Source organism: Mesorhizobium sp. DxT (genome assembly GCF_058448885.1).
This window is the reverse complement of sequence record NZ_JBZFLJ010000008.1, coordinates 112,196-168,112: the sequence shown is the minus strand read 5'-3', so window position 1 is coordinate 168,112 and position 55,917 is coordinate 112,196. Positions and strand designations below refer to the sequence as shown.

The window sequence follows — 55,917 nt, the reverse complement described above, 5'->3', positions numbered from 1 at the left end:
TGGCGTAAAAGCGGGCACATTCCACACCTTGTCCGCGGCAAAGAAGCCTGCCCAGCGCACGACCAGCGCGATGGTCATAGTCGTCAGGAGCGGATGAATACGCGCCTCGCGGAAGGAGCGCGAGTCACCTGCCACGGCCAGCGCAATCAGCGCGAATACCATGGGATACAGCCATTCGGTGAAGCGCTTGTGCAGTTCTGCCCGGAAGCCCTGGGGCGACTTCTTGAACACCGGATCGTTGGGGTCGGGATTCATCAGATAAGCCAGCGTGCGGTCCTTCGGCAACAGAGTCGGGCCGGAATTGCTGGCGGTGAATTGCGAAAGATCGAGCGCGTAGGATTTATACTGCACGACGGAAACGCCGTCGGCTGTTTTCCGGTGCACAACGCCGTCCTGCATGACCAGAAGATTTGTACCGTTCAGGTCAACGGTTGCGCCGCTCTTGGCGTAGTAGATCAGCTCGATACCGTCTTCGCGGGTATCCGAAACGAAGATGCCGCCGAGTCGGCCATCGGGCAGTCGCTCGCCGATCTGCATGTTCAGACCCTGCTCCACCTGTTGGAAGGTCCCTTCCTGTACGATGCTGGTGATGAGGTCGGCGCGGGCATCGGAGATCAGCACTCGCAGGCGCTCGCGCGAATAAGGCTCGACGAAATTGTTGACCGCGAACGATACGATGCAGGCGCCGACAGCCAGCAGCAGGATCGGCCGCATCACGGTCATGCGAGGGCTTCCCGCGGCGCTGATGACGATGAGTTCGGAATCGGTGTTCATCGTGGTCAGGGTCTGCGCGACCGCGATGCCCACCGCAAAGGGAATCACCACGGGAATGACCGCCGGCAACACCAGCCACGCGATCTCGAAAAAGGTGGCAGCCGACTGGCCGTTGCCGGTCACCACATTGATGCGGGTCAGGATCTGGGTGGTCCACACGATCGCCAGCACCCAGAATAGGGTCGCTACGAAAATGCCCAGCGTGCGTCGCAATATATACTGTTCAACGACCTTCATGCGGCGCGACGTTCCGGTTTCAATTTGACGAGCGTGCGGCGCAAACAAGACCTTTTCCGGCTACGCGCTACCTGCAAGGCGGCGCGCATCGAAAGCGTGTCCCGTTCGTCGCCCCGTCGGTCCGAGGACTGTCCCCGATGGCAAGTCTGCGGAATTTAGGCGAACAAACTACCAATAAACAAGGTTAACGGTTCCCGATCACGCATAGTGTGATGTGAAGCTTGAGCCGGACTTGTCAAACCGTCCGAAAACGCCACTATCAAAGCAGGCCGCTCGGCTTACGGAATTTGCAGAATCAGAAGGCAGTCAGAAAGCTTATGTCCCAACGTCCCTCCATCGCATTCGCCAAGATAGCCACGCCGAAAAAGGGAAGCGTCGTCGTACTGGCGACAGACGGGGGCGGGCTTTCCGAGGCTGCGTCCGCATGCGACCCGCAGGGCGCTCTCAAAAAGGCGTTTGGCGTAGCGGACTTTTCCGGCAAGCTCGCCGCGAGCCTTGAAGTGCTCGCCCCTCAGGGAACCGATTATGACAGGCTCGTCGCCATCGGCGCCGGCAAGGCGGATGCGCTCGACGAGCGCGCTTGGAACCGCATCGGCGGTGCCGCCTTTGCCGCGGCGAAGAAGACCGGCGAAATCTCGATCCTGGCCGACATCGATGGCGCCGATGCCTCTGCTGAAGATGTCGCCTCGCTCGCATTCGGCGCCATGCTCGGCGCCTACGCCTTCGACAAATACAAGACGAAGAAGGACAACGGCAAAGCAGATGCCGCCAAGTCGGCGAAGGTCACGATCCTCTGCGCCAACCCTTCCGCGGCCAAGAAAGCATTCGCCACGGCTGAGGCGGTGGCCGACGGTGTGCTGCTCGCCCGCGACCTCGTCAACGAACCCGCCAACGTGCTCGGCACGCTGGAGTTCGCCGACAAGGCGAAGGAGCTCGAGAAGCTCGACGTCAAGGTCGAGATCCTGACCGAGAAGGAAATGAAGAAGCTCGGCATGGCCGCGCTTCTCGGTGTTGCCCAGGGTTCCGCGCGGCCGGCACGCCTCGCGGTGATGCGCTGGGACGGCGGCAAGGCAAAGGACCAGCCGGTCGCCTTCATCGGCAAGGGCGTTGTCTTCGATTCGGGCGGCATCTCGATCAAACCTGCCGGCGGCATGGAGGACATGAAGGGCGACATGGGCGGTGCCGCCGCCGTGACCGGCCTGATGCATGCGCTCGCCGCCCGTAAGGCAAAAGTCAACGCCGTCGGCATCATCGGGCTGGTCGAGAACATGCCGGACGCCAATGCCCAGCGCCCCGGCGACATCGTCACTTCGATGTCGGGCCAGACGATCGAGGTCATCAACACCGATGCGGAAGGCCGGCTCGTTCTTGCCGACGCGCTCTGGTACTGCAATGAGCGTTTCAAGCCCCGCTTCATGATCAACCTCGCGACGCTGACCGGCGCTGTGATCGTCGCGCTCGGCAACGAGCATGCCGGCCTTTTCTCCAACAATGACGAGCTTGCAGACCGGCTCCTGGGCTCGGGCAAGGATACTGGCGAGAAGGTCTGGCGCCTGCCGCTCGCACCCGAATACGACAAGCTCATCGATTCCAAGAATGCCGACATGAAGAACACCGGCGGGCGCAATGCCGGTTCCATCACCGCGGCGCAGTTCCTCCAGCGCTTCGTCGGTGACACGCCCTGGGCGCATCTGGACATTGCCGGCACCGCGATGGGTTCGCCCTCCAGCGAGATCAATCACTCGTGGGCGTCCGGCTTCGGCGTGCGGCTGCTCGACCGTCTGGTTCGCGACCACTACGAGGGCTGACCGCACCGATGACCGAGGTGCTGTTCTACCACCTGACCGAGTCGGCACTGGAAGACGCCTTGCCGCCGCTCCTGGAAAAAAGCCTGGAGCGCGGCTGGCGTGCGGTGGTGCAAACCGGCAGTGACGAACGGCGCGACGCGCTCGACACGCACCTGTGGACCTACCGCGACGATTCCTTCCTCGCGCACGGCACGGAACACGACCAGCATGCACAGCATCAACCGGTGCTTCTGACAACCGGGACGGGCAACGCGAACGCAGCGCGTATCCGGTTCATGGTCGATGGGGCGGAACCGCCTGAACTGTCCGGCTACGACCGGGCCGTCTTCATGTTCGACGGGCACGATATGAGCCAGGTGGAGCAGGCGCGTGGCCATTGGAAGACGATGAAGGCCGCCGGCCACGCGGCGACCTACTGGCAGCAGACGCCGGAACGCCGCTGGGAGCGCAAGGCTTGACCTGCATGCCTTCCCTGCCGGCGGTTAGTGATCACGAAACCTGGAAGTTACCGCGATGAGATGGGTACTCCGTCTCTTGTTCATGCTGATGCTTGTGGCCGGAGTGGTGCTCGGCATCGTCTATCCGCGCCTCGTCGTCGGCTCCGGCGGCGACGAAATCGGCAGGTGGCGCATTTACGAGCGGGAAACTGGAGAACGCACGGTCGAGACCGTCCTTGACATTAACAGGCAAGTCGCGGTCGGCGCCGAGTTGCGAACGGAAGACGCTCTGCCCGATGACCTTCGGCTTGCGGCGCTGATGGTAGTTGTTCGCGATGCAGATGAAAATGTCGTGTTACGCGAAGGGCTCGCACTGTCCGCTGCTGCGGTTCTGGAAAGCCCACAGACGCGCGTTCAGCTCTATCGCGCGGCAGCCGGCATCCTGAACGGCGCCGAGGGCGCCTACCGCTTCGACATCGAGGTCGCCGACGATGTCGGGCCATCCTTGCTGAGCGTCGATCTCGTGCTTGGAACGGTGGCGTCCTCACCCGATCCGCGCATGCAGCCCGTGGGCTTCGTCCTGATGGCGGTGGGCGTGGTCGGCTTTTTGCTGACCTTTCGCCGCCGCCGCGAAAATCCCAATTCCAAGCCGCCAAAGTGGGGCAGGGTCTAAGCCCGAGGACCTCGGGAGCTCAGATTTCGTCGAAATCGCCCGCGCGCCCTTTGCCGGATGCGAAGCGGCCTGCGCCGGCCATGCCTTCCTGGCGGAAGGTCTCGACGCTGCGCCATTCGGCCGCCAGCGCTTGCTCCGGCGCCAGGGACCACTGGCGTATGGCCGACATACGGTCGGCCCGCATGCAGGCCTGCGGGAAGCGGGTAAGATCCCGCGCGATACCGAGCGCGGTCTGCAAGGCCTCGCCGTCGTCGCAAAGATAGTTGGCGAGCCCGATCGCCCGGCATTCCTCGGCATCGACCTGCCGTCCGGTCAGGATCAGGTCCATCGCGCGGCCATGGCCGACGATGCGCGGCAGGCGTACCGTGCCGCCGTCGATCAACGGCACGCCCCAGCGGCGGCAGTAGACGCCCATATAGGCAGACGTCTCCATCACCCGCAGGTCGCACCAGAGCGCCAGCTCCATCCCGCCCGCCACAGCAGGCCCCGAGATGGCGGCGATCACCGGCTTCGTGAGCGTCAGGCGGGTCGGCCCCATTGGCCCCTTGCGCGGCCTGTCGTCGCTGCCGTCGAAGGAGCCGTCCAGATCGTGATCGGCGAACCAGGTGTCCTGCACGTTGGTCGCGGCCCATTTCAGGTCGAACCCGGACGAGAACGCACCCGGCACTCCGGTCAGGATCGCGACTTTCTGCGTATCGTCGCGCTCGAAATCGACGAAGGCGCGGAACATCGCATCCGCCATCTCCGGGTTGACCGCGTTGCGGGCTTCAGCCCGGTCTATCGTGACGATGGTGATGTCGCCGTCGCGCTCGGTACGAATCGTCATTCCGCGATCCCTTCCTCATACTCCGCCGACAGGGTCAGCCATCTGTCCTCGTGGCGGGCGAGCGTATTGGAAAGGTCGGAACGTTCCTTGGCAAGCTGCGTGGCGGTCGACGGATCCTTTTCGTAGAGCGCGGGATCGGCAAGCTGGTCCTCGATCGCGTCGATCCGCTTGCGCGTACGTTCGATCAGGCCCTCGGTGGCGCGGATTTCCTTGGCGACGGGCTCCATCGCCTGACGGCGGGCGGCGGCCTCGCGCCGTTTGTCGGCCTTCGACGCCTTGTCGGCCTCGCGCCTCTCGCGTCGGTCGGATGCCCCGCCGGTCACGAGCTGGCGATAGTCGGTGAGGTCGCCGTCATAGTTGTGAACGGTGCCGTCCTTGACGAGCCAGAGCCGGTCGACTGTCGCCTCGATCAGATGCCGATCGTGGCTGATGAGGATCACGGCACCCGGAAATTCGTTGAGCGCCACCATCAGCGCCTCGCGGCTGTCGATGTCGAGATGGTTGGTCGGCTCGTCGAGGATCAGCAGGTTCGGTCCCTCGAACGCGGCGAGGCCCATCAACAGGCGCGCCTTCTCGCCGCCCGAAAGATCCTTCGCCTTCGTCGACATCTTCTCGGTCGTCAGGCCCATCTGCGCGACGCGGGCGCGAACCTTGGCTTCCGGGGCATCGGGCATGAGGCGACGCACGTGCTCGACGGCGCTCTCCTCAGGCCGCAGGTCGTCGAGCTGGTGCTGGGCGAACATGGCCACTTTCAGCCCCGGCGCGATGGTCATGCCGCCGCTGTCCAGCGAAAGCCGCCCGGCGAGCAGCTTGGCGAAGGTCGACTTGCCGTTGCCGTTGGAACCCAGCAGCGCAATGCGGTCGTCCTCGTCGATCCGCAGCGTCAGCCCCTTGAGCACGGGTTTGCCTGGCTGGTAGCCGACCGCGCCTGCCTGCGTCGTCACGATCGGCGAGGCGACCGTCTTGACGGGTTCGGGAAACGAGAACGGCCGAACGCTGTCCTCGATGACCGCCGAGATCGGCTTCATCTTCTCCAGTGCTTTCAGGCGCGACTGCGCCTGTCGTGCCTTGGACGCCTTGTAGCGGAAGCGCTCGACGAAGCTTTCCATATGCTGGCGCTGCGCTTCCTGCTTGATGCGGCTCTTTTCCTGCAGTTCGAGCTGCTCGCTGCGCAGGCGCTCGAACTGGTCGTAGCCGCCGCGCCAGAAGGTCAGCTTCTTCTGGTCGAGATGCACGATCGAATTGACCGCGCGGTTGAGCAGGTCGCGATCGTGGCTGATGAGCAGCACGGTGTGCGGATATTTTGCGACGTAGCTTTCCAGCCACATCGTGCCTTCGAGGTCGAGATAGTTGGTCGGCTCGTCCAGCAGCAGCAGGTCAGGCTCGGCGAAGAGAACGGACGCCAGCGCGACGCGCATGCGCCATCCGCCGGAAAACGAGGATGCCGGCCGCTTCTGCGCCTCGGTGTCGAAACCGAGCCCCGCAAGGATCGTTGCCGCGCGCGCTTCGGCCGAATGGGCATCGATGTCGGCGAGCCGCATCTGGATTTCGGCGATGCGGTTGGCGTCGGTGGCCGTGTCCGCTTCAGCCAGAAGCGCGAGCCGCTCCGTGTCCGCCTTGAGCACGATCTCGATCAGCGGCTCCTCGGTGCCGGGCGCTTCCTGCGCTACCTGTCCGATCCGCGTGTTCTTCGGAAAGCTGATCGAGCCGGTTTCGGTTGGCATCTCGCCGGTGATCGCCTTGAACAGCGTGGTCTTGCCGGTGCCGTTGCGGCCGACGAATCCCGCCTTCGATCCCGCTGGAAGCGTGAGCGAGGCGTGGTCGAGCAGCAGGCGGCCGGCAATGCGGAGCGATATGTCGTTGATGATAAGCATGGCGCCGCTCTATTGGCCGAGCGGCGCCGGGAAGGCAAGGGCGGGCGCGGCGGCTTTTGGTTGCCGCCGCGCTCACATGCCGGTTAGTGGGACGCCTGGAGCGTCATGCGGCACAGCGACACGAGGTCCCGATCGTAGAAGGACGGATTGGAGACGATCTCGGGGCAGCGCCTCTGTGCCACCTCGGGCTTGCCGTTGCCGAGACCGGCAATGCCGGGTGCAGGCACGCCGCCTCCACCACCGCCGCCGCCATTGTTGCCACCACCGCCGGCGCTGCCACCGCCGTTGTTACCGCCGCCGCCTCCACCACCGCCATTGTCATCGCCGCCGTCGCCACCGATACCGATGCCGATACCGACGTCGACGCCGCCGCCGCCAATGGAGGCAGATGCTCCCGCATTCACGCCATTGCTGCCGCCGACAGATGCACCTACGCCCGCGTTGATGCCCTCGCTGCCGCCAACGCTGGCGCCGAGCCCGGCATTGACCCCGTTGCTGCCGCCCACCGAGGCGCCTGCACCTGCTTCAATGCCGCTGGTGCCGCCGATGCTTGCACCTGCGCCGGCGTTGACGCCGCCGCTGCCGCCAATCGAAGCGCCCAACCCGGCGTCGATGCCTTCGTCGCCGGAAATTCCCACGCCAACGCCGGCATCGATACCGCCGACATCGACCCCGATGCCGATACTCTGCGCCTGCGCCGGGCCGCTCAGAACAAAGGCAACCGCCCCGCCGGCCAGCGTCTTGCTTATGATGGACATGATATTAGCCATGATAACGCTCTCCTTCAGGTTTGATGCCGGCAGGGGTTGCCGGCTACATGAAGGGGTACGAATGCCCGCCCGCGAAAGTTGCGGATGACCGCCCGCCAGGGTTGTGCATCGGTTTAGAGTGGCGGCGGCCTTTGATTCAAACTCGAGCTGGTTTTCCGCTATCGGGCCAGCATGACCAGATCCTGACGCAGCCTTTCAGGGTCGGAACCGGTCAGGAGAGCTTCTATCTGCTCTTCCGTGCGGGCCCACACCGGTACGGCTCGTGCCAGCAGGGCGTGTCCCTCTGGCAAAAGCACGAGCCGTTTGCCGCGGCGATCCGCTTCATCCGTCCTGGCTTCGAGCAGGCCGCGCCGTTGGAGCGGTTTGAGCATCGCGGTGAGCGTCGTGCGGTCCATGGCGAGAAAGGCTGCGATCTCGCCCATCAGCGGCGGGGCAGGGCGGTTGAGCGACATCAACAGTGAGAACTGGCCGCTGGTAATGCCGATCGGCCGGAGCGCTTCGTCAAACATGCGCGCCGTGGTGCGCGCAGCCCGCTGCAGGTGCAGGCAAAGGCATTTGTCCCGCACATGCAGGGTTGTTGCGAACGGAAGCGTATCGTGGTCCGGCGAATCGGCAGGCTTTGACATGCCATAATTATGTTGATATCAACTTTATTGTCCAGAGAGGTGCGGCGGACGGCGGAATAGGCGAGGGAGGAACAACCATGCCGGAACAGGTGCTGGTCCTGATCGGTACCAAGAAGGGCGTCTTCATCGCGCAGAGCGATGCGGCCCGCCGTTCCTGGGAACTGCGCGGACCGTTCTGCGAAACCTGGCCCATGCAGCATGTGATCGGCGACCCCGCTACGGGCACGATCTATGGCGCGGCCGGCAATGAATGGTTCGGCCCGGCGGTATGGAAATCCACCGATCTCGGCGAAAGCTGGTCGCATTCGAGTGAGGGGCTCGCCTACGAGGCGGGGCAGGAGCCCATCAAGGCGGTCTGGAGCCTCGCGGCCCGCAACGGCCGCCTCTATGCCGGGGCGCAGCCGGCCGGCCTGTTCTTCAGCGACGATGCAGGCCAGAGCTGGACCCACATGGAAGGCCTGCAGAAGCATCCGACGCGGCCCGATTGGGAACCCGGCGGAGCGGGGCTCATCCTGCATTCGCTGGTGCCCGACCATGCCGACCCGGATCGCATCTGGATCGGTATTTCGTCAGCCGGCGTGTTCTTCACGGGCGATGGTGGCAAGACATGGGAGCCGCGCAACAAGGGCACACGCGCGGACTTCATGCCCGAGGGGCAGAACTACCCCGAATTCGGCCAGTGCGTGCATTGCCTCGTTCAGGCGCCCGGCGAGCCGGACCTGCTCTACCAGCAGAACCATTGTGGCATGTATCGCAGCGCCGACGCCGGCAAGACGTGGGAGAGCATAGAGGCGGGCCTGCCTTCAAGCTTCGGTTTCCCCGCGGCGGTTCACCCGCGCGATCCGTCGACGCTCTATCTGCTGCCGCTCAACGGCGACATCCACGGCCGGTTCGTGCCCGACGCCAAGGCGGCCGTCTGGCGCACGCGCGACGGCGGCAAGAGCTGGCAGGACATGCGCGAAGGCCTCCCGCAGAAGAACGCGTTCTTCGGCGTCCTGCGCCAGGCCATGGCGGCCGACCGCATGGACCCCGCAGGTGTCTATTTCGGCACGTCCGGCGGCGCGCTCTTTGCCTCCAACGACGAGGGCGATAGCTGGTCCTGCATCGCGGAGCACCTGCCGTCGATCTCGTCGGTGGAGACCATGGTCGTCGCGCGCTGACCGCCATGCCTTCCGACGCTCCGCAGAATACGGCCCCGGTTGTAGTCAAGCTCTCGCCGCTGCTGGTCGACCTGTTTCCGGGCTCGACGCGCCGCGTCGAGATGCACGCCGACAGCGTTTCGGCAATGGTACGCGAACTCGACCGCCGCTGGCCCGGCATGGGCGACCGCATCTGCGATTCGCGCCCCGCCATCCGCAAGCACATGAACATATTCGTGGGCGGTGAGCGTGCCTCGCTCGGCACCGCCCTCGCGCCAGGCTCGGAAGTCTTCGTGCTGACCGCGATCAGCGGCGGCTAACCCGTCCGGTACCGTGGCCCCGCGCCTCAGGCGAAGGCGCGGCCTTCCTCCATGCGCTGGAAATAGACGAGGTCGAGCCGCAGGCTCGGCTGACCCAACGCCGTCAGCATCGCGTGCGCCTGCCCCCGGTGGTGGGTCTGATGGTTGAAGAAATGCGCCAGTGCCGGGGCGAGCCGCTGTGAAATGGTGCGCATGTCGGTGGCCGTCACATAGGTGAAGCGGCCGGCCAGGTCTTCCTTGCTCAGCGAACCTATCCAGTCGACGATACGCGCATCTTCCGCCTCGCGAGCGCCGCGCAGGCCGACGAAATCCGGATACAGGATCGTGTCGAGAGACGCCGGTGCCGCACCTTCTCCGGTGAAGCGCTTGAGCCATATCCGGTCGGTCACCAGCAGATGGTTGAGCGTGCCCATCAGCGAGCCGAAAAACGCGCCCATGTCGCGGTTCTGGTCCTCCTCCGAAAGGGCGGCGGTCGCCTCGTAGACGAGCGCATTGGCCCAACGGTTATAGGCTGCAAACATCTGAAAATGCTGACGCATGGGCTTTCCTTTCAACCTCGGACGGTCGATGTTGCGGCACACCTACACAAGCAAGAGGCCCGCGCCAATGACCATTCTGCTTTATGACCTCGTCGGCACCGACCGCAGCCGGCCGTTCAGCCCGCATTGCTGGAAGGTGGCTTTTGCTCTTGCGCATAAGGGGCTCGCCTACGAAAGCGTGCCCACGCCCTTCACCGCCGTTAAGGGCGTGGAACAGGGCGTCTGCGGCACCGTGCCGGTTATCCGCGATGGCGAGCGGGTTGTCGGCGACAGCTTCGCGATCGCGCTTTATCTCGAGGAAACCTATCCCGACCGGCCGTCGCTGTTCGGCGGCGAAGGCGGCAAGGCTGCCGCCCGTTTCATCGAGCGCTGGTCGCAACTCACCGTTCACCCGTTCCTGGGCGCGGCCGTGCTCATGGACATCCACGACAGGCTCGATCCGGCGGATCAGGCGCATTTCAGGACGACCCGCGAGGCGCGGTTCGGCAAGCCCATTGAGGAAGTGCCGGCCGGCCGCGATGCCGGGCTCGACGCGTTCCGCGCAAAGCTGGAACCGCTGCGGTCCATGCTTTCCGTCCAGCCATTCATCGGCGGAGAGACCGCGCTCTTTTCCGATTACATCGTCGCCAGCGCGTTCCAGTGGGCGCGGGTGATTTCACCCTATCCGGTGCTTGCGGCCGACGATCCGGTGGCAACGTGGTTCGAGCGTTGCCTCGACATGCACGATGGCCTTGGCCGAAGCGTTTCTGCCGCGGCCTGAGGCCCCCGCTCGCCCCTTCACATCGGCACGGCGGGCCTGTATAGACCCGCCACCTCTCCGATTTTTCTCATGACTGAAGGACCGACCATGGCGATCGAACGCACCTTTTCGATGATCAAACCCGACGCAACGCGCCGCAACCTCACCGGCGCGATCACCAAGATGCTTGAGGATGCGGGCCTGCGCGTCGTGGCATCCCGGCGCGTGTGGATGAGCCGCCGCGAGGCGGAAGGCTTCTACGCCGTCCACAAGGAACGCCCCTTCTTCGACGAACTGTGCGAATTCATGTCCTCCGGCCCGACCATCGTTCAGGTGCTGGAAGGCGAGAATGCGATCGCAAAGAACCGCGAAGTGATGGGCGCCACCAACCCGGCCAACGCCGATGAGGGCACCATCCGCAAGGTGCATGCCCTGTCGATCGGCGAGAATTCCGTCCACGGCTCCGACGCGCCGGAAACGGCCGCGCAGGAAATCCGCTACTGGTTCTCCGACACCGAGATCGTCGGCTGAATCGGATTATCGGCCTTTGCTGATAATGCTATGAACTGATTGAGCAAAAGGCCGCGGCGACGCTGCGGCCTTTTCGCTTTTCGCGGGGTCTCAGGCCGACTGGCGCAGCCTCGGAGCGGCCGTCAGCGCCGCTGGTTGGCGACGATTATGAACGAAAGCAGCGAAAGCGTCCTCGGGCAGGGCTGGGCTGTAGTGGTAGCCTTGGAAGAAATCGCATCCGAAAGCTCGCAGAAACGCTTCCTGCCGCGCATTTTCGACATGCTCGGCCACGGCTGTCAGCCTCAGTGTCCGCGCAGTTCCGAGAATGGACTTGACCAGCGCTCGGTCGCTCTCGCCGCTCTCGATATCTGCGACGAAGCTGCCGTCGATCTTCAGTTCGTCGAACGGCAGCCGCTTGAGGTGGGCGAGCGAGGAGTAGCCGGACCCGAAATCGTCGAGCGAAAGCCGTACGCCGAGCGCCTTCAGCGCGTGCATGCGATTGCCGATATATTTGCGATCTCTCGTCATGATGCTTTCCGTCAACTCCAGCGTCAGAAGGCCGGGCTCGACGCCGTAGGCTTCAAGCAGTGCGGAAAGGTTGGAGACGAAGTCGTCGCTCGAAAGCGCCTGTGCGTTGACGTTGATGGCAAGGCGTAGCCCAGCGGTCGTCGCGTCTCGCTGCCAGCGTGCGAGTTGTGCGACACCCGTAGCCAGAACGAAATTGCCGAACTCGCGGATCAGGCCGAACTGCTCGGTCAACGGCACGAACCGCTCCGGCAGCAGCGTGCCGAATTCGGGGTGTTGCCAGCGGCAGAGCGCCTCGGCGCCGATTACGTGGCCGCTATCGTCCATCTGCGGCTGATAATGAAGTTCCAGCGCATTCGTGCCCAGCGCTGCCTTGAATTCATTGAGCAGCCGGTAACGATCCGATTCCGGGCTCATCGACAGATGATCGTAGACTGCCATGCCGTTTCGTCCGGCAGCCTTGGCCTGGTACATCGCGATGTCGGCCTGTTTCAGCACGTCTTCCGGCTGGCAATCCCGGCCGTTGAAGACGACGACGCCGAGGCTTGCAGACGATGCGTGGTTGAATTGACCAATCTCGAAGGCGCCACGCATTGCCGCCAGAACCTTATTGGCGGTCATGATGGCCGCGCGATACGTATGCGCATAGTCATGGCCTGCACTGTCGAGGATAACGACGAATTCGTCACCGCCGATGCGCGCCACCGTGTCTCCCTCGCGTACGCAAGCTTGCAGCCGCCGGGCGACCTGCACCAGATATTCGTCGCCGACGTCGTGGCCGCGCGTATCGTTCAGTGTTTTGAAGTTGTCGAGGTCGATGAAGATCAGGGCGCCGCAGCCGGCCCTGTCGTGGCAGCGACCAACTGCCTTGGCCATGCGATCCATGAACATGCGACGATTGGGCAGGCCGGTAAGCGGGTCGAAGAAGGCAAGCTTCTGGATCTCCATCTCGTTGCGCTTGCGCACGGAGATGTCGTTGACGTAGCCGTGCCACATAACGCCGCCGCGGACGCGTTCGGGTTTGGCGCTCGCGCGCAGCCATTTGTTCGTTCCGTCTGCCGCGATTGCCCGGAATTCCATGTCAAACGGTTCGAGCGCATCGCGGGAGGCCCGCAGGGCGCGTACGAAGTCTCTCCGGTCGGCTTTCTCGATCATCCGCAGGAAGCGGCTTGGACTGCTGAAAGACTCGTGAGGCTCGAGACCAAAAATGGTGCGGAAACCGGCGCTTGCGTATGAGAGCTCGTAGGTGCCCTTTGCATTTCTCTCCAGCTGTACGAGTCCGCCCGGCACCTGAGACGACAGCTTGCGAAGCAACTCTTCGGCTTTCAGCCGGTTGACCGTCTCGGTTATCTCGCGAACAGAGCCTTCGTAGAAGAGCGTCCTGCCGTTGCTGTCGCGCACGAGGCGGGCCGACTCCGTGATCCAGATGCGCTCGCGGGTCTTGTGTCGATAGATCTCGGAGACGAAGTCCTTGACGAAGCCGTCGCGCGCCAGGATGGCGCGGAACTGGTCGCGGCGACGTGGTTCTACATACCACTCCTTGCCGATATTCTTGGCAGCCGCCAGAAGCTCGGCCTCTGTTTCGTAGCCATTGAGCTTTACCAGCGCCTTGTTGGCGCTGAGCTGCCGCCCTGCCGGTGAAGAACGATATATGCCTTCCGAAAGGTTCTCGATCAGATCGCGCTGGTTTGCCTGCTCGGCGCGGCTTCGCCGGTAGAGGCGGCGGTTGCGAAAGATCCAGATGACCAGCAGGCTGGCGAGCACGACATTTGTCGTGGCAAGCCATTCCCGGCTGGTCACCAGATCAATCATCGTGGCAAAGAAGAATTCCATGCACCGCCGCCCGATTACCCAGCGGCAACGCTAAGTCGACGAAGTTGCAAATATTATAATTGCGACAACGAGGTCATGGCATGTTTAATGCCGGGTAAATCTTCACCAACGCCTGGTGGATGTTTCATCCGCTTCGGTGGCGTCCACCCATGGACCTGGTGTGCCGTCGATGAGATGTTCCCGTTTCCAGAATGGGGCGCGCGTCTTCAGAAAGTCCATCATGAACGCGGCGGCCTCGAATGCGGCCTGGCGATGCGATGACGCTGCAATCACCACCACGATGTTTTCCCCCGGCACGATAAGGCCATGGCGGTGGATGGCCGTAAGGCCGGTCAACGGCCAGCGGCGGATCGCTTCCTCGGCGATACGGCCGATCTCGGCTTCCGCCATTCCCGGATAATGTTCCAGCTCCAGCGCTGAGAGGCGCCCGTCCTCGTCCCGGCAAAGTCCGGAAAAGGTGACGACGGCGCCGATATTGGAGCCGCCGGCCGAAAGCCGCGCGACTTCCTCGGCGAGATCGAAATCCTCCTGCTGGATGCGCACTGTCGGAACAGCGGTGCCGCCGCCCATCGGATTATCCGCCGGTCATGGGCGGGAACAGCGCGATCTCGCGCGCGCCTTCCAGCCGTTCCTTGTGGTCGACATGTTCCTGGTTGATCGCCACGCGGATCGCCTCGGGATGGCGCAGCGCCTCGGCGTAGCCATCATCACGCGCCTGCAGCCACAAAAGCAGGTCTCGTACTGTGTTGAGATTGGCGGGAAGCTCGATATCTTCCTCGGCCATGCCTATCCGTTCACGTACCCAGGCGAAATATCTCAGCTTCACGGCCGTCACCGCTATTCCTCGATCACGTGCTTCAGCCCGGCGCGGAAATAATCGTATCCCGTGTAGAGCGTGACGATCGCCGAGACCCACAACAGGACGATGCCGATTTCGGTGGTGTAGGGCAGGATCTTGTCGCCTGCCGGTCCGGCCAGCAGGAAACCGATCGCGACAAGCTGGATGGTCGTCTTCCATTTCGCGAGCTGCGTCACCGGCACCGAGACTTTCAGCGCCGCCAGATATTCGCGCAATCCGGAAACGAGGATTTCGCGGCACAGGATGATGATCGCCGCCCACAGCGACCATTTGTCGATGGTGCGGTCGAAAGCCAGCAGCAGCAAGACGGCCGAGACGAGCAGCTTGTCGGCGATCGGGTCGAGCATCTTGCCGATATTCGACGTCTGCTCCCAGATGCGCGCGATATAGCCGTCGAAATAGTCGGTCACGCTGGCGGCGACGAATATCCAGAATGCCGCCCAGCGCCACCAGTCGGTAGGCCGTATCCGTCCCTCGAGATAGAAGCAAAGAACGATGACCGGTACGGCAAGTATGCGCCCATAGGTCAGCATGTTTGGCAGGTTGAAGGCGCGTCTGGACATGGCTTCCCGAAACGATTCTCGCTCCTACTAATCAGTACGTGCCGTGGGCGGTCAACCTCGCACCCTGCGGCATCTGGCCCGAACCGGCATCTGGCTCATCCATTCTCGTGAAAATGGCCATATATTTGACGGGCGACCCGCTCCGAAATCCCGTCCACCGCCATCAGGTCGTCCACCCCGGCACGACTGACGGCCTTGGCGGTGCCGAAATGATGCAGCAGCGCGCGCTTTCTGCCGGGGCCGATGCCTGCGATCTCGTCTAGCGGGTTTCTCACCATTTCCTTCTTGCGGCGGGCACGATGCGACCCGATGGCGAAACGGTGTGCCTCATCGCGCAGCCGCTGGACAAAGTACAGCACCGGGTCGCGCACCGGCAGCATGAAAGGCTCGCGGCCCGTCACGAAAAAGCGCTCACGCCCCGCATCGCGGTCCACGCCCTTAGCGACGCCGATAGCCGTCACCCGCTCGGCGATCCCCAGGTCGGCCAGGATCTTGCGCACGGCGGACATCTGTCCCTGGCCACCGTCGATCAGGATCAGGTCCGGCCATGCCGGCAGCGTGTCGGCCACGAGGTCGTCATCGGCTTCGGTCCCGGCATCGGCCTCCTTCTTCGCGCCGTGTTCCTTCAGCAGCCGCGAGAATCGCCGCTCCATCACCTCGCGCATCATGCCGAAATCATCGCCGGGCGTGATGTCAGTCGAGCGGATGTTGAACTTGCGATACTGGTTCTTCACGAAACCTTCCGGTCCCGCCACGATCATCGCGCCGACCGCGTTGGTGCCCATGATGTGCGAGTTGTCGTAAACCTCGATGCGGCGCGGCGTTCTTCCCAGCCCGAACGTCTCGGCAAGGCCCGCTAGCAGCCGCGCCTGCGACGAGGTCTCCGCCAGCCTGCGCCCCAGCGCTTCGCGCGCATTCTGCAAGGCGTGGTCGGTCAGGTCCTTCTTCTCGCCGCGTCGCGGAACCGAAACGGTGACCTTGTGTCCGGCGCGGGTCGCCAGCGCCTCGGCAAGCAGGGCGTGCTCCTCAACCTCGTGCGAAAGGAGTACGGTGCGCGGGCAGGGCTTGTCGTCGTAGAACTGCGCTAGGAAGGCCCCCAGCACCTCGCCTGCCTCCAGCGACGGATCGGCCTTGGGGAAATAGGCTCGGTTGCCCCAGTTCTGGCCGGTGCGGAAGAAAAACACCTCGATGCAGTTCTGCCCGCCTTCCTGATGGATTGCGAACACGTCCGCTTCCTCGACGGACTGAGGGTTAATGCCCTGGTGGCTCTGAATGTGCGAAAGTGCTGCAAGCCGGTCGCGGTAGATCGCTGCCCGCTCGAAGTCGAGCGCTTCCGAGGCCTCCTGCATGGCGCCCGAAATCTCGGCCTTCACCTTGCTGGAGCGTCCGGTGAGGAACGCCTTCGCCTCGCGCACCAGCTCCGCATAGCCCTCGCTGTCGATCTCGCCCGTGCAGGGCGCGGAGCAGCGCTTGATCTGGAAAAGCAGGCACGGTCGCGTCCGGTTCTCGAACATCGAGTCGGCGCAGGAGCGCAGCAGGAACGCGCGCTGAAGCGCGTTGATGGTACGGTCGACCGCACCGGCCGACGCGAACGGCCCGAAATAGTCGCCCTTTCGCGAGCGCGCGCCGCGATGCTTGAAGATGCCCGGCGAGGGATGATCGGTCATCAGGATATATGGAAACGACTTGTCGTCGCGCAGAAGCACATTAAAGCGCGGTCGCAAGCGCTTGATCAGATTCGCTTCCAGCAGCAGCGCTTCGGTTTCCGTACGGGTGACGACGAATTCCATCGCCGCGGTCTCGCGCACCATGCGCCCGATGCGATTGGTGTGTCCGCGCCCCTGCGCGTAATTGGTGACGCGCTTCTTGAGGCTGCGCGCCTTGCCGACATAGAGCACGTCACCGGTCGTGTTCATCATCCGGTAGACGCCGGGCGCATTCGGCAGACGCTTCACCAGCTCTTGTATGACCTCGATGCCGGCCTTGGTCTCACCCGTGTCGGCCGTCAGCGTGCCCCATTCGATATCGAGAGCCACTTCGGCTGCGGGTTCGGCTGTTTCTGCGAGTTCGGCATCGTCGTCAGCCTCGTCGCCGGGCATGATGCCTGCGACGTCCTCATCGGCTTTCGGGCGAAGCGGGTCATGTTTGGGGATGGGCGGCTTCATTCGGCCACTCCATAGACGTCCGGCGTCTTCCAGGAGAGATGCTGGCCTCCGTCGAGCGCGATCATCTGGCCGGTGACCGAGCGCGCCTGCCACAGGTAGCGGATCGTCGCGCCGAATTCGGACAGGTCCGGCCCCCGCTTGAGGAGCAGGGCGTCGCTCTGCTTGCGAAAGTCGTCCGTGTCCTGCCGTTCGTTCTTGAGCGTCGGGCCCGGCCCGATCGCATTGACGCGAAGGCGGGGGGCGAAGGCCTGCGCCATGGTCTGCGTGGCTGTCCACAACGCCGATTTCGACAAGGTGTATGAAAAGAAGCGCGGGGTGAGCCGCCAAACCCTCTGGTCGATAACGTTCACGACCAGGCCCTCGACGCCTTGCGGCAGGGATTTGGCGACATCCCGCGCCAGCGCCACGGGTGCCTTGAGGTGAACGTCGAAATGCCGGTCCCAGACTTGCCAGTTGAAATCATCGGCCGCGTCGTCGTCGAAAAGGGATGCGTTGTTGACCAGCAATCTCACGGGGCCGAGAGCGGCCTGTACCTCGGGTACGATGCGATCGACCGCATTCATGTCGTTCAGGTCTGCCTGAATGACGTGTGCCTGCCCGCCTGCCGAGGCGATTTCCGCGGCCAGAGCGTCAGCCTCACGGCGCGAAGTGTTGCAGTGAATCGCCACGGCAAAGCCGTTGGCCGCGAGGTCGCGTACGATCGCTGCGCCAACACGCCGCGCCCCGCCTGTAACCAGGGCGACTGTCAACTCTTCCTTTACCATGAAGCGGTCGTCCTCAAGGATTTGGCCGGTCTTCCATCGGCTCCTTCTCAGGATTCGGGAAGCCGGAAAACCTTGATATAGGCCAGCTTTCGCCTGCAACCAAGCCGGACCCCGGCGCTGCGCGACGGGCACCTGACACCGGTGTTGCCAAATCGCAACGTCAAGTTTCAGCCTCATTCTCGCCGATGAAACACCCAGTTTCAGGTGTTGTTCAGCCGCAATCGGAGACCAATTAGGGAACCGTGGACGCCAACGACCGTTTGCCTCCCGTTACGGCGAGGGCGTCAAACCAAGGGGGAAGCGCGTAATGCTTCCTGCGGCAAAGGAGTTAGAATAACATGCAGACCAAGACCAGATTTGCCATCAAGGCAGCCGCAGGCCTGGGCCTGGCGGCATTCACTGTCCCGGCAATGGCGGCTGACGTTGTGTACCAGGAGCCCCCGGCACCTGCACCGATCGTTCAGGCCGCTCCGGTAAGCACCTGGGCCGGCCCTTACGCCGGTGTTCAGGCTGGTTACGGCTTCTCGGGCGACGTGTCCGATGGCACCGGTGGCTCGATCGGCACCAATGGCTGGCTCGGCGGTGCGTTCGGCGGTTTCAACATGCAGAACGGCCAGTTCGTGTACGGTGTTGAAGGCGACGTGAACTACAGCAACATCGACGGTTCCGACGGCACGTTCACTGCGCGTTCGCGCATGGACGGCTCGATCCGCGGCCGCGCCGGTGTGGCTGTGACCGACGACATCCTGCTCTATGGTACGGCAGGTCTCGCCGCTGAGCGTCTGCGCATCACCGAAGACGCGACCGGCACTGCCGACACCAACACCATGCTCGGCTACACGGTCGGCGCTGGTACGGACGTCAAGTTGACCGATCAGGTGTTTGCGCGTGGCGAGTATCGCTACACCGACTACGGCTCCAAGGAGTTCACGCTCCCGGGCGTCGGCACTGCGGACATCGATTCCAGCAACCACCGCGTGACGATGGGTGTTGGTATCAAGTTCTGATCGTCCAACGACGAACAGTAAAAGAAGGCCCGGAGCGATCCGGGCCTTTCTTTTTGCGCGCCCTCTAGCGCGGGGTCAGCGCGGCGAGTTCCGGAAAACGCTCGTCGAAGCGCTTTGCCCAGCGTGTCAGCTTTGAGCGACCGCGCTCCCATTTGCCGTCGAAGCGCAATGCCAGGTAACCGAGCATCGCCCGCATGGCGATCTGCCCGCCGGTCGCCTTCTTGGTCATCTTCGGCGGGTTGGCGTTCAATGCGTCAAGCCCACGCTCGGCCTTCGCCCACTGTTTGTCGAGCCAGGGCTGGTGGACCATGTCTTCCGGACGGCTGCGGCGCTCGTAAACATGTGCGAGCAGGCAATCGCAGATGCCGTCGGCCAATGCCTCCAGCCTTTCCGCTTCCAGCCGCTTCTGGGCGTTGCGCGGAAAAAGCGCATTGCCGGAGAGGCGATTGAGATACTGCGTTATGGCGCGGCTGTCGTAGACAGTCTCACCGTCATCGGTGATCAGCACCGGGATCTTGCCCAGCGGATTGGCGTCGATCAGTTGTGCCGGTTCGGCATTGGTGTCGACCACCTTTGCGTCGACTTCTATGCCGCACCATGCGGCTGCCATGCGAACCTTGGCACTGTAGGGGGAGGCGGGTGAGTACAAGACGACGGGCATGCGCGAACTCTCCAGGAGCGATTCATCCGGGGGAGACGCTATTGCTTTGCTCGGTCGGCATCAATCCGTCGGAGTTGGTCCAGCGTCAGCCCCCCGGCGCCGGCATCAACGCGCGCGGCATCCGGCAGGCGCGCGCGTCAACTTCTTCGCACGGGCGGAATTCAAGATCCTTCGTCATGCAGATGCGCACCTCGCGCAGGAAGCGCCCGTCGCAGGTCACCGCGACGCCATCCTCCGGCATCGTTGGATTGGCGGCAATGAAGTCCGCCTCGACATCGTCCGGCTCGATCTCCACGCGCTTGGCCGACCGGGCGAAGCGGGCAGGGACATTGATGCGCTCGCGCGCGGCGCGCACCACGGAGAAATAGTCCCGCTGGCTCATGCCGGCGCAGGACCCATGTTTGCGCCACTGGTGGCCCACAAGACCGGCAGACGGCATCACGTCGAGCATCTGCCGCACAGTCGCGTCGGGAACGCGCGCCGGTTCGGCGCTGTCGCAGAATTCGGGCCAACCGCTTTCGAATTGCGGCCACAGGCCATGCACCACGAAGGCGTGATCCCGACCGGTCCCGCATTGCTGGCGATTGGCATCGGACCCTTCCGCCGCGCAGTAGCTAGGCGACCACGAGAGCGACAGCACGAAGAAGTCATACCCATCACCCTTCGGCAGCTCTTGCTGCTGAGATGCCGAAGGCGCGCAGGCGCTCGCGACCAGCAACACCGCCAGCAGCGGTGCCTGAATAATTCTGGCCGCGAAGATTACCACTTTGCTGGGCGGAGGACCCGGCAGCGGCTGTTATAGACGTTCCAGCGGTCGAAGCCCGACACGCAGAATTCCACATTGCTGCCGATGCCGGCGAAGCCCATCGGGCGTTCGATCAGGTACCAGACGTCGCGGCTGTTTCCATCGGAGAGTGCAGCGGTTGCATGACAATAGCGCCTGTCGATCGGCCGCTCGGCATGGCTTGGCTGGTAGCGAGTCTCGCTGATCCGGTAGAAGTCGACGATGTCGACCTGCGGCAGCCGCGGCACGTGGCGCACCTGATGGCGGAAGCGATGGGTGATCTTGCTCAGCACCTTGTCGTTGCCGCAGATGCCGGGCTCGTCGATGCGCACGGCAACCGGGTCGGCCGCCGACGCGGCAACGACTGCTCCCGACAGAGCGAGCATCGAAGCCAGAAGCAGTCTGGCGAAACGGATCATTGGAGCCTCCGGCCTGTTGTTGAGCGCGCGATTCCCGCCGCCGCGGCAGTCTGGTCAAAGCCTTGCCGCTGGTCAAGCAGGCGTCAGCCATACGGTTTCCGCAAGTGCCGACCGGTCTTCTGCAAGCACCTCGCGCAGCGCCGGCAGCAGCACCTTCAGTTCGTCCTCTAGGACATAGGGCGGATTGACGACGATCATCCCCGTGCCATCGAAACGTGGTTCCGGCGAAGGCTGCCGCAGTTCGAAGACCACGTCCATGATCTTCGGTATGCCGGTCTGTTTCAGCATCTCGCGCATGGCCGTCACCGCATTGTGGTCCTTGATGGGATACCACAGCGCGTAGGTGCCGCCCGGCCAGCGGCGATGTGCTTTCTGAAGGCCATCCACGATGCGCCTGAATTCGCCTTCCTTCTCGAATGGCGGATCGACGACTATAAGCCCGCGCTTTTCCTTCGGCGGCACCTGCGAGCCCATGGCGAGCCAGCCGTCGAGTTCGATTACCCGCACCTGCCAGTCGCCGGCAAAGCGTGTCCGCAGCGCGAAGCAATCTTCCGGATGCAGTTCGATTGCGGTCAGCCTGTCGGCACCGCGCAGCAACTGCTTGGTCAGCACGGGCGAACCTGGGTAGTAGCGGAATGGATGCCCGGCATTGAACGCGCGAACGGCATCGAGATAGGGCGCGGCCAGCGCGGCCGCGTCGTCAGGCAGCTTGGCGTCGAGAAGCCGGCCGATGCCGTTTCGCCATTCACCGGTTTTCTGCGCTTCTTCGGACGATAGGTCGTAGAGCCCGCTACCGGCATGGGTGTCGATCACGCGGAACGCACCCGGCTTGCGCTTGAGATATTCAATGATGCGTGTCAGCAGCAGGTGCTTGACCACGTCGGCGAAATTTCCGGCGTGATAGGCGTGGCGGTAGTTCATGCCTGCTCCGTCTGGCTTGCCTTTTGCGAAGCTGGCTCTACTCCGCGCGCTCGATTTCGGCTAGGTCTTACACCATGAACCAGCACACCAAAATCCGCACCGGCCATTCGGCCTGCCCGCACGATTGCCCGTCCACCTGCGCGCTCGATGTCGAACTCCTCGACGAGCGCACGATCGGGCGTGTGCATGGTGCCAAGGACAACAGCTACACCGCCGGCGTCATCTGCGCCAAGGTCGCGCGTTATGCCGAGCGCATCCACCATCCTGACCGCCTCACCAGGCCGCTGATCCGCGCCGGGGCGAAAGGCGAGGGCGCATGGAAGGAGGCGAGCTGGAAAGCCGCGCTCGACCTCGTGGCGGAGAAATTCATCGCGGCGGAGGAGAAATACGGCTCCGAGACCGTCTGGCCTTACTTCTATGCCGGCACCATGGGCCTCGTGCAGCGCGACGGCATCGAGCGGCTGCGCCACGCCAAGAAATATTCCGGCTTCTTCGGCTCGATCTGCACTAACCTTGCCTGGACCGGCTGGATGATGGGCACCGGCAAGCTCGCCGGCTCCGACCCGCGCGAGATGGCGAAGTCGGATTGCGTGGTGATCTGGGGCACCAACGCCGTCGTCACCCAGGTCAATGTGATGACCCATGCGATCAAGGCCCGCAAGGAGCGCGGTGCCAAGATCGTCGTCATCGACATCTATGACAACGCCACCATGAAGCAGGCCGACATGGGCCTGATCCTCAAGCCCGGCACGGACGGCGCGCTCGCCTGCGCGGTGATGCACGTGCTGTTCCGCGAGGGCATGGCGGACCGGGCCTATCTCGAGAAATACACCGACGATCCGAAGGGGCTCGAGGCGCATCTGGCGACCCGCACGCCGCAATGGGCCTCTGCGATCACCGGCCTTTCGGTGGAGGAGATCGAGGCCTTTGCACGGCTGATCGGAACGACTAAGAAGACGTTTTTCCGGCTGGGCTACGGCTTCGCGCGCCAGCGCAACGGCTCGGTCAACATGCACGCGGCACTCTCGGTCGCCGCCGTCACCGGCTGCTGGCAATATGAGGGCGGCGGCGCGTTCCACTCCAATTCCGGCGTGCTGAAGCTCGACACCCAGTTGCTGGAAGGCACCAGCCTGCGCGACCCGAACATCCGCCATCTTGACCATTCGCGAATCGGGCCGGTGCTGATGGGGCATGAGGACGCGCTCTATGGTGGGCCGCCAGTCACGGCGATGCTGATCCAGAACACCAATCCCGCAAACGTTGCGCCCGAGCAGCGGCTCGTGAAGCAGGGCTTCCTTCGCGACGATCTCTTCACCTGCGTCCACGAACAGTTCATGACGGACACCGCGAAGCTGGCCGACGTCGTGTTGCCGGCAACGATGTTCATGGAGCATGACGACATCTACAAGGGCGGCGGCAACCAGCACGTCACACTCGGCCCCAAGCTGATCGAGCCGCCGGACGGTCCGCTTACCAACCATTTCGTGATTGAGGAACTGGCGAAGCGGCTCGGCGTCTCCCATCTGCCGGGCTTTGGCATGACGGAGCGCGAGCACATCGAGGTCATGCTTGCTGCCAGGGGACTCGGCACCTTCGATACCTTCCAAGAGCAGCGCTGGGCGGACCTGCAGCCGCCCTTCGAGGACGCGCATTACATCAAGGGCTTCGGCCATGCCGACGGAAGGTACCGCTTCCGGCCCGACTGGACCGGCCAGGCCGCGCCGAACCGCCCGCCGAAATCCATGGGCATCTTCGGCCCTCACCATCAATTGCCCGAGTTTCCGGACCATGTGGAACTGATCGAGGTTGCCGACGAGGAGCACCCTTTCCGTCTCGCGACATCGCCGGCCCGCACATTTCTCAATTCGAGCTTCACCGAAACCCCGGGATCGCGGAAGCGGGAAGGGCGGCCCGAACTGATGCTTCACCCGGACGACGCGGAAGCGCTGGGTGTTTCGGACGGGGGACGGGTCGAGATCGGCAACACGCGCGGCGAGGTAGTGCTCCACGCGAAGCTGTTCGACGGCGTGCGGCGCGGCGTGGTGGTGGCGGAGGGCATCTGGCCGAATTCCGATCACGAGCGCGGCGAGGGCATCAATGTGCTCACCGGCGCGGACGCCCCTGCGCCTTATGGTGGCGCTGCTTTCCATGACAACAAGGTGTGGGTGAGGGCCCTCTGAAGCGGTGTGAGGCGATCGCTGAGGCGGCCCCCGTCTCAGCCAAGCTCTTTGGGTGTGACGAACCCTTCAAGCATAGCCGCGCCAGGTCCGAGCGCCCGCCATGGTCCCTCGAAGCCGAAGCGCGCCACCGCGGCAGTCGGAAACTTGGCTGACAGCCTCGCCATCGCCTCGTCGTTGCTTTCCGGCGAGGCTATAAGGGCGGCAAGTTCCTCCAGACCCGGATTGTGCCCGACGACGATCAGGCAGCCCGCTTCGTCAGGGGTCGACCTGACGGCCTCCAGAATACGCGCGGCCGGCGCCTCGTAGATCGCCGGCACGAAATCGCATGAAATGCCGTGCGGAAACGCGGCGGCGACGAATTCCCAAGTCTGCGTCGTCCTCAGCGCTGGCGAGATGATCGCGTGGTCCGGCTGCCAGCCGCGCCGCATCATCTCATGCGCGATTCTCGGCACAGCCTCGCGCCCGCGCTTTGCCAGCGGCCGGTCGAAATCGTCGAGGGAAGGATCGTCCCAGCTCGATTTCGCGTGACGCAGCAGGAGCAGGCTTCTCTCCGTCATGCCTTCTTGCGGCTGTGATAGGTCAGCGCCAGCGCGATGCAGTGCTTCAATTCGTCTTCCGGCAACGCGTCCGAGGCGCAAAAATGCATGGCGCGATTGCCCTCGAACGCGAAGCTGTCGGGATAGAGGCGCCGGAACGTGGCCACCAGATCGGTCTGGCAATGAAAATACATAGCGAAACGCTGCGGATCATCCTTGATCGCATCGATGCGGATCGTGCTGCCACTGCGCGTCTGCGGGGTCAGATAGCTTGGCTGCCCCCATTTCAGCGTTTCTTCGATGTGGCCGACACCTGCCGTCTCCGCCGCCGTGTCGAAGATCAGGCGGCGGAGGTCCAGGAGCTTGTCCTGCGACGGATGGGGGTAGCCGTCGAAAGTTGCGGCCACATCGGCATTGTCGAACGTTGGCGTCGTCTCTGTGTCAGGCATGGCCGGTCGCTTGTGGCAAATCCATTTTTGGCCATCCTAGCGCATTGCTGCTGCCACTGCATGGCAGCAGTCTTCACGGCGTCATGCGGGCAAGGCTCTCGATGTCGACGGCTTCGCTGGCCGAGCCCGGCGAGAGCAGGCTACCCTCGGCGCCCACGCCGCTGAGCACGGCGCGGCCGTTTTCCATCCGCGCCTTGCCCTCGGCGACGAGACGCAGCGCCAGCGGATAGAGCTGATGTTCCACGCCCAGTACGCGCGCGGCAAGAGTCTCCGCGTCATCGTTGGGCAGGATCGGCACGGCGGCCTGCGCGATGATCGGGCCGCCATCCATTTCCGCCGTTACGAAGTGCACGGAACAGCCGTGGATTCGCATTCCTTCCTGCAGCGCGCGCTCATGGGTATCGAGACCCTTGAAAAGCGGCAGCAGCGAGGGGTGGATATTGATGAGGCGGCCGGCCCATTTCTCGGTGAAGGCCGGCGAAAGCAGCCGCATATAGCCTGCCAGGCAGACGATGTCGGCGCGGAGCTCTTTCAGCTTCGCATCCAGCGCGTCATCCATTGCTGCCTTGTCGGCGTGGTCCGCCTTGGTGATGGCCACCGTCTCGATGTCCTGCGCCGCGGCGACGGACAGGCCTTTCGCATCGGCATTGTCGGCGATGACGCCGACGATCTTGGCCGGATAGGCAGGGTCGCCGGTTGCCTCGATCAGCGCGTTCATGTTCGAGCCGCGCCCCGAAATCAGGATGACGACGCGTTTGCGTGCGGTACTCACAGGCCAATTTCTCCACGATATACGACGCCGGCCTCGCGGCGCGGCATGATCCGTCCGATGGTCGTCACCTCCTCGCCCTGCTGAGCCAGAACGGCGGCGACCTGCGCGGCCTGGCCGGCAGCCACCACCATCACCATGCCGATCCCGCAGTTGAAGGTGCGCATCATTTCCGCCGGGGCCACGCCGCCGGTCTTGGCAAGCCACGAAAATACCGGCGGTACGTCGATCGCGTCGAGATCCAGCTCTGCTGCGAAATCTTTCGGCAGTACGCGGGGGATGTTTTCCGGAAACCCGCCGCCGGTGATGTGCGCCAGCGCCTTGATGCCGTGGGTCGAGCGGATCGCCGCGAGGACGGATTTGACGTAGATCCGCGTCGGCGTCAGCAGCGCCTCGCCAAGCGGGCGGTAACCGTCGAACGGCGCCTTGTCGTCCCACCCGATACCCGACGAGGAGACGATGCGGCGAACCAGCGAATACCCATTTGAGTGAACGCCCGAGGAGGCGAGTCCCAGAACGATATCGCCTTCGACGATGTCGTCGGTTGGCAGCAACTGCCCGCGCTCGGCCGCACCAACCGCAAAACCAGCGAGGTCGTAGTCGCCTTCGCTGTACATGCCGGGCATCTCGGCCGTTTCCCCGCCGATGAGTGCGCATCCCGCTTGCCGGCAGCCTTCGGCGATCCCGCTGACGATCGCAGCGCCCTGGTCGGGGTCGAGCTTGCCGGTTGCGAAATAGTCAAGGAAGAACAGCGGCTCCGCGCCCTGCACGACGAGATCGTTGACGCACATGGCGACGAGGTCGATGCCGACCGTATCGTGGCGGCCTGCCTCTATCGCGACCTTCAGCTTGGTGCCGACGCCGTCGTTTGCGGCGATGAGGATGGGATCGCTGAAGCCGGCGGCCTTGAGGTCGAACAGGCCGCCGAAGCCGCCGATCTCCCCGTCCGCGCCAGGCCTGCGCGTGGAGCGTACCATCGGCTTGATTTTTTCGACAAGCGCGTTGCCTGCGTCGATGTCGACGCCCGCATCGGCATAGGTGAGGCCGTTCTTACGTTCGCTCATGGCTGCGCGCCCCGATCCTGATTCAAGGCGGGCTCTTCGCACGAAGCGACCGCGCGGGCAAGCACAAGCACGCCTGCGGACAGGCACGGGACGACTTAAACCGTGGATACGTGGACGGAGAAACGTGGCATCTTGATCGCAACGGCGGCCGCGATCATCTAACAGGCGCCGATGCAGCGCCATGGGAGAGAATTGCAGGCGTGACCATACCCAATTTCATCACGATCTTCCGTTTCCTGCTCGTCCCGGCGGTCATTTGGGCGTTGGTGACGGACAACAAGGAATGGGCGCTGGTCTGCTTCGTCGTCGCCGGCCTGTCCGATGGCATCGACGGCTTCATAGCGAGGCACTTCAACCAGAGGTCCGAACTCGGCGCCTATCTCGACCCGATGGCCGACAAGCTGCTGCTAGTAAGCGTCTTCGTGGTCCTGGGCTATATGGGCGAGCTGCCGCTCTGGCTGGTCATTGCCGCGGTCTCGCGCGACGCGCTGATCGTCGCCGCCGTGCTGCTATCGAACCTGATGGGGAACCCGGTTGCGATGAAGCCGTTGTTCGTTTCCAAGGCGAACACCGCGGCGCAGATCGTTCTGGCGATCGTCGTTCTCGCCGAATTGGCTTTCGACACCATGTTTGGTCCGGCTCGGTTGCTTCTGGTCATTGCTTCCGCCCTCTTGACCGTGGCTTCGGCGGCGGCCTATCTCGTGCAATGGCTGAGGCATATGGGCCGCTATGAACAAGCAGGAAGCTGAACTCCAGAAAAAGGCGGTCGAAGTCGTCGTCGCGTCGGCCTTCCGCCGGCAGGTCATCTTCTGGCTGGTGGCCGCTGCCGTCCTCATCGGCTTTCTCTACATATTCTCCGCGATCCTGCTGCCGTTCTTCGCCGGCATGATCCTGGCCTATTTCCTGGATCCGGTAGCCGACTGGCTGGAGCGCCGGGGTCTGTCGCGCATGGCCGCCACGGTCCTCATCCTCATCATGTTCCTGATCGCGCTGGTCATCGGGCTTATGCTCATCATCCCGGTTCTGGCCTCGCAGTTGGCAGATTTCGTCGGGCGTTTGCCCGACTACATGTCCCGGCTGCAGGCGCTGGTGACCGGCGTCGACGCGGAATGGCTGAGCCAGCGTCTCGGCGTTGACCCTGCGTCGCTTCGCGATGGCCTCAACTCGCTGCTCACGCAGGCCGGGGGCTTTATCTCGGGCCTGTTCTCATCGATCCTGAGTTCCGGCAAGACGCTAATCGACATTGCCGGCCTGTTCGTCATCACCCCCGTGGTGGCTTTCTACATGCTGCTGGACTGGGACAAGATGGTCGCGCGCGTCGATAGCTGGGTTCCGCGAGACCATCTGGGGACCGTGCGGCAGATCGCGCTCGACATTGATCGCGCCGTGGCGGGCTTCGTGCGCGGCCAGGGCACCGTCTGCATCATCCTTGGCGTCTTCTACGCCATCGGCCTCACCGCTGTCGGCCTGAACTTCGGCCTGCTGATCGGCCTCTTTGCGGGCCTCGTCAGCTTCATTCCCTATGTCGGCTCGTTGCTCGGCCTCGTTCTGTCGATCGGTGTCGCGCTGGTCCAGTTCTGGCCGGAATGGCACTGGGTGGCGGCGGTGGCGGCCATCTTCTTTGCCGGCCAGTTCGTCGAAGGCAACATCCTGCAGCCCAACCTCGTGGGCAAGAGCGTCGGGCTCCACCCCGTGTGGCTGATGTTCGCACTCTTCGCCTTCGGCGCCCTGTTCGGCTTCGTCGGCCTGCTCGTCGCCGTGCCGGCGGCAGCCGCGGTGGGTGTCTTGGTGCGTTTCGGCCTTTCGCGCTACCTGGCCTCGCCGCTCTATCGCGGCCACGCGGTGGACGAAGAGTCCGCGTCGAAGTAGGGCAGTGCAACGCATGTCGACACGACCGAGGCAGTTGCCGCTGGACCTTGCGCACAATCCCGCGCAAAGCCGCGACGACCTTGTCGTCGGACCATCCAACATCGCGGCCACCGCGCTGGTGGATCGCTGGCCGGACTGGCCATCGCCCGTGGTCGTGCTCGCCGGACCGGCCGGCTCGGGCAAATCCCATCTGGCGGCCATCTGGCGGGAGCTGAGCGGTGCTACCGAATTCGCGCCCGGAAGGCTCGCGGCGGAGGCTGTCGAAGCGTCGGGCAGGGGGCCTGTGCTGATCGACGACGTGGATTCCGCACCGATCGACGAGGCAGGCCTTTTCCATCTCATCAATGCGGTGCGACAGGCTGGAACCACGCTGCTGCTGACGGCACGGCGTTTCCCGCTGGCATGGGGCGTAAAGCTTCCCGATCTGGAATCCCGGCTCAAGGCGGCGTCCACCGTCGAGATCCACGAACCCGACGACGCGCTTCTGGCCGGCGTGGTCACCAAGCTCTTCGCCGACCGGCAGGTCGAGGTCGAGCCCCATGTCGTGCAGTTTCTCGTCCGGCGGATCGAACGATCCCTGTCGACGGCTATCGATGTCGTGGCACGGCTCGATCATGCCGCGCTGGAGCACAAATCGCGGATAACCCGGGCGCTTGCCGCGCAGGTGGTGGATGCGATGGATACGGGGCAGGGCCGGTTCGACCTTTAGCGCCGGCGCCCCGCTAACGAACGGTTAACCATAATCGGGTCTACACTCGGCACGCGCCGGCATGTTGGCCTGCGCTTCGCCCGCCCATCAAGTTCCCGCGTTGGCAGGTGGCTTTAGTTCGACATCGATTTGCGGAGTTCCGTCGATGCGCCAGCCACGCCGCATGGTTGCGATCCTGTCCGTCAGTGCGGCAGCAATCGTATCCGCCTGCGCGGGTAACCCGAAGCCCGATACCGTCGATCCGGTGACTGTATCGTCGACGACCCGCGATACCGCTCCCGGCGCGGCTCCAAGCACCGCCGCCGCGACGGATGCGGGCGCAGCAGCGCCGCAAACGCCGCCCAAGGGACCGCTGACGCTTGAAAGCGCGGTACAGCACGCTGTCTCTTACCACCCCTCCGTCGTCGAGGCCGTGAGCAGGCTCAACCAGCAGGGTGAGGCGGTCAACGAGGCGCGCGCCGGCTACAGGCCACGCGTGAGCTGGGGCGTGAACACCAATTTCGATTCGCGCGAAGGCGATTACCGGCCGAGCCTCGACGTCAGCGCTTCGCAGATGATCTACGATTTCGGCAAGGTCGACGGACGCGTGAAGATCGCGACGGCCGGCATAGAAGGCCGTAAGTCGCAGGTACTCATGGCCGTGGATGATCTGATACGCGAGACGGCCCAGGCCGCGATCGAGGTCCAGCGCAACAAGGCGCTCGCCGGGGTGGCGAGCGACCAGGTGAAGGATACCAGCGCCATCCTCAATCTGGTCAAATCGCGCACGCAAAAAGGCGCCAGCACCCGGTCGGACGAGCTTCAGGCGGCCGCCCGTGTTCAGGCCGCGGAGGCGACGACCCTTGAGGTGCAGGCGCAGACCCGCCGTTGGACGAGCGCGCTCGCGGCGTTGACGGGCACAAATGGCGCGATGGCGCGCGGCGCACGCGCTCCGGGCTGGCTGTCCAAGGCATGCGATTCGGTCGACCCCGACTGGTCGCGCGTTCCGGCGGTGATGCAGGCGGAGGCCGAACGGTCCGCCGCCGTCGCGCAGATCGGCCTCAGCCGGGCTGAAAGCCTGCCCACAGTGTCGCTGGATGCGGGAGTAGGCACCGACCTGACGCGTATCGGTTCAAGCGACCCGGACTACACGATTGGCCTGAACGTCACCGGCAGCATCTATAATGGTGGAGAAGCCGGCGCACGTCGCGCCGCTGCCGGACACGCGCTGCGCTCTTCCGAGGCTGCCAAGCAGCGTGCGCAGGTGGATATCCGCCGCAGCCTGACCGAGGCGACTGGTCAGATTGCAAGCATGCGCGCGCTTCTTGCATCGTTGACGAAGCGCCAGGCGATGATGGACGAAACACGCAGCCTCTATCAGACCCAGTATCTCGAGCTTGGCACCCGCACGCTGCTGGATCTGCTCAACGCGGACCAGGAATTTCACGCAGGGCGGTTTGACGAGATCAACATACGATACGATCTTCAGAGGCTTGCCATCGACTGCGCTTACAGCGCTGGCGATTTGCGCGGAAAGTTCGCACTGGAGGGCAAACCGCTTTTCGGTGTGTCCCTGTAGCGGGGCAGGGCCCCTGCCGCTGCCTGCAAATGGCGCAACTGTTCCAGTATGGCACGGCCGTCGCACGTGTTTTCATCGCGGATAACGGGTGGATATGGATGGCGTAATGCCAAATCGGCTGCACACGATTCGTCGCTAAAGTAGAATCGCCTAGAAAGCCCCTTGCATATAAGTAAATTATAATCACCAGAAATATATGTAAAAACAACCATTGCGTAAAATTCTAATAAAACTGCGCTGTGGAACGTAGTAAGTTATAAATGCAAGCTTCACGTTTCATGTTCCGAACTGGCACAGTTGAGCGTTTCCATTTGCCAACATTTTCACGATATGGCCGATTGTGGGACACGAAGGCCGTATCCGCAGCAGGCGGAACGAGCCTGCGGCGGCTTGTATCGCAGTAGTTTGCCTGGGTAAGGCACCGCCGTCTCTGATTGAAAACTTGATGAAACGCTGTTTGGCGGGGGCTCGGCGATTGCCGAATCCTTGCGGCGGGCTCAGGCAATGAGGAGGCAGTCCAGTGGTGGCAGTTATTACCGATAAATCCAGTGGAACATCGCAAACTTTTCCCGACGGCGATGTGGTCGTGACCAATCCGAGCGTGGTCAAGCTGTCGCTGTCGCCGCGAGATGTGGCTTCCGCGGCGCGTGAAGGCGACGATCTGGTCTTGCGGCTGACGTCGGGCGAAACAGTCAGGATCGGCAACTTCTACGCGGCGGGAGAGGAGCAGAGCCAGCTCGTCCTGGAGGATGAGGATGGCAACCTGTGGCTGGGGGAGCATTCCGAAGGCCTGGCCGATTTCCAGTTCTCGCAGATCGAATCGGTCGACGAGCTTGTCGCTGCCTCCAGCGGAGACGATTCGATCCTCGGTCTTGCTGGCCTGGGCCTTCTGGCAGCCGGTGGTCTCGCCCTGAGCGGCGGCGGTGATGACGGCGATGCAGATGCCGATTCTGACGCTGATGCCGACGCTGACGCTGACGCGGATGCAGATGCCGACGCGGATGCGGATGCTGATGCTGATGCAGACGCCGATGCTGACGCGGATGCGGACGCCGATGCAGACGCCGATGCCGATGCTGACGCGGATGCGGATGCGGACGCTGATGCAGACGCGGATGCAGACGCAGATGCGGACGCCGATGCAGACGCCGACGCTGATGCCGACGCCGACGCGGATGCCGACGCTGACGCTGATGCCGACGCTGATGCCGATGCGGACGCCGATGCAGACGCCGACGCTGATGCCGACGCCGACGCGGATGCCGATGCAGACGCCGACGCGGATGCCGACGCAGACGCCGACGCTGATGCCGACGCCGACGCGGATGCCGACGCCGATGCCGATGCAGACGCCGACGCCGACGCTGATGCTGACGCGGATGCAGACGCAGATGCGGACGCCGATGCAGACGCCGACGCTGATGCCGACGCCGACGCCGACGCGGATGCCGACGCTGACGCGGATGCTGACGCTGATGCCGATGCAGACGCCGACGCTGATGCTGACGCGGATGCAGACGCTGATGCCGATGCTGACGCCGACGCGGATGCCGACGCTGATGCGGACGCGGATGCGGACGCCGATGCAGACGCCGACGCTGATGCCGACGCCGACGCCGACGCGGATGCCGATGCCGACGCCGATATCGAAGCCTTCGACGACATCGGTAATGCCGGCTTGAACATCCTGCCGACCTCGACCGATGTCGATCTCGGCGACGCGAACTACCTCGCGCTCGTTTCCGTGGGCGTGCTGGATCTGCAGGCGACCGTGCTCGGCACCCCGAGCGTGGAGTTCAATGTCGAGGAGGGGCACACGCTTGACGCCGACTTCGACTACAGCGCGCTCGCGTCACTCGGCGTGCTCAGCGACTACGCCGTGGTGGTGCAGAAGTTTGATCCGGAGCTGGGCCAGTGGGTCGGTATCGACGGCTCGGGCGAGGCGACCGTCCTCGACATCGGTCTGCTGAGCGGCAACACCTACCAGGCCACGGCAACGCTTGATGCGGGTCAATATCGTGCCTTCGTGACATTCGAAGGTGTGGGCCTGGGTGTCCTTGGCGAACTCGGTGTAGGGGGAACCGATCTCGATTACACGGAGATCGGCGGCTACGAGGTGGAGCCTGCCAGCGGCAATGTCATCACCGATGTCAATGGCGATGGCGACTCCGACGTCGTCACCCCGACGACGATCGTCTCGGAGGTCAACGGCGAAGCGATCCTTGCCGGCGGAACGACGATCATCGGCACCTACGGGACGCTGGTGATCGACCAGGACGGCTCATACACCTACACGCCGAACGAGGATGCGGCCGCCATAGGCCAGGTCGATCAGTTCCAGTACACGCTGTTCGATCCGGATACGGGCAACACGGCCACGGCAACGCTCTACGCGCAGATCGGCAGCGACAGCGTGGCGTTGACGTTTGATCCGGCCAATCCGGACCAGCCGGCGACGTTCGACTTCAGCACAACGGATGATGCCGGTGCCGCGTCGGTTGTCTGGGCCAATGTGAGCGATGAGGAGTACTTCAACGACGATACGTCGATGCTCGGAATTCTAGGAACTACGGTTACAGACATCAGCGACGAGTTCACAATTGATGCCAACACCGACGTCTCTGGCAGTCTCACAGTCTCCGCACTGGCTGTCGGCAACGCCAACATCACGCTGGCGCTCCAGATAGAAGGGCCGGCCGGCGTCTGGACCAATGTCGCGACCGACGTACACACAGGCGCGATACTGGCTGTCGGGGAGGTCGCTTCGCTGGATCTGTCAACCTTGGCTCTGGGGCCGGGTAACTATCGAGTACTGGTGTCGATGCAGACGCCGTTGATTGGCGGCGTCATCACCACTGTTGGCATCGATAGCGACGTCGATGTCACCTACCTCGACCAATTCGAGATCGAGACCTCTACCGGCGACAACGGAAACCTGCTCGACAATGACGAGCCGGGGTCCGAGTTCACCACGGTCCAGATCTTCGACGCCGATCTCGGCTCCTTCGTCGAGATCCCGAGCGGGTCGCCGGTAACCGTTCAGGGCACATACGGTACGCTGACGGTCGATGCCGGAGGCAACTACACCTACACCCCCGATCCAGCTTCCGCATACTTCGATACGCCGCAGCTCGACAGCTTCACCTATCAACTCGTCCATCCGACCGGTGCGGTCGTGACGGGCAGTGTCGATGTCACGGTGACCCCTTCGGGGGCGGGCGTCGCGGGTGCTCCGCTGGCATTGTTCAGCGACGATGTCGTGGGTATCGACGACCTCGAGGTGGCGTCCCAGGACGAGCCTCAGGACGGCGGGACGCAGTCCACGACCGAGGAACTGGCCCTGTCTCTTGACGAAGGCGACGACCAGGACATCCCGCTCGGCGGTATTGACAATCTCGGTGACGAAACGGGTGAGGATGCCTCGGTCGATGGGGCGGCGGTCATGCAGGAGAGCATGGTCGAGGCAAGTACTGAGACCGTCGATCCATTCGGCCATCTGGTGACGGATGATGACTGGACCGAGAATAATTCGGTCGTTTGACGGCCGACATGATGGTGCGCGGCGCTCCGGCGTCGCGCACCGCAAGACCAGTGGAGAAGACTGAAGGGGCATCATGATCGACCCCGAGCTACAGATCGACCCAAACGCCGCCAGCAGCTTCGGACGGACTGAGCTGGAAGCCTGGATCGATGCCCTTGAGCACGTAGCCCGTCACTACAACGTTCCTTTCTCGCCGCGTGGCGCCCTGCAGCTTGGCCGCGCTCTTGAAGGCGAGGACGCCGCAACCCAGATCAGCCGCCTCGCGCGCAAGCTGGGCCTGCGGGTGCGGCAAGCCGATCCCGCGTCGATCTCGCTGACGAGCTGGCGCTTGCCCGTAATCGTTCAGCTCAACGATCACTCGGTCGGCGTCATCATGACGCTCAGCGGCGACGGCAACGCGTCCGTGGTCTTCAGCGGCGACGGCGGCCAGTCCGTTTCCATTCCCGTTGACGCTTTGTTGCAGGAGACGCTGCACCTCGTCATTCCGCGGCCCGAGCGGGCGATGGCGGACGAGCGGGTCGACGCCTACATCGCGCCGTATCGCCGGCACTGGTTCCGGCGCCTGGCGTTCAGCGACATTCGGCCCTATGGCCATGTGATGCTGGCCTCGCTGGTCGCCAACACGCTTGCCCTTTCCGGCGTGCTGTTTTCCATGCAGGTCTACGATCGCGTGGTCCCGGCGCATTCCTACAGCACGCTCTATGTCCTGTTCATCGGCGTCATGCTGGCGGTCGCGTTCGACTTCGCGATGCGCCGCGTGCGCACGCGCATCATCGACATCGTCGGCAAGCGCACAGACATGCGTATGTCGGATATGGTGTTCGGCCATGCCTTGCGGGTGAAAAACCGTGTGCGGCCAAGCTCCACCGGCACCTTCATCTCGCAGCTTCGCGATCTCGAACAGGTGCGCGAACTGTTGACGTCGACGACGCTCGCGGCCGTCGCCGACCTGCCGTTCTTCATCCTGTTTCTCTTCATCTTCCTGCAGATCGGCGGTGTGCTTGCGGCGGTGCCCGCGGTGGCGCTCGTGCTTCTGATCCTGCCCGGCCTGCTTGCCCAGCGCCGCCTGCGTGCCAGCGCCAACGAGGCGATGCGCGAAGCATCGCTCAGGAACGCCATGCTGGTCGAGGCGATCCAGGGCATAGAGGACATCAAGGCCCTGCAGGCGGAAGATCGTTTCCAGCAGCGCTGGAACCACCTCAACGCCGTTACGGCCGAGGCGCAGCTGCGGCAGCGCTCCATCACCAATTCGCTCACGGCGTGGAGCCATGGCGTGCAGACCAGCACCTTCGCCGTCATAGTCTTCATCGGCGCGCCGATGGTGATGGCGGGCGACATGACCACGGGTTCGCTCGTCGCCTGCTCCATTCTCGGTTCGCGCATGATGGCGCCGATGGCCCAGATCACCCAGGTGCTGGCGCGTTTCCAGCAGGCGCGCGTCGGGCTCAAAAGCATAGACAGCATCATGCACATGCCGGTCGATCATCCCGAGGCCGAGACCCGTGTCAGCGCGCCCGTGCTCAAGGGCGCGTACCGCATGAAGGATGCGGTCTTTCATTATGGCGATGCCGCCGCGAAGCCGGCGCTCACGGTTCGCGACCTCTCGATCGGGGCGGGCGAGAAGATCGCGCTGCTCGGCAAGAACGGCGCCGGCAAGTCGACATTCCTGCTCGGTCTTTCCGGCCTGATGGAGCCGGCGCTCGGCGAGGTTCATCTAGACGATCTCGCCCTCAGCCAGATCGATCCCGCCGACGTGCGGCGTGGCGTCGGGTTGCTGACGCAGAATTCCCGCCTGTTTCACGGCACCATCCGCGACAACGTCACCATGGGCGCTCCGCACGCGGGGCAGGCGGCATTGCTGGACGCGCTCGCCATGGTCGGCGCCGACGATTTCATCCGCAAGCTGCCGCGCGGCCTCGATCATCCGATTCTGGAAGGCGGGCGAGGCCTGAGCGGCGGCCAGCAGCAGGCGTTGCTGCTAGCCCGGCTGCTGATCCGCGATCCGTCGATCGTGCTCCTGGACGAACCGACCGCCGCGATGGATGAAGCCACGGAGCGCGCCTTCATCACGCGTTTCCGGGCGTGGAGCCATGAGCGCACGGTGGTGATCGCGACCCACCGCATGCGGGTGCTCGATCTGGTCGACAGGATCATCGCGTTCGACAACGGGCAGGTGGTGCTCGACGAGACCAAGGACGAGGCGCTGAAGACACTGAAGGGGGTCAAGAAGGTAGTACCAGCCAATCTTCGCGGCACGCCGGAAACGGCTGTCCGCCGCGCTGAAGGAGCGTGATTTCATGGCCATGACGATGCGCGACACCCCGGCTGACCTTGGAGAATGGAGCTATGGCGATGACGATGGCGTACGGCTTTCCCGTTCCGGTCGCATCGTCAGGATTGTCTTCCTCCTGCTCGCCTGCGGTCTCGTCTGGGCCTACTTCGCCGAGCTGGCCGAGGTATCGGCCGGCGACGGCCGCGTGGTGCCGACCTCGCGCGAGCAGGTCATTCAATCGCTCGAGGGTGGCATTGTAGCCGCCCTGCACGTGCGTGAGGACGAGGTGGTGGAGCCCGGTCAGATACTTGCGCAGCTCGATCCCACCAAGTCGGAATCGAATGTCGAGGAGAGCGCCGCCAAATACCGTGCGGCACTCGCCGCGTCCGCGCGTCTGCGGGCAGAAGTCGAGCAGATCCCGCTCGTATTCCCAAAGGAACTCGACGGCTATCCGGAACTGATCGCTTCCGAAACCGAGCTTTACGAGGCGCGTCGCCGTGCCCTGGAGCAGTCGCTGGAGTGGGTCGAGGAATCGCTGGCGCTGGTCCGTAGCGAACTGGACATCAACGAATCGCTGACTGCCATCGGCGCCGCCAGCAATGTCGAGGTCATCCGTCTCAAGCGCCAGCTCGTGGAGCTCGAGCTCAAGAAGGTCGAGATGAATGCCGAGTATGTCGTACGAGCGCGCGAGGAACTGACCAAGGCGAATGCCGAGGTCAATTCGCTGTCCCCGGTGGTCAAGGGCCGCTCCGACAGCCTTGCAAGGCTGACGCACCGCTCGCCGGTGCGTGGGATCGTCAAGAACATCGAGGTCTCGACGATCGGCGGAGTCGTTCCGCCCAACGGCAAGCTGATGGACATCATCCCGCTGGATGACAAGCTTCTGATCGAGGCACGCATCTCGCCGCGTGACATCGCCTTCATCCGGCCCGGACAGGAGGCACGGGTCAAGATCAGTGCGTATGACTACGCGATCTACGGCGATCTGGAAGGGCATGTGACGACCATCTCGCCCGACACGATCCAGGACGAGGTGGATAAGGACATCTACTACTACCGGGTCTTCATCAAGACCGGAAAGGACGCCCTGACCAACGATGCGGGCAAGACGTTCCCCATCGTGCCGGGGATGATCGCAACCGTCGACATTCACACCGGCGGCAAGACGGTGCTCGAATATCTCATCAAGCCGTTCAACAGGGCGCGCGAGGCGCTGCGCGAGCGTTAGTCGCGCGCGCCGGTTATCGAAGGAGGTTGTTTCCAGTGGACGTCAAACTCGACACCGTCGACAAGCTTTCCAGCATGCGCGCCCTCCTGCGCACCAGAGTTGAAGGTCTGCAATCGCCGTTTCCCCGCATCGTCCTGTTCTTCTCCGTCTCTGACGGCGATTCACGCGCCCGCGTGGTGAACGCTTCGGGCGCCTCGCTGGAGTCGGCCTGGCAGAAAGGTCTCGCCGCGCTGCGCGAAATCATGAAAGGCGAAAAGCTGGCCGGTCGCTGGCTTCGGGTGGACTGGGTCGACCGCGCCGAACGCAAGGACTGGCGCCGCCTCCGCGGTTTGCTCGTAAAGACCAAACGCAACTATTTCCGGTACGGAATCGCTTTCGACCCTGAGCTGAATTTCGCTTTCACCGAGCTTGAGCTCAACGCCAACGCGGCGCTTTACGGTGGCAACACCATCGCGCATGCGGTGTTCAACCAGAAGAACTTCGCCACCTATGCCGGCATCCGCTATCCCGACATGCCGGAACCCGATTGCGCCGACGAGGCCGATGTCTATCTGTTCTCCACTCGTGGCGTCTTTTGCGACGAGGCCGGCAATCTGCACGAACTGACCGGCGCGGGCTTGGATGCCGGCCGGCGCACCGTGGCCGAGCTTGGCGAAGGCGACGTGACCCCATTGGTGCGCGATGCGGCGGCCTACCTTGCCCGGCAGGTCGAGCGGGACGGCACCTTTGTCTACGGCTATCACCCGTGCTTCGACCGGCGGATAGCCGCCTACAACACCTTGCGCCATGCCAGCACCACCTACGCCATGGTCGAAGCCTGGGAGGTCACACGCGACGCGCGCCTCAAGGCGGCGATCGACCGCTCATTGAAACGCCTGTGCGGCGCGCTCATACAGACATGCAGCCTGCCGGATGGGACCGAGGCCGCATTTCTGGTCGACGTCGGCAACGAGGTGAAGCTCGGCGGCAATGCGGTCGCGATCCTTGCGCTCGCCAAATACGCCGCCGTTACCGGCTCCAAGGCCCATCACCCGATGATGGAGAAGCTCGCGCTCGGCATCCGCTACATGCAGGATGAGGAAACCGGTGCGTTCAACCACGTGCTGAGCTTTCCGGATCTCGGCGTGAAGCAGGACTTCCGCACCATCTACTACGAAGGCGAGGCCGCCTTCGGCCTGATGCGGCTCTATGGCCTGACGCGCGATCCGCGCTGGCTCGAAATGGTCGAAAAGGCCTTTGGCCACTTCATCCGCAACGACCACTGGAAGCACCACGACCACTGGCTCAGCTATTGCGTTAACGAACTTACGCGCTACCGCCCGGAAGAGCGCTATTTCCGCTTCGGCATCGCAAATGTCGCGGGCTACCTCGACTTCGTCTCGGATCGGATCACCACCTTCCCGACATTGCTCGAACTGATGATGGCTGCGCGCGAAACGCTGGCGCGCATCGACGAGCGACCCGAACTGCACCATCTGTTTGACGGTATCGATCTCGAGCGGTTCGAAAACGCTCTGGAGAAGCGCGCCCACTACCTGCTCAACGGGCATTTCTGGCCCGAACTCGCCATGTACTTCCGCAAGCCGGACAGGATCGTCGGATCTTTCTTCATCCGCCATCACGCATTCCGCGTGCGCATCGACGATGTCGAGCACTATCTGTCCGGTTTCGTCGCCTATCGCCGCTATCTGGAAGAACGCAATGCGTTCCGGCGCCTCGTCGCAAGGCATACCGCCCCTCAGTCCGAACCGGCCGATCCGGATGCGATATGGACTGCCGCGCATGTGGAGGCCGCGACCGGCGGAACCTGGGTCCGTCAACCGCCGCTGGGCTGGTCGGCACGGGGGCTTTCGACCTTCGCGCCCGCCATGCAGCCGGGCGACATGGCCGTCGTGCGAACTGGCGACGAAACGGTCGGCATGCTGCCGCAGGTGGTCCGTCGCATGAACCCGCCTCCGGCCGCCCTGATCGCACGCGATCCCGAAGCGGTCGACGTGACGGACGTGCCGCTGCTCACCGTGCCCGATTGCGACGAGGCGGTGCTTGCCATGGGCCGCTACGCGCGGGCGCGCATGACCGGCAAGGTGCTGGGCGTGACCGGCAGTTCCGGCAAGACCACCGCGGTGGCCATGCTGGCGCATGCGCTGTCGGCGCACGGAACCGTCGCCAAGAGCGCGCACAACGCCAACCTGCCGCATGGCGTGGGCTGGAACCTGGCTTCCATACCTTGGGACACGCAGCATATTGTGATGGAGCTCGCCATCGGCCGCATGGCCGTCAGCGCGCGGATGGCGCGACCTCAGGTCGCCATCTTCACCAACATCGCGCCTGCCCACCTCAATGAGACCAGCACGGTAACGGATGTCGCGCGCACGAAGAGCGCGATTTTCCTCGGCATGTCGCCGGGCGATGTCGCAGTCATCAACCGCGACATGATCGAATGGGAGACGGTGCGCGCCGCCGCCGAGAGCCGCAGCTTGCGCATCGTCCACTACGGCGAGCACGCCGATTGCGCGTTCAGGCTCGTCTCGCACGACGCCCGCGACGGCTCGGTCAAGGCCAGCATCGAGGGCCGCGAGATCAGCTATCGCGTCGGCGCCGCAGGCCGTCACATGGCGATGAACAGCCTTGCTGTGCTGGCCGCAGTCTCCGCCCTCGGCTACCCGCTGGAGCCCGCAATCGCCAAGCTCCAGACATTCGCGCCGCTGCCGGGCAGGGGGCAGATTTGCGACCTCTCGCTTGGTGGACGCAAGCTTACGGTCATCGACGATGCCTACAATGCCAATCCGGGCTCGATGGAAGCAGCCTTCGATCAGTTGAACGACTATCCGGGCGCGCGGCGCCGGGTCGCCGTGCTGGGCCAGATGGCCGAGCTTGGCCCGCAATCGCCGATGTTTCATACGCAGCTTGCAAAGCTGATCGATGACCGTGCTATCGACCGGGTCTATGTGACCGGAGAACTCTACCAGGACTTCTGGCGCGCACTGCCGCGATCCCGGAAGGGGCTCTATCTCGGCTCACTGGATGCGATGAAGGAAGTGCTGGAGGAACAGCTCGCCGATGGCGACGTGGTGCTGGTCAAGGGCTCCAACAGCACCCGCATGTACGAGATCGTCGCCTGGCTCAAGGAAATGGCGCAGGCCGACGTCGAACGGCCGGCCGCCGAATAGGGCTACTCGCGCTGATCGAGTTCGAAGTCGGTCAGTGCGCGGCGAATCTCGTTGGTCGAACGACCCTGCGCCAGCAGCGCGGCGGCAAGCCGGCCGTTCAGCGCCAGCAGGTGCCGTCGCGGATCGGCCGCCTGCGCGTAGACGTGCTGCGGATCGAAACCTGCGCTACGCAGGCGTCGCACATAATAGAGCTGGCTGAAGAACGGCACGACACGGTCTTCCGGGTCCGAAATCACATAGATCTGCGGCTTCGGATCGGTGGCGATCCGGTCGATCTCGTCCACCGGATCGTAGAAGTTGCGCGAATCGTAAAGCAGCCGGCCGGGCAGGGAGCGCCGACGCTCCCAGAACCTCGATACCTGCTTCACGGATACGAGGCCGGAACTCATCACGGCAGCCGAGATGTCGGTTCGCCGGTTGAGCAGCCCGGCGACGATCTGCGCGCCGGCCGAGTGGCCGCTCAGGATGAACGAGGAGACGTTGTAGCGTTCCTTGATCATGTCGACGGCCCGGTTCATCAGCGCGATCTCGCGCGGATGGCGGCGCATGTTGTGGTCGCCGGAAGAACCGTAGATGCCCGGTCGCGCGATATAGATCGTGGGTCGCCCCGCCAGCGTCGACCACTCGGTCATGTCCGACGCGATGGATGCTGGGGAGCGCTCGATATACGACCCGGTGATGAAGCGCACGCCGCGCGTGTTGCGCAGCATCACGTCGCCGGCGAAATAGATGAGCACGCTGCGATTGCCGCCCTCGGCCAGCCCGTGGGGATAATATCTGATGCAGTCGCCGCGCCCTTCATGTTCGATCCAGAGCCCGTTCGGAACCTGTGCGCAGTGCTCAGGAGAGCTGAAACTGCCGTTCAGTGCCTGGAAAGGACTGAAGTGCTCGTCGCCCGTGGGCACCGCAAGCTCCTGCGGCTGCGGCAGTTCGAACGGACCGAGCCGCGGCGCATCGGCATGCGCGGCCTGCGAAGCGCCCTGGACCGAAAAGGCCAGCAGCAGCCAGCGCACCAGATGCCAGCTCAGCGTGTGGCCGTCTCCGCTCATCGCCCGACCATGCGCTTTACTTGTCTCTCCATATGCAGAGCCATCCATCTGGAAGCTCCCGACGCAAGGCCGCGCTCGCCCGGCGTCGCGACATGGTTAGCGAAACGATAATCCGCGCCACGAAAAACGCGGGCCAGCCAGAGGCCGACCCGCGCTGACGGTGTCTCTTCGTCCCGGGATCAGAATGTGATCGCGGTATGGAAGGTGAAGGTGCGGCCGGGCGCATAGACCGGGTCGATGCCGCCGCGATTGTCGCTGCGCGCAAAACTCGACCGCTCATAATAGACTTCGTCGAAAAGGTTCTCGACGCCAACGCGCAGGGTGATGTTCTCGTTGATGGGCGGGTTCCACTCCGCATAGGCGTTGACGACCGTATATGCGGGTTGGTCGTGGAAGCCGCCGGCGGTCGCCACCGCATCCTTGATCTTGCCGGCCCATGCGACCGTCGCGCCAAGCTTGAGGTTGTAGTCCGGCAGTTCGTGGTCGATGTAGAACGTCGCCATATCGCCGATCGGCATGAACGTTCCGCTGTTGGGCAGGGCCGACAGGCCGCCCACGGTGACATCCGCCCGAGTATACGTCGCGCCGATGCTGGTGTTGTCCCAGCGATAGCCGGCATTGAGCGTCACGCCCCTGGAGCGGTACTCGTTGGGGTCGTTGCTCAGCCTGTTGCCGGTGCTGTAGTCCGGCAGGCCATCGATCCGCGTATCGAAGAAGGTGATGCCGGCATTCCAGTTCTCGCCGCCGAAATTCGCGCCGGCCTTCAGGTTCTGCGCCGTGCCGGTGCTGAAATCGGGATCGGTGTAGAAGGCGTCGTTGCGGGCGTGGACATAGCCGTAGTCGCCGATGACATAGCCGAGCCAGGTGCGCGACGCGCCGGCGAACACCTCGATATGGTCGTTGAACCTGTAGGACACGGTCCCGTTGACGCTGGCGCCGCTGTCGGTGAAGTCGTTATCGTCCCAGTCGGTGAAGCGGTGGCCGTCGTAGCGGGCGCCTGCGGAGATGCCGAGGCCGCTGTCGAAGTCGAACCGGCCCTGCGTGAACACACCCACCTGCGTCGTCGAGAAATCGCGGTAGCGGCGGTCGTTGTTGCCGTAATTGTCAGTGTGATAGTCGTGCTGGCCGAAGTCGATACCGGTGGTGATCTTGCCTGTGTCGAGGGTAAAGGTGTTCTGCACCTTGCCGCCGTAAAGCCCTTCATTGAGGATCATGTTGCCGTTGGTCCGGCCCTGGTAGTTAGTCCGCCAGTAGTCGTTCTGGCTGAAGTAGAGCGTTGCCTCGGGGTCCCAGAAATCGGTCGGGGCGGTCGTCGTGTATTTCAGGTTGACGGCGTCGCGGGCGACTTCGAGTGGATGCACCTCGTCGCCGGGCAGGCCCATGTTCATCTTGATGAGGCGGTCGGCCTTGTCGCGGCTGCGCTCATAGCCGATCTCGAAACGATGACCGTCGACTTCGTAACCCAGCTTGCCGAGGATGTTGCGCGCCGCTGGTTCGGTGCCGAGGATTTCGAGCCCGTCGCCGTTCTTGTAGTTCTTGCCAGTAGAGCCGTGGGTCATGAGGAAATAGTCAAAACCCTCGACGCGACCGTAACCCGCTGCACTGCCTGAAAAGCCCCGACCGTTGGTGCCGTAGGACGCACCGATCCGCCCGCCGAAGTTCTTGCCGTCTTCCAGCAGGTCCAGTGCGCCCACCGTTTCGTAGCGCACCGCGCCGGCAGCCGCCGCAAAGCCCGCATCGGCCGCCGCAGCGCCCGCCTCGACCTCGACGCGCTTCAGGAATACCGGGTCGATCACGTTGGAGCCGGTATGGTGCCAGCTCGTCGCCGTCTGCGGCACGCCGTCGACGCTGACGGCCAGGTTGGACTGTTCCATGCCGAGCACGTGGATGCGCTTGGAGGGGCCGCCGCCGCCTGAAACCGTCACCGAGGATTCGCGCGAGAACAGTTCGGAGACGTCGGCAGGCTTCAGCGTTTCCAGGTCTTCCTGCGTGATGACCGTGCCGCCCGTGGCCTCGATGTTTTCCTCGCCGTCATTGATGACGGTGATCGTATCGAGCACCGTGACGGCCCCCTGCGGTGCTTCCTGTGCCTGCAGCGAGGCAGAGAGGGCGAGAAGTGACACGCCGGCGAGCGGCAGGATGCGGATAAGCTTCATGTAGTTGGTCCAGTCAACTTTCAGTGCCGAAGCCGGTCGCTTCGTCGATTTCCAGATGGTTGGGAGGATGGTTTGTGCGTGGGGGACGTTTACATCCGCCACCGACGCGCAACGGCGGCATGTTCGGCTTGGTCCGGCGATGTGACGCTCATATCGATCTGTCCCCCTGCTAGGCGCCCCGCCTGCCTGCCTTGCCCCCGCGGCAAAGGTGGATGTCCCGCGGCGACAAACTTGTCATCCGCGCGGGCAGGGAATAAACTTGATAAAGTTGGTCATGTATATGGCCGAGCCTGGAAGCGAGTCGAGACGAAAGAGTTTGGCGAAAATGGCAAAGTTTTACGCGCAGGCGGCAGCGCGGCGCGGGCGGCGATAGGTCGTCCGATGCAGTACACACCGCAGGAACTTTTCGTCGGCGCGATCGAGAACGTCACCAACTGCACGGACGACACCAGCGAGCAGGAAATCTGGCCGAAATTCATGCTGATGGTGATGCTGCAGGGTGCGCAGCACTTTGTCATCGACGGCCATCATTTCCATGTGAACGCCGGAGATGGCGATTCGGCGTCGCCGCAGGTTTTCATGCTCAATGTTGCGAAGACTAGCAGGTTGCGCTTCTTCGACGAAAGCGAGGTGCCGCTGCGCAAGGTGATGATCGCCGCGCCGCTGCCCTGGCTGACGCGCCTGATCGAGACGCGGGACGGCATGCATGTGCCGGCCTTGCAGGAATTCTTTTCGCGCCACTTGGCGCACTTCTCCTTCGAGCCGGGCGAGAATATTCTCCAGCTCGCGCAGAAGATCATCAATCCGCCGCCGATGCTCGAGGGTGAATTGGGCTCGTTGTATCTGCGGGCGCAGGCGCTCGACATCATGTGGCAGTCCTGCCTGCGGATGGTGGCGGAGAAGGAGGGGCGCCCGCGCGCGCAGCCGCTGATGAGCCTTCGACGCTACCTGCGCCTCAAGGACTTCATCACCGCCAATCTCGACAAGGAGCTGACCATCGACGTGATCGCCAGGGAGGCTGGTTCAAGCGTCTCCACGGTCCAGCGCCATTTCAAGGAACACTTCGGCGTCACGATCTCGGATTTCATTCGGCAGCAGCGCCTGGACATGGCCCGCGCGGCACTCGCCCGCGACGGTATCCCCGTCGCGCACGCCGCCCACCTCGCCGGCTACAACAACATCTCCAGCTTCACCACGGCCTTCCGCAAGGCCTATGGCGTGACGCCGGGGCAGGTCCGGGTTTGAATGGAGGGGGTGGTGCGGCCTGGATCGTACCCGACGTTCGAGCTGCCCGTTGCAAGTCCGTCGAGTTTGAGGCGTGCCCGATCAGGCAGCGCGGGTAGGACCGGGCATCGTCGGTGCTGAAACGCGTCCGTCAGGACAAGAGCTCTGGCAACCTGCGAGGTTCGTCGACAGAGAATCGCAGGTTGAACAGAATCTTCGCGTCCTCGTCGGCGACAGTCATCACCCAGGTGTTGCCGAGCCAGAGCGTCATTCCGCGATCGGCCATCATTTCTGCGGCCCCGCGAAGAGCCTCCGTGCGGGCAACCGTGTCGTTCTCCAGTTCGAGACCTTCGGTGTCGACGACCGCGTGGCCATCCATGACGTGAAAGAAATACCGGGGCATATCTGCTCCTTCCCATGGCGGGAGCGCGATATGTCTCTCTGTCTCAGCATGCCAGTAACATCGCTGACGATGAGGCAGTTGGCGCTTCTTTGGCAGGGATTGCAAGGCCGGTTGATAGCCCGTTATTCTTCGCGCCGGCCGCTCGGGAGACTGCTCTCCCGGGTGTGTGATTAGCCGTTGCCGACGGCTGCGCGCAGCAGGTCCATATCCGATCTGGTCAGGTGAAGTTCGTAGCGATACAATGCGCCCGCCCCATGTACGCCGTCGGCACAGAAGGTCAAAACCGTTTCGCCGTCCAGAAATGACACGTCCGCCTCGATCAGCGGACGATCCAGAATGATCTTTCTCGTTCCGACCCGTTTTGCAGGCCCGATATCAACCATCATGGCAGTTCTCCTGCCGCTCGAGGCACAATGCCAAGCGATCGCGTAACGGTAACACTCCGCTGAGACGGTGTCGAACTGACATCCCATGGGTTGCGAAGGCACGACATCTTGCGTCGGTCTATCGGCCGTGCGCCTCCATCGCGATGATTAGGCAAAGCCGGTATGGCGTCCGTTTGACCGATCTGCCGGAAATCTTCGTCGACAGCTCCGCTGTTCGGATCACATGCGAGGTCTTCCCGAAACGCCAGAATGCTGGCGATCCCGGCAGGATTCGAACCTGCGACCATCGGCTTAGAAGGCCGGTGCTCTATCCAGCTGAGCTACGGGACCGTCGCTGCGCCTGAGGCGGTCGCGCGATGAGGGCGCGTCAGTGTGTCCAGGGCGTCTTGCGGTCATAGCGGAAATTTTCCGCGTAGGAAATCTGCCTCCGGCGCGTTTCCTTGGGCTCCTGGACCCTGTAGGCGAGCCCGTTCTTCTTGGCGTAGGCGATGGCCTCTTCCAGCGTGGGGAAGGTGAGGCGGATCTGGCTCTTCATGTCGCCGGAGGAGGTGTAGCCCATCAGCGGGTCGATCTTGCGCGGCTGCTCGGGATCGAATTCGAGAACCCAGTGGCCGGTCTTCGCCTTGCCGGACTGCATGGCGGTCTTCGCCGGGCTGTAGATGCGCGCTGACATGTGAGCCTCGTTCCTTGCCTGTGCCGGCCTGCCGGTGGTCGGAGCGGCAGGATTCGAACCTGCGACCCTCTGGTCCCAAACCAGATGCGCTACCAGGCTGCGCTACGCTCCGTGGCCGGTCAAGACCGCTGGTTCCCATAAGTTTTCGCCGGCGGCGAGGCAAGCCTTTATTTTGCCGCCGGCCTTCATGTCGCGGCGCGAACGGCTTCAGCCGGCCGCCGCCGCAAGCCCGCGCGCCAGGTCCGCCTTGATGTCTTCCGGGTTTTCGAGGCCGATCTGCAGCCGGATGACGGGTCCCTCGTAGTCGCCCTTGGCAACGGTCCGGTCGCCCAGAAACACGTGTACGGCAAGGCTTTCGTAGCCGCCCCAGGAATAGCCGAGGCCGAAAACCTCCAGGGCGTCGAGGAATGCATGCGCCTCGCGTTCGCCGCCGCCCGACAGCACAATGGAGAAGATGCCGCTGGCGCCGGAAAAGTCACGCTTCCAGATGTCATGACCCGGAAAGCTCTCGAGCCCCGGATGCAGCACGCGCGCCACGCCCGGCTGGCCTTCCAGCCAGCGCGCGATGTCGAGCGCGTTCTCCTCGTGCCGCTCCAGCCGCACGCCCATGGTGCGCAGGCCGCGCAAGACTTGGTAGACGTCGTCGGGCGCCGCGCAGCAACCCATCGTGAAATGCGTCTCCTGCAGCCGCTTCCAGCAGGCCTCGTTCGCCGAGACGGTTCCGAGCAGCACGTCCGAATGGCCTGCGGGGTATTTCGTCGCCGCATGGATGGAAATGTCGACGCCATGGTCGAGCGGACGGAAATAGAGCGGCGTGGCCCACGTGTTGTCCATCATCACCACCGCGCCGCGCGCCTTGGCTTCCCGGGCAATCGCGGGGATGTCCTGCATCTCGAACGTGTTCGAGCCGGGCGATTCGGTGAAGACCACCTTCGTGTTGGGTTTCATCAGCGCGGTGATTCCGGCGCCCACCAGCGGGTCGTAATAGTCGACCTCGACGCCCAGCCGCTTCAGCATCGTGTCTGCGAAGTTGCGTGTCGGGTGATAGACCGAATCGACGATCAGCACGTGGTCGCCCGCCGACAGGAACGCCAACAGCGGTATCGTCACAGCCGCGAGGCCAGACGGCACTAGGATCGTGCCTGCGGAACCTTCGAGCGCGTCGATAGCGGAGCTCAGCGCATCGGTCGTCGGCGTGCCGCGCGTACCGTAGGTATATTTCTGGTTGCGCGCCGCCATGGTCGCGGCGTCGGGGAAGAGCACGGTGGATGCATGGACGACGGGCGGGTTCACGAAACCGAAGAACTCGCGTGGATCGTTGCCGATATGGGCAAGCCTGGTGTGGATGCCCTTGTTCGCGTAGTCGCCCTTGCTCATGAAAACCTCGCCTCTCGCTGCAAGCCAGAACGCATATCGGTTGCCCCGCCAACCTGCAACCGCCACAGCGGCACTGCCCGGTGGGGCACATTCGCAAGCGCTTGATTTGCCATGGATTGCGGCAGGCGCAGCCCATAAAACGCGCAGTGCTGCCTGTGCGGTCACCAATTAGGCGGCGTGTTTCATTCGCACTTGACCGGCGCTGAATAATGGCCTTCGATGCCGGTCGTGAGTGGGAGGTGGAGCACGCGCGTCTGCAACGATGCCGAGTTCCGGTCAGGGGCCGGGACGGAATGCTTCTTCCGTACGGAATGAACAGGGGCGAAGACCCCGAAACAGAAAAGGGTATGTGGGCATGAAAAAGCTAGTAACGGGTATTCTCGGTTCGGCCGCGCTGGTGTTTACGGCTTCGGCTGGCTGGGGCGCGACGCTCGACGATGTGAAGGAACGCGGCACGCTGCGCTGCGGTGTGCATACCGGTCTTGCCGGTTTCGCCGCTCCCAACGACCAGGGTGAATGGTCGGGTTTCGACTATGATATGTGCCGCGCCATCGCGGCGGCCGTGTTCGGCGATCCGAGCAAGGTCGAGGCGGTTCCCACCAACGCCACCGAGCGCTTCCCTGCGCTGCAGTCTGGCGAGATCGACGTTCTCGCGCGCAACACGACCTGGACGCTCAGCCGCGACACGTCGCTGGGTTTCAACTTCACGGGCGTCAACTATTATGACGGCCAGGGTTTCATGATCAACTCGACGAAGCTGCCGGGCATCAACTCGGCGCTGCAGCTTTCGGGCGCCGCGATCTGCGTGCAGACCGGCACGACGACCGAACTCAACCTGGCCGATTACTTCGCGGCCAACAACATGGATTACAACCCGGTTGTCTTCCAGGGCTTCGACGAGACCAACGCTGCCTACGAGGCCGGCCGTTGCGATGCCTACACCACCGATCAGTCCGGCCTCTATGCGCTTCGCCTGACGCTCGCCAACCCTGACGAGCATGTCGTGCTGCCCGAGATCATCTCCAAGGAGCCGCTCGGACCTGCCGTTCGCCATGGCGACGACCAGTGGTTCGACATCGTCAAGTGGACGCTGTTCGCGATGATCCAGGCCGAGGAACTCGGCATCACCCAAGCCAATGTCGAGGAGATGAAGGGTTCGGATAACCCGGAAATCCGTCGCATACTCGGCCAGGAGGATGACTCTTCCATCGGTACGGTGCTCGGCCTCGAGAACGAATGGGTTGTCAACATCATCTCGGGCGTTGGCAACTATGGCGAGGTTTTCGAGCGTAACATCGGCCAGGAAAGCCCGCTCAAGATCGCTCGTGGTCTGAACCAGCTCTGGACCAAGGGCGGCATCCAGTACGCTCCGCCGATCCGCTGATCGAGATACTGCTCCGGAAGGCTTTCGCGGCCTTCCGGAGTGGTCGGCATCACTGAATCGGGAAGGAGGGGGCATGGCTTCCCCGACGAGCGTTCATGACCGCGCACCTGCGCGCGCGTCCCTGCTATACGATCCCCGCGTGCGCGGCATCGTTGTCCAGGTTGTGGTCGCGATCGCGCTGGTCCTCGTCGTCTACTGGATCATCGGCAACACGACCGAGAACCTGCAGCGCGCCAACATCGCATCGGGTTTCGACTTTCTAGGCCGCCGCAGCGGCTTCGACATCAGCCAGACCCTGATCGACTATTCGGCCAACTCGACATTCGGCCGCGCGATCCTGGTCGGCTTGGTCAATACCATCCTCGTTGCCGTCATCGGCATCGTGACTGCCACGATCATCGGGTTCCTCATCGGTGTTGGGCGGCTGTCTCGAAACTGGCTGATCTCGAAGATCTGCACGGTTTACGTCGAGGTGTTCCGCAACATTCCGCCGCTGCTGGTGATTTTCTTCTGGTATCTCGGCGTGCTCGCCGTGCTGCCCGGCGCGCGCGAAAGTGTTGACCTGCCGCTGGGCACCTATCTCAACAATCGCGGCTTCTACATGCCGATGCCGATCTGGGGCGAGGGCGCGTGGCTGATCCCCGTGGCGTTCGTGATCGCCATCGCGATGTCCTTCTTCGTGGCGCGCAAAGCGCACCAGCGGCAGATGGCGACCGGCCAGCGCTTTCCCGTATTGTGGACGTCGCTCGCGCTGATTGTCGGTCTTCCGCTGCTTGCTTTCGCAGCAACGGGTTTTCCGTTGACGTTCGACATGCCGGAACAGGGAGCCTTCAACCTCGTCGGTGGCTTCTCGATCAAGCCGGAGTTCCTTTCGCTTTATCTGGCATTGTCCTTCTATACGGCCTCCTTCATCGCCGAGATTGTCCGTGCCGGTATTCTCGGTGTGAGCAAGGGACAGACGGAAGCAGCTCACGCGCTTGGCATCCGCCCCGGCCCGACATTGCGTCTGGTCATCATTCCGCAGGCCATGCGCATCGTCATTCCGCCGCTGACCAGCCAGTATCTCAACCTGACCAAGAACTCGTCGCTCGCCGTCTTCATCGGCTACCCCGATCTCATCCAGACCGGGCAGACGACGATGAACCAGACCGGTCAGGCGATCGAGGTCGTGGCGATCTGGATGCTGATCTATCTGGGCCTGAGCCTGTCGACGTCGACGTTCATGAACTGGTTCAACGCCAAGATGGCGCTGGTCGAGCGATAGGAGAGATTGATGCAACAGGAAGATCTCTCCTTCGTCCGCACCGAGCTGGAGCCCGAACGACCGGCTCCAGCCCGCGAGCGCGGTATCGCCCGGTGGCTGCGGATAAATCTGTTCGCGACGCCGCTCGATTCGGTCCTCACCGTGCTGGGCGTGCTGTTGATCGCCTATTTCGTCCCACCGATGATCCGCTGGGCGTTCATCGACGCGGTGTGGAGCGGACCCGATCGCTCGGTTTGCGCGACGGTCGCGCAGGGCGGCATCCAGCCCGAAGGCTGGTCGGGCGCCTGCTGGGCGTTCGTCAACGCCAAGTTCGAGCAGTTCATGTACGGCCGCTACACGGTCTCCGAGCGCTGGCGGGTCAATCTGACCGCCGTGATGTTCGTAGCCCTGCTGGTGCCGCTGTTGATCCCGCGCGTGCCGCACAAGTTCCTCAACGCGGTAGCCTTTTTCATTATCTTCCCCATCATCGCCTTCATCCTTCTGGTGGGCGGCTGGTTCGGCCTCGATTATGTGGCGACGAGCCTGTGGGGCGGCATGCTGGTGACGATGGTGTTGTCCTTCGTCGGCATTTCGGTGTCGCTGCCTTTGGGCATCCTGCTCGCGCTGGGGCGTCGTTCCAAGATGCCTGTGGTCAAGATGCTGTGCGTCGCCTTCATCGAGACGGTGCGTGGCGTGCCGCTGGTGACGGTGCTGTTCATGGCGAGCGTGATGCTGCCGCTGTTCCTGCCCGCCGGCATGACTTTCGACCGCTTCCTGCGCGCATTGGTGGGTGTCGCGCTCTTCGCGTCGGCCTACATGGCCGAGGTGGTGCGGGGCGGCCTCCAGGCAATTCCCAAGGGGCAATATGAGGGCGCGGATTCGCTCGGTCTCAGCTACTGGCAGTCGATGGGATTGATCGTCCTGCCGCAGGCGCTGAAGCTGGTCATTCCGGGCATCGTCAACACCTTCATCGGCCTCTTCAAGGACACCAGCCTCGTTTACATCATCGGCATGTTCGACCTGCTCGGTATCGTGCGTCAGAATTTCGCCGATGCGAACTGGATTTCGGCTCAGACGCCCATGTCGGGCCTGATCTTCGCCGGGTTCATCTTCTGGATATTCTGCTTCGGCATGTCGCGCTATTCCATCTACATGGAACGCCGGCTGGATACGGGCCACCGACGGTAGGGCGGAAGCAATAACAACAGGCCAAAGCGCCAAAAAGGGGAATGATATGGCCACTGAAAACGCAGTCGCCGCAGACCAGATCGCAATCGACCGATCGCGGATGCAGATTTCGGACACCGAGGTCGCCATCGAGATCGAGGGCATGCACAAATGGTACGGTGATTTTCACGTTCTCAAGGACATCAACCTCAAGGTCATGCGTGGCGAGCGGATTGTCGTTTGCGGCCCCTCGGGCTCCGGCAAGTCGACGATGATCCGCTGCATCAACCGTCTTGAGGAGCACCAGCAGGGACGGATCGTCGTCGACGGCATCGAGCTGACCAACGATCTCAAGAAGATCGACGAGGTGCGCCGCGAAGTCGGCATGGTTTTCCAGCACTTCAACCTGTTCCCACATCTGACTATCCTGGAAAACTGCACGCTGGCCCCGATCTGGGTGCGCAAGACGCCCAAGAAACAGGCGGAGGAAACTGCCATGCACTTCCTTGAGCGCGTGAAGATTCCTGAACAGGCCCACAAGTATCCGGGCCAGCTTTCCGGTGGTCAGCAGCAGCGCGTGGCGATCGCCCGCTCGCTGTGCATGAACCCCCGCATCATGCTGTTCGACGAGCCGACCTCGGCGCTCGATCCGGAGATGATCAAGGAAGTGCTGGAGACGATGGTCGGCCTCGCCGAAGAAGGCATGACCATGATCTGCGTCACCCACGAGATGGGCTTTGCCCGCCAGGTGGCGAACCGCGTGATCTTCATGGATCAGGGCCAGATCGTCGAGCAGAACAAACCCGAAGAGTTCTTCGACGACCCGCAGCACGAGCGCACCAAGCTGTTCCTCAGTCAGATCCTGCACTGAGACGCCCGGCATTTCCTCGAGCAGCGCGACGGTAATGATGCGCCGTGCCGCTCTTGCTTTGGCGGTCCTGGCTGCGCTTGCCGCCGTGGCAGCGCTTCTAGGCGCGGCGCTGCCGCGTCCGTTCCTTGCGGCCGAGAGCGAACAGGACGCGGGGCCGCTGAGGCGTATCCTGATATTTGCCAATCCAATTCATACCGATATTGCGCTGCCGCCGGATCCGGATGTGCTGGCCAGCTTTGCGTTTCTGCGTGAAGACGGCTTGCCGATCGACGATCCCGCGGTCGGATGGATCGCGTTCGGCTGGGGTGGGCGTTCCTTCTATCTGGAGACCCCGACCTGGGCCGAATTGAAGCCCGGCCCCGCATTCCGGGCTCTGACGCTCGACAGGGCCGTCATGCATGTGGCGCTGGCAGGCGAGGTCGACCCGGCGCAGGCTGGCGTTCTTGCGCTCGACCTCACGCCTGCGCAATTCCAGCGGCTTGTGGATAATATCGTTGCCAGTTTTACACGGAATGCCGAAGGCGCCGTCGTTCCGATCGAGGGGCGTTCCTACGGTCCCTACGATCGTTTCTACGAAGCAAACGGCTGGTTCAACGCGCTTGTCGGATGCAATGTTTGGACGGCTTCGGCTTTGCGCTCCGCGGGGCTACGAACCGGGTGGTGGAATCCGCTGCCTTTGAGCCTGCTCTGGTCCGTCGAAGCCTACAATTCGGTCTGAGAAGCCCGGCTTGTTTCAAGGCGTGGGAGGTGGTCGCCGATATCCCAGCCGTAAAGCCAGTCGAAGTCGGCGGCGAGCGTTTCCGGTTTGCGCAGCGCCAGCACCCGGTCGCGTACAAAGGCGACCGGACCGGACGCATGCCATGTGAAGCGGTTGAACGCGCCACGCGCCGCCACGCGCTTGACCCGCTTGCGCCGCGCCTGCTCGTAAAGCGACAGCGCAGCCGCCAGACTGGTGGGTTCGCGGGCAAGTGCCGCAGCCAGCGCGACTGCATCCTCGATAGCCATTGCGGCGCCCTGCGCCGCATAGGGGCTCATGGCGTGGGCGGCATCGCCGATCAGGGCAATACCGGCCTTCGCTGTCCAGGCGCCGTCCGGCGGTACTTCGTGGATCGGCCAGGTCGTCCAGTGGTCTGCTACCTGCACCAGTTGTTGAAGGGCAGGGGCGGCGCCGCCCATTGCCGCTACCAGCATCGACAGGTCAGCCGCGTTGGACCATCTGCGTGTCAACTCCGACGCGCGCGTCACGGCAACCAGGTTGATTGCCTCACCCGCGCGAACGGGATAGGCGACCAGGTGAAAGCCGGCGTGCAGCCATGCGGTGACGCGATCGTTTGGCGGCAGTGCCGCATCCGTTCTGCTCACCGCGTGCGCGGACGGGAGCATCGCGCGCCAGGCAACATATCCCGAATAGCGGCTTTGCCGCCCATGCCCGCCGAGTTCGCGCAATGTCGACCATACGCCGTCGGCGCCAACTGCGAGTTTGCAGCCGAACTCCTCGATCCGTCCGTCGCGGTCGACCGAGAGCGTGACCCCATAGTCATGGAACGCGGCGTCGCGCACGGTCGCGCCGGTCGCCAGGTCAATCTCGGGCTGCCGTTTCACCGTGGCAAGAAGCGCGCTCTGCAGGTCGGCGCGATGGACTGTCAGATAGGGCGCCCCCCAGCGGCGCACCGCCTTCTCGCCAAGAGGGACGGATGCGAGCCGGCCAAGCGTTCGCGCACTGCGGATTTCCACCGCCTCGGCGCGCACTGCGATCGGTTTCAGGATCGAAAGAACACCCAGCCGGTCGAGCAGGCGCGTCGCGTTTGGTGAAAGCTGCAGCCCGGCGCCGACTTCTTCCAGCCGGTCGGAGCGTTCGAAAAGCCTGACCTGAAAACCACGCTGTGCGAGCGCCAGCGCTGCCGTCAGGCCCGCAATGCCAGCCCCGGCAATCGCGATCGGCCCGGCGCGGAGGTCCACTTCAGGCTCAGGCGGCCTGCGGATGGTAGAGCGCGCCGGCGGGCGAGGTCTCGGTGGCCTTCAGCTTCGCATTGTAGCGATAAAGCGTCGAGCAGTAGGGGCAGACCTTCTCGGCATCGTCGCCCATGTCGAGAAAGACATGCGGATGGTCGAAGGGCGGATTGGCACCCACGCACATGAATTCTTTCACGCCGATCTCGATCGCGGCGTGACCTGCGTCGTTTTGGAAATGCGGTATCGCGTGGCCGGCCATCGGAAGCTCCCGGATGCTGCAAACTCGAAGCGGATTGCCTGCGTTTGCAGCATAAACCCGGTCTTTGCAAGTCGATGATATGAAACTGTCGCAAAAGCCTGTCACGAGGTAGATTGGCGGCTTGTCGCCTGGCAAACCTTTGGGGCACCGAGGAGATCATGAACGAACTGAGACCGGCAACGAGTGAATTTACCGGCGAGATGCAGGCGCTGGCGGCCGCGCCCGACGGCAATCCGGACCGGTTCGTGAACCGCGAATTCTCCTGGCTCCAGTTCAATCGCCGCGTGCTCGACGAATCGCAGAACCCCTGCCATCCGCTTCTGGAGCGGGTGCGTTTCCTGTCGATCTCGGCGACCAATCTCGACGAGTTCTTCATGGTGCGCGTCGCTGGTCTTGCTGGCCAGATCCGCGAGGGAATTGCGATCAAGAGTCCGGATGGGCGCACGCCGGAACAGCAGCTCGAACTGCTGCTGCTCGAAGTCAGCCGCCTTCAGGAAGACCAGCAGCAGAGCTATTCGCTGCTGACCGGTCTGATGCGCAAGGAAGGGATCGAGATCGTCCGCGCCACCGCGCTCGTCAACGACGAGAAGGCGTGGCTGGACGAGCACTTCATGGAGGCGATCTTCCCGGTGCTGACACCGCTGTCGATCGACC

At 63.5% G+C, this 55,917-nt stretch carries 52 protein-coding genes, 2 tRNA genes and 1 pseudogene (2 of these 55 only partly in view); 25 read left to right on the top strand and 30 right to left on the bottom strand.

Features of this window, described 5'->3' with window-relative positions; translation table 11 throughout:
• Nucleotides 1-1,011, bottom strand: partial view of an LPS export ABC transporter permease LptF gene (lptF, locus tag ACVJNE_RS16380; protein WP_499567248.1) — the 5' portion only. It extends 192 nt beyond the left edge of the window; only the first 1,011 of its 1,203 coding nucleotides appear in the window; the start codon lies at nt 1,009-1,011; its stop codon lies beyond the left edge, outside the window.
• A gap of 317 nt (nt 1,012-1,328) precedes the next feature.
• Here lptF and ACVJNE_RS16375 point away from each other — a divergent pair, with 317 nt between their 5' ends.
• Genes ACVJNE_RS16375 through ACVJNE_RS16365 form a run of 3 tightly spaced genes read left to right on the top strand, consistent with a single transcriptional unit; the run spans nt 1,329 to nt 3,929 of the window.
• Complete coding sequence (locus ACVJNE_RS16375; RefSeq protein WP_499567246.1) at nt 1,329-2,819, top strand: leucyl aminopeptidase; 1,491 nt, start codon at nt 1,329-1,331, stop codon at nt 2,817-2,819.
• An 8-nt stretch (nt 2,820-2,827) separates the two neighbouring features.
• Entirely contained in the window at nt 2,828-3,277 is a 450-nt protein-coding gene (locus tag ACVJNE_RS16370) for a DNA polymerase III subunit chi (RefSeq protein WP_499567244.1), read from the top strand.
• Between the two features lie 55 nt (nt 3,278-3,332).
• Complete coding sequence (locus ACVJNE_RS16365) at nt 3,333-3,929, top strand: hypothetical protein (RefSeq protein ID WP_499567242.1); 597 nt, start codon at nt 3,333-3,335, stop codon at nt 3,927-3,929.
• 19 nt (nt 3,930-3,948) lie between these two features.
• Here ACVJNE_RS16365 and ACVJNE_RS16360 read toward each other — a convergent pair whose 3' ends face one another.
• The 4 genes from ACVJNE_RS16360 to ACVJNE_RS16345 form a co-directional block, all read right to left on the bottom strand.
• Nucleotides 3,949-4,755: a crotonase/enoyl-CoA hydratase family protein gene (locus ACVJNE_RS16360; protein ID WP_499567240.1), complete on the bottom strand. Its 807-nt coding sequence runs from the start codon at nt 4,753-4,755 to the stop codon at nt 3,949-3,951.
• Complete coding sequence (locus tag ACVJNE_RS16355; protein WP_499567238.1) at nt 4,752-6,629, bottom strand: ABC-F family ATP-binding cassette domain-containing protein; 1,878 nt, start codon at nt 6,627-6,629, stop codon at nt 4,752-4,754. Before ACVJNE_RS16355 ends, ACVJNE_RS16360 begins: the two co-directional genes overlap by 4 nt.
• 83 nt (nt 6,630-6,712) lie before the next feature.
• Nucleotides 6,713-7,399 carry a hypothetical protein gene (locus ACVJNE_RS16350; RefSeq protein ID WP_499567236.1) on the bottom strand — a complete coding sequence of 229 codons (687 nt, stop codon included), beginning with the start codon at nt 7,397-7,399 and terminating at the stop codon, nt 6,713-6,715.
• 158 nt (nt 7,400-7,557) lie between these two features.
• On the bottom strand, nt 7,558-8,025 hold the full coding sequence (locus ACVJNE_RS16345) for a MarR family winged helix-turn-helix transcriptional regulator (RefSeq protein WP_499567234.1): 468 nt from the start codon (nt 8,023-8,025) through the stop codon (nt 7,558-7,560).
• 77 nt (nt 8,026-8,102) lie between these two features.
• On the opposite strand from ACVJNE_RS16345, the gene ACVJNE_RS16340 reads away from it, so the two are divergent.
• Nucleotides 8,103-9,185: a WD40/YVTN/BNR-like repeat-containing protein gene (locus tag ACVJNE_RS16340; RefSeq protein WP_499567232.1), complete on the top strand. Its 1,083-nt coding sequence runs from the start codon at nt 8,103-8,105 to the stop codon at nt 9,183-9,185.
• Nucleotides 9,186-9,190: 5 nt separating this feature from the next.
• A complete protein-coding gene (locus tag ACVJNE_RS16335) occupies nt 9,191-9,484 on the top strand; it encodes a ubiquitin family protein (protein ID WP_499567230.1) in 294 nt (97 codons plus the stop codon).
• Between the two features lie 26 nt (nt 9,485-9,510).
• Here ACVJNE_RS16335 and ACVJNE_RS16330 read toward each other — a convergent pair whose 3' ends face one another.
• Entirely contained in the window at nt 9,511-10,023 is a 513-nt protein-coding gene (locus tag ACVJNE_RS16330) for a DinB family protein (RefSeq protein WP_499567228.1), read from the bottom strand.
• A 67-nt stretch (nt 10,024-10,090) separates the two neighbouring features.
• On the opposite strand from ACVJNE_RS16330, the gene ACVJNE_RS16325 reads away from it, so the two are divergent.
• Both ACVJNE_RS16325 and ndk read left to right on the top strand, forming a co-directional pair.
• Nucleotides 10,091-10,783 (top strand): glutathione S-transferase family protein, encoded by a 693-nt coding sequence (locus ACVJNE_RS16325; RefSeq protein WP_499567226.1) that lies wholly within the window; start codon nt 10,091-10,093, stop codon nt 10,781-10,783.
• A gap of 87 nt (nt 10,784-10,870) precedes the next feature.
• A complete protein-coding gene (ndk, locus tag ACVJNE_RS16320; protein ID WP_499567418.1) occupies nt 10,871-11,293 on the top strand; it encodes a nucleoside-diphosphate kinase in 423 nt (140 codons plus the stop codon).
• Between the two features lie 90 nt (nt 11,294-11,383).
• Here the strand turns inward: ndk and ACVJNE_RS16315 are convergent, their stop codons facing one another.
• The 6 genes from ACVJNE_RS16315 to ACVJNE_RS16290 form a co-directional block, all read right to left on the bottom strand.
• The gene (locus ACVJNE_RS16315) at nt 11,384-13,630 is read right to left on the bottom strand and encodes a putative bifunctional diguanylate cyclase/phosphodiesterase (protein ID WP_499567224.1); all 2,247 of its coding nucleotides are present in this window, start codon (nt 13,628-13,630) and stop codon (nt 11,384-11,386) included.
• 102 nt (nt 13,631-13,732) lie between these two features.
• Nucleotides 13,733-14,200: a molybdenum cofactor biosynthesis protein MoaE gene (locus tag ACVJNE_RS16310; protein ID WP_499567222.1), complete on the bottom strand. Its 468-nt coding sequence runs from the start codon at nt 14,198-14,200 to the stop codon at nt 13,733-13,735.
• 4 nt (nt 14,201-14,204) lie between these two features.
• Nucleotides 14,205-14,414 carry a MoaD/ThiS family protein gene (locus tag ACVJNE_RS16305; protein ID WP_499567416.1) on the bottom strand — a complete coding sequence of 70 codons (210 nt, stop codon included), beginning with the start codon at nt 14,412-14,414 and terminating at the stop codon, nt 14,205-14,207.
• 53 nt (nt 14,415-14,467) lie between these two features.
• A complete protein-coding gene (gene pgsA / locus ACVJNE_RS16300; protein ID WP_173190511.1) occupies nt 14,468-15,052 on the bottom strand; it encodes a CDP-diacylglycerol--glycerol-3-phosphate 3-phosphatidyltransferase in 585 nt (194 codons plus the stop codon).
• 95 nt (nt 15,053-15,147) lie between these two features.
• Nucleotides 15,148-17,217 carry an excinuclease ABC subunit UvrC gene (gene uvrC / locus ACVJNE_RS16295; RefSeq protein ID WP_499567220.1) on the bottom strand — a complete coding sequence of 690 codons (2,070 nt, stop codon included), beginning with the start codon at nt 17,215-17,217 and terminating at the stop codon, nt 15,148-15,150.
• Nucleotides 17,214-17,981 (bottom strand): SDR family oxidoreductase, encoded by a 768-nt coding sequence (locus ACVJNE_RS16290; protein ID WP_499567218.1) that lies wholly within the window; start codon nt 17,979-17,981, stop codon nt 17,214-17,216. Before ACVJNE_RS16290 ends, uvrC begins: the two co-directional genes overlap by 4 nt.
• Before the next feature lie 338 nt (nt 17,982-18,319).
• Here ACVJNE_RS16290 and ACVJNE_RS16285 point away from each other — a divergent pair, with 338 nt between their 5' ends.
• The gene (locus ACVJNE_RS16285; RefSeq protein WP_368802722.1) at nt 18,320-18,988 is read left to right on the top strand and encodes an outer membrane protein; all 669 of its coding nucleotides are present in this window, start codon (nt 18,320-18,322) and stop codon (nt 18,986-18,988) included.
• Between the two features lie 64 nt (nt 18,989-19,052).
• Here the strand turns inward: ACVJNE_RS16285 and ACVJNE_RS16280 are convergent, their stop codons facing one another.
• The 4 genes from ACVJNE_RS16280 to ACVJNE_RS16265 all read right to left on the bottom strand — a co-directional run bounded on the left by ACVJNE_RS16280 (nt 19,053) and on the right by ACVJNE_RS16265 (nt 21,773).
• Nucleotides 19,053-19,649: a glutathione S-transferase family protein gene (locus ACVJNE_RS16280; RefSeq protein ID WP_173190519.1), complete on the bottom strand. Its 597-nt coding sequence runs from the start codon at nt 19,647-19,649 to the stop codon at nt 19,053-19,055.
• 85 nt (nt 19,650-19,734) lie between these two features.
• On the bottom strand, nt 19,735-20,415 hold the full coding sequence (locus ACVJNE_RS16275; protein WP_499567216.1) for a ribonuclease T2 family protein: 681 nt from the start codon (nt 20,413-20,415) through the stop codon (nt 19,735-19,737).
• Nucleotides 20,409-20,852 carry a hypothetical protein gene (locus tag ACVJNE_RS16270; protein WP_499567214.1) on the bottom strand — a complete coding sequence of 148 codons (444 nt, stop codon included), beginning with the start codon at nt 20,850-20,852 and terminating at the stop codon, nt 20,409-20,411. Before ACVJNE_RS16270 ends, ACVJNE_RS16275 begins: the two co-directional genes overlap by 7 nt.
• A gap of 72 nt (nt 20,853-20,924) precedes the next feature.
• Nucleotides 20,925-21,773, bottom strand: coding sequence for a 23S rRNA (adenine(2030)-N(6))-methyltransferase RlmJ (locus ACVJNE_RS16265; protein ID WP_499567212.1), 849 nt, complete (start codon nt 21,771-21,773; stop codon nt 20,925-20,927).
• A 74-nt stretch (nt 21,774-21,847) separates the two neighbouring features.
• On the opposite strand from ACVJNE_RS16265, the gene ACVJNE_RS16260 reads away from it, so the two are divergent.
• Complete coding sequence (locus tag ACVJNE_RS16260; RefSeq protein WP_499567210.1) at nt 21,848-23,953, top strand: molybdopterin-containing oxidoreductase family protein; 2,106 nt, start codon at nt 21,848-21,850, stop codon at nt 23,951-23,953.
• Nucleotides 23,954-23,988: 35 nt separating this feature from the next.
• On the opposite strand, the gene ACVJNE_RS16255 is transcribed toward ACVJNE_RS16260, so the two are convergent.
• From ACVJNE_RS16255 to purM, 4 genes are all read right to left on the bottom strand, one after another.
• Entirely contained in the window at nt 23,989-24,510 is a 522-nt protein-coding gene (locus tag ACVJNE_RS16255; RefSeq protein WP_499567208.1) for a SixA phosphatase family protein, read from the bottom strand.
• On the bottom strand, nt 24,507-24,938 hold the full coding sequence (locus tag ACVJNE_RS16250; RefSeq protein WP_499567206.1) for a DUF1801 domain-containing protein: 432 nt from the start codon (nt 24,936-24,938) through the stop codon (nt 24,507-24,509). Before ACVJNE_RS16250 ends, ACVJNE_RS16255 begins: the two co-directional genes overlap by 4 nt.
• Before the next feature lie 73 nt (nt 24,939-25,011).
• A complete protein-coding gene (gene purN, locus ACVJNE_RS16245; protein ID WP_499567204.1) occupies nt 25,012-25,710 on the bottom strand; it encodes a phosphoribosylglycinamide formyltransferase in 699 nt (232 codons plus the stop codon).
• Nucleotides 25,707-26,771 carry a phosphoribosylformylglycinamidine cyclo-ligase gene (gene purM, locus ACVJNE_RS16240; protein WP_499567202.1) on the bottom strand — a complete coding sequence of 355 codons (1,065 nt, stop codon included), beginning with the start codon at nt 26,769-26,771 and terminating at the stop codon, nt 25,707-25,709. Before purM ends, purN begins: the two co-directional genes overlap by 4 nt.
• Nucleotides 26,772-26,971: 200 nt before the next feature.
• On the opposite strand from purM, the gene ACVJNE_RS16235 reads away from it, so the two are divergent.
• The 9 genes and pseudogenes from ACVJNE_RS16235 to ACVJNE_RS16195 all read left to right on the top strand — a co-directional run bounded on the left by ACVJNE_RS16235 (nt 26,972) and on the right by ACVJNE_RS16195 (nt 41,118).
• Nucleotides 26,972-27,520 carry a CDP-alcohol phosphatidyltransferase family protein gene (locus ACVJNE_RS16235; protein ID WP_499567200.1) on the top strand — a complete coding sequence of 183 codons (549 nt, stop codon included), beginning with the start codon at nt 26,972-26,974 and terminating at the stop codon, nt 27,518-27,520.
• Nucleotides 27,501-28,640, top strand: coding sequence for an AI-2E family transporter (locus ACVJNE_RS16230; RefSeq protein ID WP_499567198.1), 1,140 nt, complete (start codon nt 27,501-27,503; stop codon nt 28,638-28,640). The genes ACVJNE_RS16235 and ACVJNE_RS16230 overlap by 20 nt, the downstream gene beginning before the upstream one ends.
• A gap of 13 nt (nt 28,641-28,653) precedes the next feature.
• Nucleotides 28,654-29,349, top strand: a complete 696-nt coding sequence (hdaA, locus tag ACVJNE_RS16225; protein ID WP_173190540.1) for a DnaA regulatory inactivator HdaA — start codon at nt 28,654-28,656, stop codon at nt 29,347-29,349.
• 145 nt (nt 29,350-29,494) lie between these two features.
• The gene (locus ACVJNE_RS16220; protein ID WP_499567196.1) at nt 29,495-30,907 is read left to right on the top strand and encodes a TolC family protein; all 1,413 of its coding nucleotides are present in this window, start codon (nt 29,495-29,497) and stop codon (nt 30,905-30,907) included.
• 520 nt (nt 30,908-31,427) lie between these two features.
• Nucleotides 31,428-31,709, top strand: a pseudogene (locus ACVJNE_RS16215) (BapA/Bap/LapF family prefix-like domain-containing protein); the annotation flags it as partial.
• A 969-nt stretch (nt 31,710-32,678) separates the two neighbouring features.
• Nucleotides 32,679-34,448, top strand: a complete 1,770-nt coding sequence (locus ACVJNE_RS16210) for a BapA/Bap/LapF family large adhesin (RefSeq protein ID WP_499567414.1) — start codon at nt 32,679-32,681, stop codon at nt 34,446-34,448.
• A gap of 73 nt (nt 34,449-34,521) precedes the next feature.
• Complete coding sequence (locus tag ACVJNE_RS16205) at nt 34,522-36,741, top strand: type I secretion system permease/ATPase (protein WP_499567194.1); 2,220 nt, start codon at nt 34,522-34,524, stop codon at nt 36,739-36,741.
• A 4-nt stretch (nt 36,742-36,745) separates the two neighbouring features.
• On the top strand, nt 36,746-37,948 hold the full coding sequence (locus ACVJNE_RS16200) for a beta-barrel domain-containing protein (RefSeq protein ID WP_312860599.1): 1,203 nt from the start codon (nt 36,746-36,748) through the stop codon (nt 37,946-37,948).
• A gap of 35 nt (nt 37,949-37,983) precedes the next feature.
• Nucleotides 37,984-41,118, top strand: coding sequence for a UDP-N-acetylmuramoyl-tripeptide--D-alanyl-D-alanine ligase (locus ACVJNE_RS16195; protein WP_499567192.1), 3,135 nt, complete (start codon nt 37,984-37,986; stop codon nt 41,116-41,118).
• A 2-nt stretch (nt 41,119-41,120) separates the two neighbouring features.
• Here ACVJNE_RS16195 and ACVJNE_RS16190 read toward each other — a convergent pair whose 3' ends face one another.
• Together ACVJNE_RS16190 and ACVJNE_RS16185 are read right to left on the bottom strand one after the other, a co-directional pair.
• The gene (locus ACVJNE_RS16190; RefSeq protein WP_499567190.1) at nt 41,121-42,215 is read right to left on the bottom strand and encodes an alpha/beta hydrolase; all 1,095 of its coding nucleotides are present in this window, start codon (nt 42,213-42,215) and stop codon (nt 41,121-41,123) included.
• Between the two features lie 131 nt (nt 42,216-42,346).
• Nucleotides 42,347-44,323, bottom strand: coding sequence for a TonB-dependent receptor domain-containing protein (locus tag ACVJNE_RS16185; protein ID WP_499567188.1), 1,977 nt, complete (start codon nt 44,321-44,323; stop codon nt 42,347-42,349).
• Between the two features lie 381 nt (nt 44,324-44,704).
• On the opposite strand from ACVJNE_RS16185, the gene ACVJNE_RS16180 reads away from it, so the two are divergent.
• Nucleotides 44,705-45,568 (top strand): helix-turn-helix transcriptional regulator, encoded by an 864-nt coding sequence (locus ACVJNE_RS16180; RefSeq protein ID WP_499567187.1) that lies wholly within the window; start codon nt 44,705-44,707, stop codon nt 45,566-45,568.
• Nucleotides 45,569-45,698: 130 nt separating this feature from the next.
• On the opposite strand, the gene ACVJNE_RS16175 is transcribed toward ACVJNE_RS16180, so the two are convergent.
• From ACVJNE_RS16175 to ACVJNE_RS16150, 6 genes are all read right to left on the bottom strand, one after another.
• Nucleotides 45,699-45,950, bottom strand: coding sequence for a DUF6894 family protein (locus tag ACVJNE_RS16175; protein WP_499567185.1), 252 nt, complete (start codon nt 45,948-45,950; stop codon nt 45,699-45,701).
• A 170-nt stretch (nt 45,951-46,120) separates the two neighbouring features.
• Entirely contained in the window at nt 46,121-46,336 is a 216-nt protein-coding gene (locus ACVJNE_RS16170) for a hypothetical protein (RefSeq protein ID WP_499567183.1), read from the bottom strand.
• Between the two features lie 253 nt (nt 46,337-46,589).
• Nucleotides 46,590-46,666, bottom strand: a tRNA-Arg gene (locus ACVJNE_RS16165).
• Between the two features lie 37 nt (nt 46,667-46,703).
• On the bottom strand, nt 46,704-47,009 hold the full coding sequence (locus tag ACVJNE_RS16160) for an ETC complex I subunit (RefSeq protein ID WP_173190548.1): 306 nt from the start codon (nt 47,007-47,009) through the stop codon (nt 46,704-46,706).
• Nucleotides 47,010-47,044: 35 nt separating this feature from the next.
• A tRNA-Pro gene (locus ACVJNE_RS16155) sits at nt 47,045-47,121 on the bottom strand.
• Between the two features lie 95 nt (nt 47,122-47,216).
• Nucleotides 47,217-48,386, bottom strand: coding sequence for a cystathionine beta-lyase (locus ACVJNE_RS16150; RefSeq protein ID WP_499567181.1), 1,170 nt, complete (start codon nt 48,384-48,386; stop codon nt 47,217-47,219).
• Between the two features lie 355 nt (nt 48,387-48,741).
• Here ACVJNE_RS16150 and ACVJNE_RS16145 point away from each other — a divergent pair, with 355 nt between their 5' ends.
• The 5 genes from ACVJNE_RS16145 to ACVJNE_RS16125 all read left to right on the top strand — a co-directional run bounded on the left by ACVJNE_RS16145 (nt 48,742) and on the right by ACVJNE_RS16125 (nt 53,769).
• Nucleotides 48,742-49,770, top strand: a complete 1,029-nt coding sequence (locus ACVJNE_RS16145; RefSeq protein ID WP_499567179.1) for an amino acid ABC transporter substrate-binding protein — start codon at nt 48,742-48,744, stop codon at nt 49,768-49,770.
• Nucleotides 49,771-49,843: 73 nt separating this feature from the next.
• Nucleotides 49,844-51,034 (top strand): amino acid ABC transporter permease, encoded by a 1,191-nt coding sequence (locus ACVJNE_RS16140; protein ID WP_499567177.1) that lies wholly within the window; start codon nt 49,844-49,846, stop codon nt 51,032-51,034.
• Between the two features lie 9 nt (nt 51,035-51,043).
• Complete coding sequence (locus ACVJNE_RS16135; RefSeq protein WP_499567176.1) at nt 51,044-52,201, top strand: amino acid ABC transporter permease; 1,158 nt, start codon at nt 51,044-51,046, stop codon at nt 52,199-52,201.
• Nucleotides 52,202-52,247: 46 nt separating this feature from the next.
• A complete protein-coding gene (locus tag ACVJNE_RS16130) occupies nt 52,248-53,051 on the top strand; it encodes an amino acid ABC transporter ATP-binding protein (RefSeq protein ID WP_499567174.1) in 804 nt (267 codons plus the stop codon).
• A 37-nt stretch (nt 53,052-53,088) separates the two neighbouring features.
• Complete coding sequence (locus tag ACVJNE_RS16125; RefSeq protein WP_499567412.1) at nt 53,089-53,769, top strand: TIGR02117 family protein; 681 nt, start codon at nt 53,089-53,091, stop codon at nt 53,767-53,769.
• Here the strand turns inward: ACVJNE_RS16125 and ACVJNE_RS16120 are convergent.
• Together ACVJNE_RS16120 and ACVJNE_RS16115 are read right to left on the bottom strand one after the other, a co-directional pair.
• On the bottom strand, nt 53,754-55,010 hold the full coding sequence (locus tag ACVJNE_RS16120; protein ID WP_499567172.1) for an FAD-dependent oxidoreductase: 1,257 nt from the start codon (nt 55,008-55,010) through the stop codon (nt 53,754-53,756). The genes ACVJNE_RS16125 and ACVJNE_RS16120 overlap by 16 nt on opposite strands.
• A 7-nt stretch (nt 55,011-55,017) precedes the next feature.
• A complete protein-coding gene (locus tag ACVJNE_RS16115) occupies nt 55,018-55,263 on the bottom strand; it encodes a zinc-finger domain-containing protein (RefSeq protein ID WP_173190558.1) in 246 nt (81 codons plus the stop codon).
• Between the two features lie 158 nt (nt 55,264-55,421).
• On the opposite strand from ACVJNE_RS16115, the gene ACVJNE_RS16110 reads away from it, so the two are divergent.
• Nucleotides 55,422-55,917, top strand: partial view of an RNA degradosome polyphosphate kinase gene (locus ACVJNE_RS16110; protein ID WP_499567170.1) — the beginning only. The gene runs 1,715 nt beyond the window's last position; only the first 496 of its 2,211 coding nucleotides appear in the window; it begins with the start codon at nt 55,422-55,424; the stop codon falls past the right edge of the window.

What these genes read in the sequence shown, in the direction of transcription:
- ACVJNE_RS16255 (WP_499567208.1), bottom strand. Translation starts at nt 24,510, where the DNA reads ATGACGGAGAGAAGCCTGCTCCTGCTGCGTCACGCGAAATCGAGCTGG.
- ACVJNE_RS16365 (WP_499567242.1), top strand. Translation starts at nt 3,333, where the DNA reads ATGAGATGGGTACTCCGTCTCTTGTTCATGCTGATGCTTGTGGCCGGA.
- ACVJNE_RS16265 (WP_499567212.1), bottom strand. Translation starts at nt 21,773, where the DNA reads ATGAACTACCGCCACGCCTATCACGCCGGAAATTTCGCCGACGTGGTC.
- ndk (WP_499567418.1), top strand. Translation starts at nt 10,871, where the DNA reads ATGGCGATCGAACGCACCTTTTCGATGATCAAACCCGACGCAACGCGC.
- ACVJNE_RS16375 (WP_499567246.1), top strand. Translation starts at nt 1,329, where the DNA reads ATGTCCCAACGTCCCTCCATCGCATTCGCCAAGATAGCCACGCCGAAA.
- ACVJNE_RS16200 (WP_312860599.1), top strand. Translation starts at nt 36,746, where the DNA reads ATGGCCATGACGATGCGCGACACCCCGGCTGACCTTGGAGAATGGAGC.
- ACVJNE_RS16125 (WP_499567412.1), top strand. Translation starts at nt 53,089, where the DNA reads ATGCGCCGTGCCGCTCTTGCTTTGGCGGTCCTGGCTGCGCTTGCCGCC.
- ACVJNE_RS16270 (WP_499567214.1), bottom strand. Translation starts at nt 20,852, where the DNA reads ATGATCCGTTTCGCCAGACTGCTTCTGGCTTCGATGCTCGCTCTGTCG.
- ACVJNE_RS16220 (WP_499567196.1), top strand. Translation starts at nt 29,495, where the DNA reads ATGCGCCAGCCACGCCGCATGGTTGCGATCCTGTCCGTCAGTGCGGCA.
- ACVJNE_RS16130 (WP_499567174.1), top strand. Translation starts at nt 52,248, where the DNA reads ATGGCCACTGAAAACGCAGTCGCCGCAGACCAGATCGCAATCGACCGA.
- ACVJNE_RS16370 (WP_499567244.1), top strand. Translation starts at nt 2,828, where the DNA reads ATGACCGAGGTGCTGTTCTACCACCTGACCGAGTCGGCACTGGAAGAC.
- ACVJNE_RS16230 (WP_499567198.1), top strand. Translation starts at nt 27,501, where the DNA reads ATGAACAAGCAGGAAGCTGAACTCCAGAAAAAGGCGGTCGAAGTCGTC.
- purM (WP_499567202.1), bottom strand. Translation starts at nt 26,771, where the DNA reads ATGAGCGAACGTAAGAACGGCCTCACCTATGCCGATGCGGGCGTCGAC.
- ACVJNE_RS16140 (WP_499567177.1), top strand. Translation starts at nt 49,844, where the DNA reads ATGGCTTCCCCGACGAGCGTTCATGACCGCGCACCTGCGCGCGCGTCC.
- ACVJNE_RS16350 (WP_499567236.1), bottom strand. Translation starts at nt 7,399, where the DNA reads ATGGCTAATATCATGTCCATCATAAGCAAGACGCTGGCCGGCGGGGCG.
- ACVJNE_RS16345 (WP_499567234.1), bottom strand. Translation starts at nt 8,025, where the DNA reads ATGTCAAAGCCTGCCGATTCGCCGGACCACGATACGCTTCCGTTCGCA.
- ACVJNE_RS16305 (WP_499567416.1), bottom strand. Translation starts at nt 14,414, where the DNA reads ATGGCCGAGGAAGATATCGAGCTTCCCGCCAATCTCAACACAGTACGA.
- ACVJNE_RS16180 (WP_499567187.1), top strand. Translation starts at nt 44,705, where the DNA reads ATGCAGTACACACCGCAGGAACTTTTCGTCGGCGCGATCGAGAACGTC.
- ACVJNE_RS16330 (WP_499567228.1), bottom strand. Translation starts at nt 10,023, where the DNA reads ATGCGTCAGCATTTTCAGATGTTTGCAGCCTATAACCGTTGGGCCAAT.
- ACVJNE_RS16115 (WP_173190558.1), bottom strand. Translation starts at nt 55,263, where the DNA reads ATGGCCGGCCACGCGATACCGCATTTCCAAAACGACGCAGGTCACGCC.
- ACVJNE_RS16145 (WP_499567179.1), top strand. Translation starts at nt 48,742, where the DNA reads ATGAAAAAGCTAGTAACGGGTATTCTCGGTTCGGCCGCGCTGGTGTTT.
- ACVJNE_RS16175 (WP_499567185.1), bottom strand. Translation starts at nt 45,950, where the DNA reads ATGCCCCGGTATTTCTTTCACGTCATGGATGGCCACGCGGTCGTCGAC.
- ACVJNE_RS16360 (WP_499567240.1), bottom strand. Translation starts at nt 4,755, where the DNA reads ATGACGATTCGTACCGAGCGCGACGGCGACATCACCATCGTCACGATA.
- ACVJNE_RS16285 (WP_368802722.1), top strand. Translation starts at nt 18,320, where the DNA reads ATGCAGACCAAGACCAGATTTGCCATCAAGGCAGCCGCAGGCCTGGGC.
- ACVJNE_RS16315 (WP_499567224.1), bottom strand. Translation starts at nt 13,630, where the DNA reads ATGGAATTCTTCTTTGCCACGATGATTGATCTGGTGACCAGCCGGGAA.
- ACVJNE_RS16250 (WP_499567206.1), bottom strand. Translation starts at nt 24,938, where the DNA reads ATGCCTGACACAGAGACGACGCCAACGTTCGACAATGCCGATGTGGCC.
- uvrC (WP_499567220.1), bottom strand. Translation starts at nt 17,217, where the DNA reads ATGAAGCCGCCCATCCCCAAACATGACCCGCTTCGCCCGAAAGCCGAT.
- ACVJNE_RS16280 (WP_173190519.1), bottom strand. Translation starts at nt 19,649, where the DNA reads ATGCCCGTCGTCTTGTACTCACCCGCCTCCCCCTACAGTGCCAAGGTT.
- ACVJNE_RS16190 (WP_499567190.1), bottom strand. Translation starts at nt 42,215, where the DNA reads ATGGATGGCTCTGCATATGGAGAGACAAGTAAAGCGCATGGTCGGGCG.
- ACVJNE_RS16260 (WP_499567210.1), top strand. Translation starts at nt 21,848, where the DNA reads ATGAACCAGCACACCAAAATCCGCACCGGCCATTCGGCCTGCCCGCAC.
- ACVJNE_RS16355 (WP_499567238.1), bottom strand. Translation starts at nt 6,629, where the DNA reads ATGCTTATCATCAACGACATATCGCTCCGCATTGCCGGCCGCCTGCTG.
- ACVJNE_RS16170 (WP_499567183.1), bottom strand. Translation starts at nt 46,336, where the DNA reads ATGATGGTTGATATCGGGCCTGCAAAACGGGTCGGAACGAGAAAGATC.
- ACVJNE_RS16340 (WP_499567232.1), top strand. Translation starts at nt 8,103, where the DNA reads ATGCCGGAACAGGTGCTGGTCCTGATCGGTACCAAGAAGGGCGTCTTC.
- ACVJNE_RS16290 (WP_499567218.1), bottom strand. Translation starts at nt 17,981, where the DNA reads ATGGTAAAGGAAGAGTTGACAGTCGCCCTGGTTACAGGCGGGGCGCGG.
- pgsA (WP_173190511.1), bottom strand. Translation starts at nt 15,052, where the DNA reads ATGTCCAGACGCGCCTTCAACCTGCCAAACATGCTGACCTATGGGCGC.
- ACVJNE_RS16325 (WP_499567226.1), top strand. Translation starts at nt 10,091, where the DNA reads ATGACCATTCTGCTTTATGACCTCGTCGGCACCGACCGCAGCCGGCCG.
- ACVJNE_RS16135 (WP_499567176.1), top strand. Translation starts at nt 51,044, where the DNA reads ATGCAACAGGAAGATCTCTCCTTCGTCCGCACCGAGCTGGAGCCCGAA.
- ACVJNE_RS16310 (WP_499567222.1), bottom strand. Translation starts at nt 14,200, where the DNA reads ATGGGCGGCGGCACCGCTGTTCCGACAGTGCGCATCCAGCAGGAGGAT.
- ACVJNE_RS16160 (WP_173190548.1), bottom strand. Translation starts at nt 47,009, where the DNA reads ATGTCAGCGCGCATCTACAGCCCGGCGAAGACCGCCATGCAGTCCGGC.
- ACVJNE_RS16335 (WP_499567230.1), top strand. Translation starts at nt 9,191, where the DNA reads ATGCCTTCCGACGCTCCGCAGAATACGGCCCCGGTTGTAGTCAAGCTC.
- ACVJNE_RS16185 (WP_499567188.1), bottom strand. Translation starts at nt 44,323, where the DNA reads ATGAAGCTTATCCGCATCCTGCCGCTCGCCGGCGTGTCACTTCTCGCC.
- ACVJNE_RS16205 (WP_499567194.1), top strand. Translation starts at nt 34,522, where the DNA reads ATGATCGACCCCGAGCTACAGATCGACCCAAACGCCGCCAGCAGCTTC.
- ACVJNE_RS16150 (WP_499567181.1), bottom strand. Translation starts at nt 48,386, where the DNA reads ATGAGCAAGGGCGACTACGCGAACAAGGGCATCCACACCAGGCTTGCC.
- hdaA (WP_173190540.1), top strand. Translation starts at nt 28,654, where the DNA reads ATGTCGACACGACCGAGGCAGTTGCCGCTGGACCTTGCGCACAATCCC.